At 70.5% G+C, this 54,043-nt stretch carries 59 protein-coding genes (1 of these 59 cut by a window edge); 23 read left to right on the top strand and 36 right to left on the bottom strand.

Features of this window, described 5'->3' with window-relative positions; translation table 11 throughout:
• On the top strand, positions 1–197 hold the final stretch of the coding sequence (locus tag ACIQM3_RS20260; protein WP_401626072.1) for an NADPH-dependent F420 reductase. The gene continues 463 nt to the left of window position 1, outside the view; only the last 197 of its 660 coding nucleotides appear in the window; its start codon lies beyond the left edge, outside the window; it ends in the stop codon at positions 195–197.
• Positions 198–259: 62 nt separating this feature from the next.
• Here ACIQM3_RS20260 and ACIQM3_RS20255 read toward each other — a convergent pair whose 3' ends face one another.
• Positions 260–1,609, bottom strand: a complete 1,350-nt coding sequence (locus ACIQM3_RS20255; protein WP_401626069.1) for a radical SAM protein — start codon at positions 1,607–1,609, stop codon at positions 260–262.
• 144 nt (positions 1,610–1,753) lie between these two features.
• Here ACIQM3_RS20255 and ACIQM3_RS20250 point away from each other — a divergent pair, with 144 nt between their 5' ends.
• Positions 1,754–2,299: an SRPBCC family protein gene (locus tag ACIQM3_RS20250; protein WP_401626068.1), complete on the top strand. Its 546-nt coding sequence runs from the start codon at positions 1,754–1,756 to the stop codon at positions 2,297–2,299.
• A 64-nt stretch (positions 2,300–2,363) separates the two neighbouring features.
• On the opposite strand, the gene ACIQM3_RS20245 is transcribed toward ACIQM3_RS20250, so the two are convergent.
• Positions 2,364–2,738, bottom strand: a complete 375-nt coding sequence (locus tag ACIQM3_RS20245; RefSeq protein ID WP_401626065.1) for an STAS domain-containing protein — start codon at positions 2,736–2,738, stop codon at positions 2,364–2,366.
• A gap of 311 nt (positions 2,739–3,049) precedes the next feature.
• Between ACIQM3_RS20245 and ACIQM3_RS20240 the strand changes: the two genes are divergently transcribed.
• Positions 3,050–3,547: a MarR family winged helix-turn-helix transcriptional regulator gene (locus ACIQM3_RS20240; protein WP_401626491.1), complete on the top strand. Its 498-nt coding sequence runs from the start codon at positions 3,050–3,052 to the stop codon at positions 3,545–3,547.
• 36 nt (positions 3,548–3,583) lie between these two features.
• Here the strand turns inward: ACIQM3_RS20240 and ACIQM3_RS20235 are convergent, their stop codons facing one another.
• Entirely contained in the window at positions 3,584–4,771 is a 1,188-nt protein-coding gene (locus tag ACIQM3_RS20235; protein WP_401626062.1) for a PP2C family protein-serine/threonine phosphatase, read from the bottom strand.
• Positions 4,772–5,035: 264 nt separating this feature from the next.
• Here ACIQM3_RS20235 and ACIQM3_RS20230 point away from each other — a divergent pair, with 264 nt between their 5' ends.
• Complete coding sequence (locus tag ACIQM3_RS20230; RefSeq protein WP_401626059.1) at positions 5,036–5,920, top strand: SigB/SigF/SigG family RNA polymerase sigma factor; 885 nt, start codon at positions 5,036–5,038, stop codon at positions 5,918–5,920.
• Positions 5,921–6,032: 112 nt separating this feature from the next.
• Positions 6,033–6,650, top strand: coding sequence for a TOPRIM nucleotidyl transferase/hydrolase domain-containing protein (locus tag ACIQM3_RS20225; RefSeq protein WP_401626056.1), 618 nt, complete (start codon positions 6,033–6,035; stop codon positions 6,648–6,650).
• Between the two features lie 51 nt (positions 6,651–6,701).
• Here ACIQM3_RS20225 and ACIQM3_RS20220 read toward each other — a convergent pair whose 3' ends face one another.
• The gene (locus ACIQM3_RS20220) at positions 6,702–7,598 is read right to left on the bottom strand and encodes a pentapeptide repeat-containing protein (protein WP_401626053.1); all 897 of its coding nucleotides are present in this window, start codon (positions 7,596–7,598) and stop codon (positions 6,702–6,704) included.
• Positions 7,599–7,726: 128 nt separating this feature from the next.
• On the opposite strand from ACIQM3_RS20220, the gene ACIQM3_RS20215 reads away from it, so the two are divergent.
• The 5 genes from ACIQM3_RS20215 to ACIQM3_RS20195 all read left to right on the top strand — a co-directional run bounded on the left by ACIQM3_RS20215 (position 7,727) and on the right by ACIQM3_RS20195 (position 13,731).
• On the top strand, positions 7,727–8,212 hold the full coding sequence (locus tag ACIQM3_RS20215) for a hypothetical protein (RefSeq protein ID WP_401626051.1): 486 nt from the start codon (positions 7,727–7,729) through the stop codon (positions 8,210–8,212).
• An 86-nt stretch (positions 8,213–8,298) separates the two neighbouring features.
• Complete coding sequence (locus ACIQM3_RS20210; RefSeq protein WP_401626049.1) at positions 8,299–8,526, top strand: hypothetical protein; 228 nt, start codon at positions 8,299–8,301, stop codon at positions 8,524–8,526.
• A 365-nt stretch (positions 8,527–8,891) separates the two neighbouring features.
• Positions 8,892–10,058 (top strand): L-rhamnose isomerase, encoded by a 1,167-nt coding sequence (gene rhaI / locus ACIQM3_RS20205; protein ID WP_401626047.1) that lies wholly within the window; start codon positions 8,892–8,894, stop codon positions 10,056–10,058.
• Positions 10,059–10,122: 64 nt separating this feature from the next.
• On the top strand, positions 10,123–12,168 hold the full coding sequence (locus ACIQM3_RS20200; RefSeq protein WP_401626044.1) for a bifunctional aldolase/short-chain dehydrogenase: 2,046 nt from the start codon (positions 10,123–10,125) through the stop codon (positions 12,166–12,168).
• 81 nt (positions 12,169–12,249) lie between these two features.
• The gene (locus ACIQM3_RS20195) at positions 12,250–13,731 is read left to right on the top strand and encodes a rhamnulokinase family protein (RefSeq protein ID WP_401626041.1); all 1,482 of its coding nucleotides are present in this window, start codon (positions 12,250–12,252) and stop codon (positions 13,729–13,731) included.
• 84 nt (positions 13,732–13,815) lie between these two features.
• Here the strand turns inward: ACIQM3_RS20195 and ACIQM3_RS20190 are convergent, their stop codons facing one another.
• Complete coding sequence (locus ACIQM3_RS20190) at positions 13,816–14,874, bottom strand: enoyl-CoA hydratase/isomerase family protein (protein WP_401626038.1); 1,059 nt, start codon at positions 14,872–14,874, stop codon at positions 13,816–13,818.
• Positions 14,875–15,052: 178 nt separating this feature from the next.
• Between ACIQM3_RS20190 and ACIQM3_RS20185 the strand changes: the two genes are divergently transcribed.
• Positions 15,053–17,146: a SpoIIE family protein phosphatase gene (locus ACIQM3_RS20185; RefSeq protein ID WP_401626035.1), complete on the top strand. Its 2,094-nt coding sequence runs from the start codon at positions 15,053–15,055 to the stop codon at positions 17,144–17,146.
• Between the two features lie 167 nt (positions 17,147–17,313).
• On the opposite strand, the gene ACIQM3_RS20180 is transcribed toward ACIQM3_RS20185, so the two are convergent.
• The 9 genes from ACIQM3_RS20180 to ACIQM3_RS20140 all read right to left on the bottom strand — a co-directional run bounded on the left by ACIQM3_RS20180 (position 17,314) and on the right by ACIQM3_RS20140 (position 25,579).
• Positions 17,314–17,958, bottom strand: coding sequence for an LAETG motif-containing sortase-dependent surface protein (locus ACIQM3_RS20180; RefSeq protein ID WP_401626032.1), 645 nt, complete (start codon positions 17,956–17,958; stop codon positions 17,314–17,316).
• Between the two features lie 203 nt (positions 17,959–18,161).
• Positions 18,162–18,650, bottom strand: coding sequence for a GNAT family N-acetyltransferase (locus ACIQM3_RS20175; RefSeq protein WP_401626029.1), 489 nt, complete (start codon positions 18,648–18,650; stop codon positions 18,162–18,164).
• Positions 18,651–18,692: 42 nt separating this feature from the next.
• Positions 18,693–19,685, bottom strand: a complete 993-nt coding sequence (locus ACIQM3_RS20170; RefSeq protein WP_401626027.1) for a DUF6397 family protein — start codon at positions 19,683–19,685, stop codon at positions 18,693–18,695.
• Positions 19,686–19,818: 133 nt separating this feature from the next.
• Positions 19,819–20,202 carry a roadblock/LC7 domain-containing protein gene (locus ACIQM3_RS20165; protein ID WP_356710879.1) on the bottom strand — a complete coding sequence of 128 codons (384 nt, stop codon included), beginning with the start codon at positions 20,200–20,202 and terminating at the stop codon, positions 19,819–19,821.
• A 180-nt stretch (positions 20,203–20,382) separates the two neighbouring features.
• Complete coding sequence (locus ACIQM3_RS20160; protein WP_401626024.1) at positions 20,383–21,018, bottom strand: GTP-binding protein; 636 nt, start codon at positions 21,016–21,018, stop codon at positions 20,383–20,385.
• 173 nt (positions 21,019–21,191) lie between these two features.
• Positions 21,192–21,605, bottom strand: a complete 414-nt coding sequence (locus ACIQM3_RS20155) for a DUF742 domain-containing protein (RefSeq protein ID WP_401626488.1) — start codon at positions 21,603–21,605, stop codon at positions 21,192–21,194.
• 70 nt (positions 21,606–21,675) lie between these two features.
• On the bottom strand, positions 21,676–22,113 hold the full coding sequence (locus tag ACIQM3_RS20150) for a roadblock/LC7 domain-containing protein (protein ID WP_401626021.1): 438 nt from the start codon (positions 22,111–22,113) through the stop codon (positions 21,676–21,678).
• Positions 22,110–24,704 (bottom strand): nitrate- and nitrite sensing domain-containing protein, encoded by a 2,595-nt coding sequence (locus ACIQM3_RS20145; protein ID WP_401626018.1) that lies wholly within the window; start codon positions 24,702–24,704, stop codon positions 22,110–22,112. Before ACIQM3_RS20145 ends, ACIQM3_RS20150 begins: the two co-directional genes overlap by 4 nt.
• Positions 24,705–24,781: 77 nt before the next feature.
• Positions 24,782–25,579 (bottom strand): MHYT domain-containing protein, encoded by a 798-nt coding sequence (locus tag ACIQM3_RS20140; protein WP_401626016.1) that lies wholly within the window; start codon positions 25,577–25,579, stop codon positions 24,782–24,784.
• A 161-nt stretch (positions 25,580–25,740) separates the two neighbouring features.
• Here ACIQM3_RS20140 and ACIQM3_RS20135 point away from each other — a divergent pair, with 161 nt between their 5' ends.
• On the top strand, positions 25,741–26,340 hold the full coding sequence (locus ACIQM3_RS20135; protein ID WP_401626013.1) for a class I SAM-dependent methyltransferase: 600 nt from the start codon (positions 25,741–25,743) through the stop codon (positions 26,338–26,340).
• Between the two features lie 60 nt (positions 26,341–26,400).
• Here ACIQM3_RS20135 and ACIQM3_RS20130 read toward each other — a convergent pair whose 3' ends face one another.
• Positions 26,401–27,306 (bottom strand): oxygenase MpaB family protein, encoded by a 906-nt coding sequence (locus ACIQM3_RS20130; RefSeq protein ID WP_401626011.1) that lies wholly within the window; start codon positions 27,304–27,306, stop codon positions 26,401–26,403.
• A 207-nt stretch (positions 27,307–27,513) separates the two neighbouring features.
• On the opposite strand from ACIQM3_RS20130, the gene ACIQM3_RS20125 reads away from it, so the two are divergent.
• On the top strand, positions 27,514–28,401 hold the full coding sequence (locus ACIQM3_RS20125; RefSeq protein WP_401626008.1) for a hypothetical protein: 888 nt from the start codon (positions 27,514–27,516) through the stop codon (positions 28,399–28,401).
• A 42-nt stretch (positions 28,402–28,443) separates the two neighbouring features.
• Here the strand turns inward: ACIQM3_RS20125 and ACIQM3_RS20120 are convergent, their stop codons facing one another.
• From ACIQM3_RS20120 to ACIQM3_RS20110, 3 genes are all read right to left on the bottom strand, one after another.
• Positions 28,444–28,986 carry an MOSC domain-containing protein gene (locus ACIQM3_RS20120; protein ID WP_401626486.1) on the bottom strand — a complete coding sequence of 181 codons (543 nt, stop codon included), beginning with the start codon at positions 28,984–28,986 and terminating at the stop codon, positions 28,444–28,446.
• On the bottom strand, positions 28,983–29,165 hold the full coding sequence (locus tag ACIQM3_RS20115) for a hypothetical protein (protein ID WP_028442276.1): 183 nt from the start codon (positions 29,163–29,165) through the stop codon (positions 28,983–28,985). The genes ACIQM3_RS20120 and ACIQM3_RS20115 overlap by 4 nt, the downstream gene beginning before the upstream one ends.
• A 95-nt stretch (positions 29,166–29,260) precedes the next feature.
• Positions 29,261–30,325, bottom strand: a complete 1,065-nt coding sequence (locus ACIQM3_RS20110) for a fatty acid desaturase family protein (protein WP_401626005.1) — start codon at positions 30,323–30,325, stop codon at positions 29,261–29,263.
• A 258-nt stretch (positions 30,326–30,583) separates the two neighbouring features.
• Here ACIQM3_RS20110 and ACIQM3_RS20105 point away from each other — a divergent pair, with 258 nt between their 5' ends.
• The 3 genes from ACIQM3_RS20105 (at position 30,584) to ACIQM3_RS20095 (ending at position 35,448) form a co-directional block, all read left to right on the top strand.
• Positions 30,584–33,463, top strand: a complete 2,880-nt coding sequence (locus ACIQM3_RS20105; RefSeq protein ID WP_401626003.1) for a DEAD/DEAH box helicase — start codon at positions 30,584–30,586, stop codon at positions 33,461–33,463.
• Complete coding sequence (locus tag ACIQM3_RS20100) at positions 33,460–34,740, top strand: SWF or SNF family helicase (RefSeq protein WP_401626000.1); 1,281 nt, start codon at positions 33,460–33,462, stop codon at positions 34,738–34,740. Before ACIQM3_RS20105 ends, ACIQM3_RS20100 begins: the two co-directional genes overlap by 4 nt.
• Positions 34,741–34,866: 126 nt before the next feature.
• Positions 34,867–35,448 carry an N-acetylmuramoyl-L-alanine amidase gene (locus tag ACIQM3_RS20095; RefSeq protein WP_401625997.1) on the top strand — a complete coding sequence of 194 codons (582 nt, stop codon included), beginning with the start codon at positions 34,867–34,869 and terminating at the stop codon, positions 35,446–35,448.
• A 70-nt stretch (positions 35,449–35,518) separates the two neighbouring features.
• Here the strand turns inward: ACIQM3_RS20095 and ACIQM3_RS20090 are convergent, their stop codons facing one another.
• The 14 genes from ACIQM3_RS20090 to ACIQM3_RS20025 form a co-directional block, all read right to left on the bottom strand.
• A complete protein-coding gene (locus ACIQM3_RS20090; RefSeq protein WP_401625994.1) occupies positions 35,519–37,330 on the bottom strand; it encodes a protein kinase in 1,812 nt (603 codons plus the stop codon).
• Positions 37,331–37,372: 42 nt separating this feature from the next.
• Positions 37,373–39,052: an MFS transporter gene (locus ACIQM3_RS20085; protein ID WP_401625991.1), complete on the bottom strand. Its 1,680-nt coding sequence runs from the start codon at positions 39,050–39,052 to the stop codon at positions 37,373–37,375.
• 184 nt (positions 39,053–39,236) lie between these two features.
• Positions 39,237–39,905: a lytic polysaccharide monooxygenase gene (locus ACIQM3_RS20080; RefSeq protein ID WP_401625988.1), complete on the bottom strand. Its 669-nt coding sequence runs from the start codon at positions 39,903–39,905 to the stop codon at positions 39,237–39,239.
• Between the two features lie 110 nt (positions 39,906–40,015).
• On the bottom strand, positions 40,016–40,171 hold the full coding sequence (locus tag ACIQM3_RS20075) for a DUF6131 family protein (protein WP_167359481.1): 156 nt from the start codon (positions 40,169–40,171) through the stop codon (positions 40,016–40,018).
• Between the two features lie 126 nt (positions 40,172–40,297).
• A complete protein-coding gene (locus tag ACIQM3_RS20070) occupies positions 40,298–40,576 on the bottom strand; it encodes a gas vesicle protein K (RefSeq protein WP_104782631.1) in 279 nt (92 codons plus the stop codon).
• Entirely contained in the window at positions 40,573–40,800 is a 228-nt protein-coding gene (locus ACIQM3_RS20065; RefSeq protein WP_401625983.1) for a gas vesicle protein, read from the bottom strand. Before ACIQM3_RS20065 ends, ACIQM3_RS20070 begins: the two co-directional genes overlap by 4 nt.
• Before the next feature lie 2 nt (positions 40,801–40,802).
• The gene (locus tag ACIQM3_RS20060; protein ID WP_401625981.1) at positions 40,803–41,621 is read right to left on the bottom strand and encodes a GvpL/GvpF family gas vesicle protein; all 819 of its coding nucleotides are present in this window, start codon (positions 41,619–41,621) and stop codon (positions 40,803–40,805) included.
• Between the two features lie 22 nt (positions 41,622–41,643).
• Entirely contained in the window at positions 41,644–41,976 is a 333-nt protein-coding gene (locus ACIQM3_RS20055) for a gas vesicle protein (protein WP_401625979.1), read from the bottom strand.
• Complete coding sequence (locus ACIQM3_RS20050; RefSeq protein WP_401625976.1) at positions 41,973–43,079, bottom strand: SRPBCC family protein; 1,107 nt, start codon at positions 43,077–43,079, stop codon at positions 41,973–41,975. Before ACIQM3_RS20050 ends, ACIQM3_RS20055 begins: the two co-directional genes overlap by 4 nt.
• A gap of 6 nt (positions 43,080–43,085) precedes the next feature.
• Entirely contained in the window at positions 43,086–44,018 is a 933-nt protein-coding gene (locus ACIQM3_RS20045) for a histone protein (RefSeq protein WP_401625973.1), read from the bottom strand.
• A gap of 7 nt (positions 44,019–44,025) precedes the next feature.
• A complete protein-coding gene (locus ACIQM3_RS20040; protein WP_362930336.1) occupies positions 44,026–44,280 on the bottom strand; it encodes a gas vesicle protein GvpG in 255 nt (84 codons plus the stop codon).
• Between the two features lies 1 nt (position 44,281).
• Positions 44,282–45,031, bottom strand: a complete 750-nt coding sequence (locus tag ACIQM3_RS20035; RefSeq protein ID WP_401625970.1) for a GvpL/GvpF family gas vesicle protein — start codon at positions 45,029–45,031, stop codon at positions 44,282–44,284.
• Positions 45,032–45,034: 3 nt separating this feature from the next.
• Positions 45,035–45,478: a gas vesicle structural protein GvpA gene (locus ACIQM3_RS20030; RefSeq protein WP_401625968.1), complete on the bottom strand. Its 444-nt coding sequence runs from the start codon at positions 45,476–45,478 to the stop codon at positions 45,035–45,037.
• A 32-nt stretch (positions 45,479–45,510) separates the two neighbouring features.
• Entirely contained in the window at positions 45,511–45,831 is a 321-nt protein-coding gene (locus ACIQM3_RS20025; protein ID WP_401625965.1) for a gas vesicle protein, read from the bottom strand.
• 124 nt (positions 45,832–45,955) lie between these two features.
• Between ACIQM3_RS20025 and ACIQM3_RS20020 the strand changes: the two genes are divergently transcribed.
• The 5 genes from ACIQM3_RS20020 to ACIQM3_RS20000 all read left to right on the top strand — a co-directional run bounded on the left by ACIQM3_RS20020 (position 45,956) and on the right by ACIQM3_RS20000 (position 49,437).
• Positions 45,956–46,399 carry a hypothetical protein gene (locus ACIQM3_RS20020; protein WP_401625962.1) on the top strand — a complete coding sequence of 148 codons (444 nt, stop codon included), beginning with the start codon at positions 45,956–45,958 and terminating at the stop codon, positions 46,397–46,399.
• Position 46,400: 1 nt separating this feature from the next.
• A complete protein-coding gene (locus ACIQM3_RS20015; protein ID WP_401625960.1) occupies positions 46,401–47,420 on the top strand; it encodes a PHP domain-containing protein in 1,020 nt (339 codons plus the stop codon).
• A gap of 112 nt (positions 47,421–47,532) precedes the next feature.
• Positions 47,533–48,495 (top strand): iron-containing redox enzyme family protein, encoded by a 963-nt coding sequence (locus tag ACIQM3_RS20010; RefSeq protein ID WP_401625957.1) that lies wholly within the window; start codon positions 47,533–47,535, stop codon positions 48,493–48,495.
• A gap of 50 nt (positions 48,496–48,545) precedes the next feature.
• Positions 48,546–49,229, top strand: a complete 684-nt coding sequence (locus tag ACIQM3_RS20005) for a HemK2/MTQ2 family protein methyltransferase (RefSeq protein WP_401625954.1) — start codon at positions 48,546–48,548, stop codon at positions 49,227–49,229.
• On the top strand, positions 49,213–49,437 hold the full coding sequence (locus ACIQM3_RS20000) for a CDGSH iron-sulfur domain-containing protein (RefSeq protein WP_401625952.1): 225 nt from the start codon (positions 49,213–49,215) through the stop codon (positions 49,435–49,437). The genes ACIQM3_RS20005 and ACIQM3_RS20000 overlap by 17 nt, the downstream gene beginning before the upstream one ends.
• Positions 49,438–49,443: 6 nt before the next feature.
• Here the strand turns inward: ACIQM3_RS20000 and ACIQM3_RS19995 are convergent, their stop codons facing one another.
• A complete protein-coding gene (locus ACIQM3_RS19995) occupies positions 49,444–50,682 on the bottom strand; it encodes an aromatic acid exporter family protein (protein ID WP_401625949.1) in 1,239 nt (412 codons plus the stop codon).
• A 127-nt stretch (positions 50,683–50,809) separates the two neighbouring features.
• Here ACIQM3_RS19995 and ACIQM3_RS19990 point away from each other — a divergent pair, with 127 nt between their 5' ends.
• Positions 50,810–50,992 (top strand): hypothetical protein, encoded by a 183-nt coding sequence (locus ACIQM3_RS19990; protein ID WP_401625947.1) that lies wholly within the window; start codon positions 50,810–50,812, stop codon positions 50,990–50,992.
• Complete coding sequence (locus ACIQM3_RS19985; protein WP_401625944.1) at positions 50,989–51,603, top strand: endonuclease; 615 nt, start codon at positions 50,989–50,991, stop codon at positions 51,601–51,603. Before ACIQM3_RS19990 ends, ACIQM3_RS19985 begins: the two co-directional genes overlap by 4 nt.
• A 6-nt stretch (positions 51,604–51,609) precedes the next feature.
• On the opposite strand, the gene ACIQM3_RS19980 is transcribed toward ACIQM3_RS19985, so the two are convergent.
• The 3 genes from ACIQM3_RS19980 to ACIQM3_RS19970 form a co-directional block, all read right to left on the bottom strand.
• On the bottom strand, positions 51,610–52,359 hold the full coding sequence (locus ACIQM3_RS19980) for a hypothetical protein (protein ID WP_401625941.1): 750 nt from the start codon (positions 52,357–52,359) through the stop codon (positions 51,610–51,612).
• 165 nt (positions 52,360–52,524) lie between these two features.
• Positions 52,525–52,719 carry a hypothetical protein gene (locus ACIQM3_RS19975; RefSeq protein ID WP_104782659.1) on the bottom strand — a complete coding sequence of 65 codons (195 nt, stop codon included), beginning with the start codon at positions 52,717–52,719 and terminating at the stop codon, positions 52,525–52,527.
• A gap of 136 nt (positions 52,720–52,855) precedes the next feature.
• Positions 52,856–53,746, bottom strand: coding sequence for a phosphatidylinositol-specific phospholipase C/glycerophosphodiester phosphodiesterase family protein (locus ACIQM3_RS19970; protein ID WP_401625938.1), 891 nt, complete (start codon positions 53,744–53,746; stop codon positions 52,856–52,858).
• Positions 53,747–54,043 lie beyond the last annotated feature (297 nt).

Genomic DNA, 54,043 nt, shown 5'->3' with positions numbered 1-54,043 from the left:
ACGACCCTGCGGCCAAGCAGGCGGTCCGGGACCTGATCGACCAGCTGGGCTTCGACACCGTGGACGCGGGCGGCCTCGACGAGTCGTGGCGCCAGCAGCCGGGCACGCCCGTCTACGGGAATCGGGGCGATGCCCAGGCCATCACGAAGGCGCTGGCCGACGCCTCCCCGGAACGCACCGCCGAGTGGCGGGCCTGACCGCGGCGAGCCTGCCGCGCCGCCCGCCTGCCGGGGCAGGGGCGCGGCCGTCGGTCGCAGGATCAATTCTGGGGAGGGAGGCTGTCCATGAACGAGCTGACCGAGAACACGGCCCGGCCGGCGCCTGCGGGACCGTATCCGGGCGGTGAGGACAGGCCGTACTCCTCCATGGTCGAGCGATAGGCGTCGAGCAGTCTGATGTGGTACTCGAGAGGCGCGCCGTCGGGGTTGGTCTTTCCCAGGGGTGTGGTGGGCTCGGGGCACCAGGTGGTGAAGCGCGGCGTGATGCCGTGCGACATGAAGAAGCGGAGACCTTCGGTGGTCGAGGCGATGGCTTCGTCGACGGTGGTGAAGCCGAAGGGCTCGGCCATCTCCACGCCTGCGACGAAATTGGGAATCACGTTGCGCGCGCCGAAGACGTCGGCCGAGTCGAGGATGCGCCGGTGCCATTCGTCACGGCCCACGTAGCGTTCCTTGCCCGGGCAGTACAGCTCGAAGAGCCGCCGGTCCCACACCTCGTAGTTGGGGTGGTAGATCTGCACGCCGTAGTCGTGGAAACGCTGGACGTCGGCCTTTGGCAGCGCCTGGGCCACGACCTTGCCGGTCCAGCGGCCGGGGAAGCGCTCCTCGATCGCCTTGGCGTACTGCCCGTAGAAGTCGGCCTCGTCGCGGCCCTGGATGTGGGAGGTGATGGCCCCACCGGTGAGGGTGTAGGCGGTGGTCGTCCGCGCGGTGTCGTGGCGGTCGATGATCGCCAGGGCCTCCAGCACCTCCTCGACGTCCTTCACCCCGGTGTAGGGGCGGCCCGCCGCCTTGTGCTGGCGCCAGTTGTGGTTGATGTCGCAGTACTGGCACTCCTCCTTGGCGCCGAAGTACTGGCAGACCCGGAAGACCGTGAGGTAGATCAGATAGCCCCACTGGATGGTGGGCGCCACCTCCATCACGGACTTTCCGTTGGCCAGGGTGTGGCGGTAGTAGTCCGGCATCGGGGGCAGGCCCACGTCGGAGATGCGGATCCCGTCGAGATAGAGCCCCAGCACGCCGTCGGGTCCGGCTGCCACGCGGTACGGAGAGGCGGGGTTGACCCGTACCGACACCACCGTGCGGCGGAGGTCGTAGGGGCCGCCGGTGAGCACGATCTCCTCGGGCGGTCGGCGCAGTGCGGCGGCTCCCAGTTCGGGCAGCGTGCTGTGGTCGAAGGAGAAGATGAAATATGACTTGGGTTTGATGTCGCCGTGCTCGTTGTCGCTGAGTGCGGAGTCGTCGAACGCCATGCCGCCGCGCAGCAGATCCTCCTTGAGGACGGCCTCTCTCGGCACATGGGGGAACCGCTCCATGAGCTGCTCCACCAGACGCGTCCGATCGCCGGTGACGGCGGTGCGGGTGGTGCCGGGTTCGCTGGGGCTTGGCATGTGCTGGCTCCTCGGGTCCGGTGTCCTGGACGCTGTTGCGTGTACGCCACACTGTCCAACGAACCAGCACCGTCAAGCGTTCGCAGATGATCCGCCCGGCTTGTGCGAGACGACCCGGCCGGCCGAGGAGTAGGAGTACCTCTCATGCCCCGCACCATGTCCGTATCGGACAGCATCCTGATCCGGGCGGCACCGTCGGCCGTGTACGAACAGCTGAGCGATCCCACGGCCATGGGGCGGTGGAGTCCGGAGAACCGGGGCGCCCGGGTGCTCGGGGACCGCCGGGGGGCTCATGTCGGCATGGTCTTCGAGGGGCGCAACAAGCGCGGGTCCTTCCGCTGGACCACCAGGTGCACGGTGACGGCCGCCGACCCGGGCGAGCGGTTCGCGTTCCGCGTGCACGCCATCGGGGTGCGGCGTCCGCGGCTGCCGGGTGCGATCGCACTGTGGGAGTACCGCTTCGAAGCGGTCGACGGCTCCACCCGGGTCACGGAGACCTGGACCGACAACCGGCGGGCGTGGCCCGACTTCCTGGCCAACGCCTTCGACCGCGTCGCGACGCGGGGGCATACGTTCGCCGAGTTCCAGCGCGGAAACATCCGTACGACGCTGGAGCGACTCAAGGCCGCGATGGAGCAGGACGACGCGGCGGAGTCCGGCCTCGTGGGGGACGGCCCGCACCAGGGGTGAGACGTCGGCGCGGTCCGGTGGAACCCACACCGCCGACCGGGTTCGCGGAGCCCGGCGGCGGCCCTCAGGGGGCTTCGCCGGGCATCACGATGCGGGTCAGGGCGTCGGCCGTGGTGGGGACCGTGGGTATGAGGACACCGACGCCCGTGATGTCCAGCAGCCTCGCCAGGTGTGACGGCGCGGCGGCCAGGCACAGGGATCCGTGCCGGTCCTTCGCGTACCGCAGGATCCCGATCATCGTGTTGAGACCGGATGAGTCACAGAACTCCACGGGCTCCAGGTCGAGAACCACGTGAGGTCTACCCTGTCTGATCAGCTCCAGGGCCTTGGTCCGCAAGGCCGGAGCACTGTCCACGTCGATTTCTCCGGTGACGGTGAGGACTGCCACGCTATCCGCCGGGTACCGGACGGTGAGCTCGATGGACTGGCTGTGCGTCATGGGTGTACTCCAGGCCGGGAGCGGGCCGCCGCCGTGGCGGGAGCGGCGATGGCCCGCTGGAAGATCACAGATCGGATGTCAACCGCAGAACCGTACCCTATGACAACTGTTGTCATGAGGAAACTGATCGGGGTGCCGGTGGCGACCTCGGAAGCCTGCGGCAGACAGGGGTACGATATTCAGGGCCACGCGCGTGCCCCTGAACCTTTTGTCCTGGCTTTCCATACGAGCGCATCGAATGCCCGGCTCGTTTCCTCGGTCCGGTGGCCAGACGGACGAGTGAGGCGATGTCGGATCGGAGTGTCATCAATATGGGCCTGAACCCCGAAGCCGACCAGCGGTCCCTGGATGCGGCTCGCGAGGGTTCCGAGTTCGTCGAACTCCTCGAGGTTCTCTGGGAGCAGGGACGTGAGGCCGCGCCCACGGGCCCGGTCTCCCCTTCCCAGCTTCGCGTGCTGTACACGCTGGACCGCGAGGAGGGCATCAATCTTCGGATGCTCGCCGAATCCCTGGGATCGGCCTCCCCCTCGGTCAGCAGGCTGTGCGACCGCCTGCAGGCCACGGGCTTCGTGGAGCGCGCCCCCAGCCCGGTGAGCCGCCGGGAGCTGGAGCTCCGGCTGACCAGCCATGGCAAGGCGTACCTCGTCGAACTGCGTACGCGCAGGGAGGAAGTACTGATGTCCACGATCGACGCCATGCCCGCCAAGGCGCGGCGTTCGTTCCTCGAAGGACTCAGGGCCTTCCGCAACGCGGCTGCGGCGTCGGGACAGGACAGCGGCGGCGCGAGACCCCTGCGGTCGACCGGATAGCGAACGGCCGACCGCGCTTCTGCCCACACACCCCGGTCACTCCGGCGCGTCGCCGGCGGAGGACTTCCGGCCGAACCAGTCCAGACAGACCACCAGGGCGTCGTCGTCCAGCGGCACGGCCCCTCGGTAGTCCCGCAGATCCCGGAGCACCGCGAGCGGCACCTGCTCGGACGGCAGGAAGCGGTGCGCGGACAGCGAGCGCGCGAGGGCACGCTGCCCGTAGCGCTCCCCCGCCGCCGACGCACTCTCGTAGACACCGTCACTGCCGATCAGCAGCCGGTCGCCCGGTTCCACGCGCAGGTGCTCCGCGACGTATTCCGTCTCTTCGAACATGCCCAGCGGGAGCTGCGCGTCGAAATCGAGGGTTTCGACGGCGCGCCCCCTGAGCCGCCACATCCGGGGGGATCCCGCGTCCACGGCCTCCACCTCCCCTGTTGCCAGGTCGAAGCGCAGCAGCAGGACCGACGCGTGCAGCGCGCCGCGGTGCTGGGCGTAGACGGCCTGATCGGCGAGGCTGGCCTGGCCGGGGAGGTCGAGGCCGGCGCGCCGGGCATTGCGCAGCGCGTTGACGACGAGGTTTGTCAGCAGGGCCGCCTCCATTCCCTTGCCCATGCCGTTGGTGACGGTGAGCGTGAGGTGATGGGCCGACACCGACCAGTCGAAGTTGTCGCCGAAGATCGCGTACGCGGGTTCCAGATGGGCGCCCAGCGCGAATTCGGGCCGGGAGACGGAGCGGCCGGGCAGCAGCTGCCACTGCATCTCCGCGGCCAGGGTCAGCCGGGTGGCGCGACGGGCCAGCAGGTAGAGGTCGGTGTCCCGTTCGGCGACCAGGATCTCGTGGCCGAGCGCTTCGCACATCTGCTGCATCCCCGCCAGGCCCGCCGGGGTACAGCTGCTCTCCGGCGCCGTGACGGTGAGGACGCCCAGCCGGTCACCCCGGACGGTCACGGGCAGGTGTACGGTCGCCGGCCCCGGCGTGGTCAGGGGCTCCACGAACGGCTCCTGGGACCCGAAGGCACGCCCCTGCGGACTGTCATGGATGGGCACCGGTTCGGCGAGCGGCGCCTCGGACACCACCTGAAGCGTGGTCATGCCGTAGTCGGCGAGCCGCAATTCCACACTCTGTACGTCACACTGCTCCCGCAGAGCCGCCGTGACGACATCGAGGAGCAGATGGGGTGCGGCCTTACGCAGCTCCCGCTCGACGGCAGCGAATCTGTCCACGTGATCCTGTTTCTCATCGTGCTGCACCGAAACCCGGACCGTCTGTGGGCCCCGGCCGTCGGCCTCCAGCGTACGGGTCCTGTACCCGATCCAGCGCGGCGCGCCCTAGAGGTCGCAACGGTGGCCGGCGTGCTCATCTTACGATGTCCAGGGACAACAGTTTCCACACAGCAAGAAATTTTCGTGTCATCGCGCATAGGCCCCTCGGTGCGGGGCAGGGGCTGGTCACGAAGTGTGCTCAGTACCAGGGAGGGTGGGAACACAGTGATTCCTGAAAAGACTGCCGGGACCGTATCGGCTGACAAGGCGCCGGCTACGGAGGCTTCGCCGGGACACATCGGCGAGCTGCCCTGGATCGAGGACGCGGGCAAGGTGGCCCCGAAGGACGCCCGCGCTCTGTCGACCCTGTTCTTCGAGCAGTTGCAGGTCCTCGAAGAGGGGACGCACGAGTACCAGTACGCGCGCAACACCCTCATCGAGATGAACATCTCCCTGGTCCGGTTCGCCGCGCGGCGCTTCCGCAACCGGGGCAGTGGCGACATGGAGGACATCACCCAGGTCGGCACGATCGGTCTCATCAAGGCCATCGACCGGTTCGAGCTCTCCCGGGAGGTCGAGTTCGCCACGTTCGCCGTCCCCTACATCGTCGGCGAGATCAAGCGCTTCTTCCGGGACACCACCTGGGCCGTCCATGTCCCCAGGCGTCTGCAGGAACTCCGCGTCGATCTGGCGAAGGCGAAGGACGAGCTCTCCACTCACCTGGACCGTGACCCCACGGCCAAGGAACTGGCCGACTTCATGGACCTCACCGAGGACGAGGTCATCGAGGGCATCATCGCGTCGAACGGCTACACCGCGGGGTCCCTGGACCTGCCGACCGACGGCGGCGAGACCACGGGCAAGGCGTCGCGCACGTTCGCCGACATCCTGGGCGAGCCGGACTCGGCCATGGAGACGGTGGAGAACCTGCACGCCCTGGCCCCGCTGCTCGGGGAACTCGACGAGCGCGAGCGCCGCATCATCGAGATGCGCTTCGGGCAGGAGATGACGCAGTCGCAGATCGGTGCCGAACTGGACGTCTCGCAGATGCACGTCTCCCGTCTCCTCACCCGCACGCTGGGCAAGCTCCGCGCCGGAATGCTCGCCTGATCGCCTGATTCGCCTGTCGCGCCGGGCGGCCTCGGTGACGAGGACGCCGTGCCTGCCGTGCGGCGTCGAATATCCGGTGCCGTACCGGGCGGGGGACGTGCAGACTCGCTCCATGACGGACATGCGCGCATTCCTGGACGCGGTCAGCGGCTGGGCGGCCGGCGGTCCCGGTGAACCGGCGAGCGGCCTGGCGGCCCGACTGGGGCTGCGGACGGCGGTGCTGCTGGAAGGACCGAGCGACCTCGCGGCAGTCGAGACACTGGCCGAACGACGTGGCCGGGACCTCTCCGCCGAAGGGGTCTGTGTCGTCCCCATGGGCGGGGCCATGAGCGTCGGCCGCTATGCCGGTCTTCTCGGCCCGCCCGGTCTCGGTCTGCGCCTGCGAGGACTGTGCGACGAGCGCGAGCAGCGCTTCTACGACCGCGGACTGCGGCGGGCCCGGGCTCCGCACGGGGGCTTCTTCGTGTGCGTGGCAGACCTGGAGGACGAGCTCATCCGCGCGCTGGGCACGGCGCGGGTCGAGGAGGTCATCCGGGCCGAGGGCGATCTGCGGGCCTGGCAGACCTTCCTGCGGCAGCCCGCACAGCACGGCCGGCCCCGGCAGCAGCAGTTGCGGCGATTCCTGGGCACGAAGAAGGGCCGCAAGATCCGATACGGCCGTCTTCTGGTGGAGCCACTCGGCCCCGGGGAGGTACCGGCGCCGCTCGACGACCTCGTCAGAAGTCTGTGACCGCCTTCCGTCCGCGTGAACCGGTGCCCGCACACCGGAACCGGCGCGGCCTCACGTACGGCGACGAGCCCGGCGGCCGGCCTGGGGTGACGAAGCCGCTCCGGGGCCGCTCGCCGTCCAGTGGGGAGGCCGGGTCAGGGAGCCCGGCAGCTTCGTGGCGGCGTTGCCCCGCGCCGCGTTCAGCTGTGCCTGGGTGAGAAAGAGGGCGCCGCTGAGGTCGGCGTCGGACAGGTCTGCGTCCCGGAAGTCGGCACCGATGAGCTCCGCGCGGCGGAGGTCGGCTCCGCGCAGGTCGGCCGCGATGAGGTACGCCCCTCGGAGTTCGGCGCCGCGCAGATCGGCGCCCCTGAGCCGGGCTCCGATGAGATCGGCACCTCGTCGGCTGCGCTTCGCGCGCCCGGGGACCGTGGCGCGTTCGAGCTCACCGGCGCGCAGCAGCAGGGCCGCGGTCCTGTCCCGGTGTGCGGACACGTCCAGTTGCGCGAGCTCCTCGGCAGGCAGGCGGGTGAGGTGGTCGGTCGCCCCGAGGGCGTCGCGGAGATCGGCGTACAGGCTCGCGGCCGCAGGCAGGGTGAGCGCTTCGGTGAGATACCAGAGCAGTTCGTGAAGCTGCCTCATCACCGGGAAGACCTGGAACATCTGCTGGGCGGTGTCCCCGGCCGTCCGCCAGTCCCGGCCGGCGTAGGTCTCCTGGGACACCTTCTGGCCCGCCCCGAAGCAGTCGTACACGGTGCAGCCGGAGAAGCCTTCGGGCCGCAGCCGGGTGTGTATGCCGCAGCGGAAGTCGTCCGCCAGGTTGGGGCAGGGGGTTCCCGCCTCCTTGTTGATCGCGAAGTCGGCCGAGGCGGTGAGCGTCAGCGCGACGCAGCAGAGCCCGAAACAGTTCGCGCAATCCGCGCGCAGGGCGGAGCGTTCGGGGACGGGTGCGGCTGTCGGGTCGTCGGGCACGTGCCTGGTTCCTCCGGTGAGCGGTTTCCGCCAAGCTTACGGGCGTACCCGATTCCGGCGGCGCGCCCTCTGTCGGTGCAGCGGCGCACACTTGGCAACAGGGCCCGGCACCGGCGAGGGGACAGGACATGAGCGCGTCGCACGAGCAGGAGAGAGGGTTCGAGCCCGCCACGGGCGACGGCCCCGAGGCCGACGGAGCCCCGGGCGGGCGTGCCGGGGAGGTGCGGACCGCCTTCGAGGGACTGCTTCAGATCAGGCGACTGACCGGTGCGGGGAGCGCAGCACCCGAAGGCGTGCCGGCCCCCTGGGAGCTGCACCGGCCGGTGCGGGCCGTGGCGTTGGCGCTGGAGGCCGCCGGCATACCCGCGTCGGCCGTCGGCCCGTCCGGTGAGCGGTCGGCCGTGGGCTACCGCGTGTGCGAGGGCGAGACGTCCGGCTCGGTGCGCGTGGAGTGGGCCGGTCCGCCGGGAAGCGGCGCGGCGCACGACGAGGAGGAGGCGCTGGCCGGGTGCGCCACCGTGGTGCGACGGCTGGGGTGGACGGCCCTGCTCTACCGCGGTCCGCGCAGGCGGCGCTTCCTCGAGGTCGAACCACCTACCGCGGCCACGTCCTGAGGCCCCTCCGCAGTGGGCGCGAGAGCGTTGTCAGACCCATGAGGGATGCTTGACGGTCCGACACCTTCTGACCGGGAGATGCTGAGATGCACGAAGCCGAAATCGCTGCGGCCCAGGCGTACGTCCGTTTACTGGCCGCCACGCGCGCCGCGCTCGCCGACCCGGCCGATGCCCCTCTGTACATGCCGTTGCTCGCCTCGCCGATCGAGGAGGCCGACGAGGCCCTGCGCGACGCGGGCCTCGCGGGGAACGAGGACCGGCTCTTCGATCTCGTACGGAAGCTTCAGCCGAGCTTGACGGGTTCCGGTCGCTGACGGTTCCCGGGTCGCGGTAGGCGCCCCGTCCGGGCTTAGGGTCGGCCGAAGACGTGGCCGGGCGTCCCCCGGGGCGCCCACCGCGGCGGGCCGTCCGCGACCGGCCCGCTTCCGGAGGAGCCCCTCGTCCGGTCGCCCAGGCGAGCCATCACGCTGTCAACGGGCGGCGAGCAGGCTGCGCCGCGTCGGATCCACCAGAGCTTCGAGCGCCGCGTCCCCAGCGCGATGAATTGATTCAAATCCGGAAGAAAACTGGACTGGCCGCTTGACTAGTGCAGTGCCCAAACCTAGCGTACGTTCCGGATGAAACGATTCACATCCCCGATCCTGTCCGGTCGCCGGATGACTCTGCTTACGAGGTATTCATGTCTGATGTGTCGGCCGTCAAGGCAGCTCTGAAGTCTCAGGTCATCGAGACGCCCTCCTGGGGTTACGGCAACTCCGGAACCCGTTTCAAGGTCTTCGCCCAGCCCGGTGTCCCGCGCGACCCGTTCGAGAAGCTTGCGGACGCGGCTCAGGTGCACGCCCATACCGGGGTCGCCCCGAAGGTGTCGCTGCACATTCCATGGGACAGGGTGGAGGACTACGCGGCGCTGACCCGGCACGCCGAGAAGCTCGGGCTGCGGATCGGCGCGATCAACTCCAATGTCTTCCAGGACGACGACTTCAAGCTGGGCTCGGTGACCCACCCGGACCCGAAGGTGCGCCGCAAGGCCACCGATCACCTGCTCGAATGCGTCGACATCATGGACGCCACCGGGTCCCCCGACCTCAAACTGTGGTTCTCGGACGGCACCAACTACCCCGGCCAGGACGACATCGCGGGACGCCAGGACCGCCTGTCCGAAGCCCTGGCCGAGGTGTACGAGCGACTCGGCGACGACCAGCGGATGCTGCTGGAGTACAAGCTCTTCGAGCCCGCGTTCTACACCACCGACGTCCCGGACTGGGGCACCTCGTACGCCCACTGCCTCAAGCTCGGACCGAAGGCCCAGGTCGTCGTCGACACCGGCCATCACGCACCGGGCACGAACATCGAGTTCATCGTCGCGTTCCTGCTGCGCGAGGGGAAGCTCGGCGCCTTCGACTTCAACTCCCGCTTCTACGCGGACGACGACCTGATGGCAGGCGCCGCCGACCCGTTCCAGCTGTTCCGGATCATGCACGAGGTCGTCAAGAACGGCGGCCTCGAGACCGAGACCAACGTCAACTTCATGCTCGACCAGTGCCACAACATCGAGGCCAAGATCCCGGCCGTCATCCGCTCGGTCACCAATGTCCAGGAAGCGACCGCCAAGGCACTGCTGATCGACGCGGAGGCGCTGGCCCAGGCGCAGCGTTCCGGTGATGTCCTTGCCTCCAACGGAGTGCTGATGGACGCGTTCAACACGGACGTACGGCCGCTGCTCGCCGAGGTCCGGGAAGAGCTCGGCCTGGCGCGCGACCCGTTCGCGGCCTACCTCGCCTCCGGCAACCAGGAGCGCATCGCCGCCGACCGCGTCGGCGGAGAGCAGGCGGGCTGGGGCGCCTGAGCCCCGCTCCCCCGCCTGCGTACGTCCAGCCGTACCCGCCCGACCTCTTCCCGAAGGAACCCTCATGACGTCCGCGACGCACGCCGAAGTCGCCGCGCTCCTGGAGCGCGCCCACCGGATCGGCTCCGACCCCCGTAACACCAACTACGCCGGCGGCAACGCCTCGGCCAAGGCGACGGAGACCGACCCGGTTACCGGTGGTGAGGCCGAACTGCTCTGGGTCAAGGGCTCGGGCGGCGACCTCGGCACGCTGACCGAGGCAGGTCTCGCAGTGCTCCGGCTGGACCGGGTGCGAGCGCTCAGGACGGTGTACCCGGGGGTGGAGCGCGAGGACGAGATGGTCTCGGCGTTCGACTACTGCCTGCACGGCAAGGGGGGTGCCGCCCCGTCGATCGACACCGCGATGCACGCGCTGGTCGAGGCCGCGCACGTGGACCATCTGCACCCGGACTCCGGCATCGCTCTGGCCTGCGCCGCCGACGGCGAGAAGCTGACGGTCGAGTGCTTCGGTGACAAGGTCGCCTGGGTGGGCTGGCGTCGGCCCGGCTTCCAGCTGGGTCTCGACATCGCGGCCGTCAAGGAGGCCAATCCGCAGGCGGTCGGTGTCATCCTGGGCGGTCACGGCATCACGGCCTGGGGTGACACCTCCGAGGAGTGCGAGCGCAACGCGCTCTGGATGATCCGCACCGCCGAGACCTTCCTCGAGGACCACGGCAGGGCCGAGCCGTTCGGCCCCGTACTCCCCGGCCGGGAGGCCCTGGACGAGGAGGCGCGCCGGGAACGGGCCGCGGCCCTCGCTCCGGTGATCCGCGGGCTGGCGTCCAAGGACCGGCCGCAGGTCGGGCACTTCACCGACGCGGCACCCGTGCTGGACTTCCTCTCTCGGGCCGAGCACCCCCGTCTCGCCGCTCTCGGCACGTCCTGCCCGGACCACTTCCTCCGTACGAAGGTCAGTCCGCTGGTCCTCGATCTGCCTGCCGACGCTCCGCTGGAGGAGGCGGTGGCCCGGCTCGAGGCGCTCCACGGGGAGTACCGGGAGGCGTACCGCGCGTACTACGACCGCCATGCGGTACCCGGCTCGCCCGCGATGCGTGGCGCGGACCCGGCGATCGTGCTGGTGCCCGGTGTGGGCATGTTCTCGTTCGGCAAGGACAAGCAGACCGCCCGGGTCGCCGGGGAGTTCTACCTCAACGCCATCAACGTGATGCGGGGCGCCGAGGCGGTTTCCACGTACGCGCCGATCGAGGAGTCCGAGAAGTTCCGGATCGAGTACTGGGAGCTGGAGGAGGCCAAGCTCCGCCGGATGCCGAAGCCCAAGGCGCTGGCGACGCGGGTCGCGCTGGTCACCGGAGCGGGGTCGGGCATCGGCAAGGCCATCGCGCACCGCCTCGTCACGGAGGGCGCGTGCGTCGTCGTGGCGGACATGGACGCCGTGAACGCGGCAGCTGTCGCCGAGGAGCTCGGCGGTCCGGACAGGGCCGTCGCGGTGACCGTGGACGTCACGTCCGAGGAGCAGATCGCCGACGCCTTCAAGGCCGCAGCACTGGCCTTCGGCGGTGTGGACCTGGTCGTGAACAACGCGGGGATCTCCATTTCCAAGCCCCTTCTGGAGACCACGGCCCGGGACTGGGACCTGCAGCACGACATCATGGCGCGCGGTTCGTTCCTGGTGTCCCGTGAGGCGGCGAGGGTGATGCGGGCCCAGGATCTCGGCGGCGACATCATCTACATCGCGTCCAAGAACGCCGTGTTCGCGGGGCCGAACAACATCGCGTACTCGGCCACCAAGGCCGACCAGGCACACCAGGTACGCCTGCTGGCGGCCGAGCTGGGAGAGCACGGCATCCGGGTCAACGGGGTCAACCCGGACGGGGTGGTGCGGGGTTCCGGAATCTTCGCGGCCGGCTGGGGAGCACAGCGCGCGGCGACCTACGGCATCGAGGAGGAGAAGCTGGGCGAGTTCTACGCCCAGCGTACGATCCTCAAGCGCGAGGTACTCCCGGAGCACGTCGCCAACGCCGTCTTCGCCCTGACCGGCGGGGACCTCACCCACACCACCGGCCTCCACATCCCCGTCGACGCCGGTGTGGCGGCGGCGTTCCTGCGCTGACCGTGTGCCGCCCCGCCGCGCCCCGGATGCTGTTCCGTGCACACCCGGGGCGCGGCTCCGCCCGGATCGGATGAGATTTTCATGTCTGCGACTTCACGGCAGGACCCGGTGTTCGCCGCAGTGGACCTGGGCGCCACCAGCGGCCGGGTGATCACCGGCAGTGTGGCCCCCGACAAGCTGGAGCTGACCGAGGTCCACCGCTTCGCCAACACGCCGGTCCGGCTCCCCGACGGGCTGCACTGGGACGTACTCGCCCTGTACCAGGGCATGCTGGACGGGCTGCGCGCCGCTGCGCGCGGCGGCCCCGTGGCCTCGGTGGGCGTGGATACCTGGGCCGTGGACTACGGTCTGCTGGATTCGGACGGGTCACTCCTCGGCCTGCCGTTCCATTACCGCGACGCGCGTAACACGAAGGCCGCCGAGGAGGTCATGGCGCGTTTCGACGCACAGGAGCTGTACGGCATCGGCGGGCTGCAGCATCTGCCGTTCAACACGGTCTTCCAGCTGGCCGCCCACCGCTCGACGGCCCAGTGGCCGGTGGCCAGGACGCTGCTGCTGATGCCCGATCTCCTGGTGTACTGGCTGACGGGGTCGGTGGGCGCGGAAGTGACGAACGCGTCGACGACCGCTCTGTTCGACGCGCGGACCGGCGACTGGTCCGATGCGCTGATCGGGCGGCTGGGGCTGGAGCGATCGCTGTTTCCCGCCCTGCGCGAGCCGGGCGAACGGGCGGGCACCCTGCTTCCGCACGTGGCCGGGTTCACCGGCCTGCCGGAGGACACCCCGGTGACGACCGTCGCCTCGCACGACACGGCGTCAGCTGTGGCCGCTGTCCCCGCCACCGAATCGGGGTTCGCGTACGTGTCGTGCGGTACCTGGTCGTTGGCCGGGCTCGAACTGGAGGCACCGGTGCTGACCGAGGAGTCGAGGGCCGCGAACTTCACCAACGAACGCGGTGTGGACGGCACCGTGCGCTATCTCCGCAACATCATGGGTATGTGGCTGCTGGAGGAGTGCCGCCGGACGTGGGAGCGCGACGGTACGCCGACTGGCCTCGCCGGTCTCCTCGCGGACGCGGCGCTTGCACGGCCGTTCGCCGCTGTGATCGACCCGGATGATCCGGTGTTCCTGGCGCCGGGCGACATGCCGTCGCGGATCGACGCGGCTCTCACCAGGACCGGGCAGGCGGCACCGGACGGCCCGGGCGGATATGTGCGGTGCGTGCTCGAGAGCCTGGCGCTGGCCCATCGCAGGACTCTGCGCGAGGCCGCCCGGCTGGCGGGCCGCGAACTGACGCGGATCCATCTGGTGGGCGGAGGTTCGCGCAACGAGCTGCTGTGCCAGTGGACCGCGGACGCGACCGGTCTGCCGGTCACCGCGGGCCCCGCCGAGGCCACCGCGCTCGGCAATGTGCTGCTCCAGGCGCGGGCGCACGGGCTGGTGAGCGAGCTTACGGACATGCGCAGGCTGGTCGCACGCACGCAGGAACTGCGCCATTACACCCCGCGGGGGGACCCGGGAGCCTGGGACCGCGCGGCGGACCGGCTGACGGTACGCGTATGAGCGGGTCCCCTGGTCACCTCCCCCGACAGGGGGCGGCCAGGGGATCCGGTGTGCATGGGCGACGGGGGATCCGCGCGTAGCCGGTCAGACCGAGGCCAGGCCCAGTTCCTGGTCGCCCAGCGGCTCGAAGTGGCGGGCGACGTCGGCGTCGGTGACCTCACGGGGCTCGGCGGGGCTCCATCGCGGGGTGCGGTCCTTGTCGATGATCCGGGCGCGTACGCCCTCCATCAGGTCATGCCCGGTGAAGGCCCGGCAGGAGATACGGAACTCCTGGTCGAGGGCGGCTTCGAGGCTGGTGAGCCGCCCGGCCCGCCGCACGGCGGCAAGAGTGACCTTGAGCGCGGTGGGTGATGCGGTGAGGAGTGCATCCGCGGTCTCCTTCGCGGCGGGCAGGCCGCTGTCGACCAGCCGGTCGATGATCTCCTCGACGGTGTCGGCGGCATAGCAGTCGTCGATCCACACGCGGTGAGCGGCCAGTTCCCCTTCCGGCGCGTCGGTCGCGTACCGCAGCACCGTGTCCGTCACCTCGGCGGGTGTCGCGCTCCCGGCGAGCGCGGTGGCGAGGTCGGCGAGGTGGTGCGACGGGACGAAGTGGTCGGCCAGGCCGCACAGGATGGCATCGGCGGCGTGGACTGCCCGGCCGGTGAGTGCGAGGTGTGTGCCCAGCTCGCCCGGTGCGCCGGCCAGCAGGTATGTGCCCCCGACGTCGGGGACGAAGCCGATCCCGGTCTCGGGCATCGCGACGCGTGAGCGCTCGGTGACGACGCGCACGTCGCCATGGGCCGATACGCCCACCCCTCCGCCCATCACGATGCCGTCCATGAGCGCCACGTACGGTTTGGGGAACCTGGCGATCCGGGCGTTGAGGCGGTACTCGTCACGCCAGAAGTCCACGGACGCGCGTCGGCCCGCGCGGGCGTCCTCGTAGATCGACCGGATGTCGCCGCCGGCGCAGAGGCCTCTCCCGCCGGCTCCGCCGATCACGACGGCGGTGACCGCGTCGTCGTCCGCGGCCGAGGTCAGCGCCTCGTCGACAGCGCGCACCATGGTGTGGGTGAGCGCGTTCAGTGCCCGGGGGCGGTTGAGGGTGATGTGCAGGACGTGGCCCTCGGTGTGCAGCAGGACGGGCTCGTCGTCGTTCATGTGTGCGCTCCGGTCAGCCGTGGACGATCTCTGCGTGCCATTCTGCGACGCCCGTAGCGGGGTCCCGGCGCCGGGTCTCCCGTGATACCGCTGTGGCACTCCGGCATCGCGGGCTCGACAATTGAGATCTACGGGCCGCGACGTCCAGCAGCCCCGCCGGACGACCTCCGGAGCAGGCATGACCGACTCTTCACGGCGAGCAGACGACGACGCAGCGTCGCGGCTCCGGATCGACCGGCGCATCGCCGGTGAGACCGGTACCGCGGAGCGCCTCGCCATGAACCGGACCGGCAGCTTCGAATGGGATCTGGACGCCCGGACCCTGGACATCGACGAGGCGGGGCTGTTGGTCTTCGGCCTCGATCCCGCGACCTTCGAGGCGCGGCCGGGGGCGGTGCTGGAGCAGCTGGACGCGCCGGAGAGCGCGCGCCTGGACGCCGCGATCCAGGAGGCGATCTCCGGCGGGAGCAGCTCCTACAGCGTCCACTTCCAGGTGCCCCTGCAGGACGGGTCGCGCCAGTGGACGCACGTCCAGGCTCGGATCCTGCGGTCCGAGGACGGCCGGGCACACCGCGTGATCGGTGTGGTGCGGGACGCGACGGCCGAGGTCACCCATTCGGCCTTCGTACTGGATCTGGAAAAGCGGCGCCGCCGACAGACGAGCATCGTCGAGCGCACCACCGCCGCGATGTCACGTGCGGTGACCGTGGACGACGTCACCGCCGCGCTCACCGGTCCGGGCGGCCTGGTCGGCATCGGGGCGGACGGGCTGGCGCTCGGGCTGGTGGAGAATTCCGCACTCAGGATCATCGCGCTGAGCGGTGACTCGGTGGAGGTTCTCGAAGGCCTGGGCTCCGGGCAGCTCGACGCGGCGCTCCCGCTCGGGGACACCATCCTCAGCGGGCGCCCCCGGTTCATCACCTCGCTCGGATCACTGATCCGCCGCTACCCGGCGCTCGAGCCGCACATCGGAGAGCTGAACTTCCAGGCCGTCGCCTACCTTCCGCTGATAGCTCAGGCCCGCTCGCTGGGGGGACTCGCCCTCTTCTACCGGGAACGCACGGTCTTCAACGCGGACGAGCGGATCCTGTGCCTGGGGCTGGCCGCCATCGTGGCCCAGTCCCTGCAGCGGGCGATCCTCTTCGACGAGGAGCGCGAATTCGCCACCGGACTCCAGTCGGCGATGCTTCCGCGCCGGATCCAGGAGATCGAGGGCGGCGAGATCGCGGTCCGCTACCACGCGGCGTGGAGCGGACGAGAGGTCGGCGGCGACTGGTACGACGTGATCACCCTGCCCAGAGGCCGTATCGGCGTCGTGGTGGGTGATGTCCAGGGGCACGACACGCACGCGGCGGCGATCATGGGCCAGCTGCGTATCGCCCTGCGCGCGTACGCGGCCGAGGGGCATCCCCCGGCGACCGTACTGGCCCGGGCCTCCCGCTTCCTCGCCGAGCTGGACACCGAGCGGTTCGCGACATCGACGTACGCCCAGGTCGACCTCGCCACGGGGGCGGTGCGCGTGGCGCGCGCCGGGCACTTCGGACCGCTGATCAGGCATACCGACGGGCGGGTCGGTGTCCCCCAGGTGCGCGGGGGTCTTCCACTGGGGATCTCCACCGATTTCCGGGACGAGGAGTATCCGGAGACACGCCTCGACCTGGTGCCGGGCGAGACCCTCGTCCTGTACACGGACGGCCTGGTCGAGGAACCGGGGGCCGATGTCGACACGGGGGTCGCGGCGCTGATCCACGAGGTGAGCGAGGGGCCGGACGGCGCCGAGGCGTTGGCCGACCACCTGTCGGACCGGCTGTGGGAGCGGTGGGGTTCGGGCGACGACGTGGCACTGCTGGTCCTGCGGCGCAGCCCGGATCTCGGGTCTCCCCGTGCGCCCCGGCTGCACCAGTACATTCATCAGGCGGACCCCCAGGGGCTGTCGGAGGCCCGGTCCATCGTCCGTCAGGCACTGACGGACTGGGAGCTCGCCGGACTGGCGGACGACGCGGAGCTGGTCACCGGGGAGTTGCTGGTGAATGTACTGCTGCATACGGAGGGCGGGGCCGTACTGACGCTGGAAGTCCTGCCGGAACCCGTGCGGCGCGTCAGGCTGTCGGTCCAGGACCGCTCCAGTGTCTGGCCGCGGCGGCGCACGCCGGGCGAGACGTCGACCTCGGGACGCGGTCTGCTGCTTCTCGACGCGGTCGCCGAACGCTGGGGAATCGAGCCCCGGGGGGAAGGCAAGGCCGTCTGGTGCGAGATCGGTCCCACCTCCTGATCCTCCGACCGCGGAGGCGGCTGGTGTGCGTCTGGTGTGCGGCTACGGAACGGCGAGCGGCGCTGCGGTGGAATGGCGTGGGGGCGCACCGCAACGGAGTTGTTGCGGTGCGCCCCCACCCGGTCCGCCGGTGTTCGCCACCGCCGTGCCGGGATGCTCAGGGCACGTCAGTGCTGCGCGCTGCGGCGCTTACGGACGGACCACAGGATGCCGCCGCCGGCGAGCAGAACCGCGAGAGCGGCTCCGCCGATGACGGGAGTGGCGGACGACGAACCGGTCTCGGCCAGGTCCGGCGCGCTGCTGCTCGGCTCCGCGGGGGCCGGTGCGGCCTCCGTGGCGGTCTCGCTCGGCGTCGCACTCGGCTCGGGGGTCTCCGAGGCCGGCGGCTTCGTGCTCGGGGTCTCCGAAGGCGTCGCCTCGGTCGGGGTGGGCGACGGGGTGTCGTCCTCACACACCGGAGCGGTCTTCGTGTCGTCGACGGAGTACTTGTCGTTGTCCCCGGCCTTGACGACGAGGCGGACAGTCAGCTCCTTGTCGTGCTCCGGGAGCTGGAGCGGCGTCTTCGTGCTGAAGTCGCGGCCGAACTGGGTCGTGGCAAGCAGATCGTCCCCGCCCACGACGGAAACGGTCACCTCGTTGGTGCGGTCGGCCGAGTAGGCCGTCAGGTTGAGCGTCACTTCGGAGCAGGTCACGGCCCAGGTGGGGGTGTGAGCTGCGGCCGGTCCCGCGGAGAGGACTCCGCCGGCCAGGCCGACTACCGCGGCGGCCGCGAATGCTCCCGCGCCGCGCCACGATCTCCTGGGTATGGTCATGGATTCTTCCTCCATATGAGTTCACCGCTGAGATGGCGGTGGGGCGCACAGTACTGCTCCCCGTCCCAGGGGGCGCACCCGCCCCATGCCTCAGCTGTGCGTCAACCGTGCCCAGATCACCGCCACTTGTGACATGACGGACACACCAGGATGGCCGGAAGCCATTGCGCTCACAGTCCTTCCGGCGCCCTGTGAGGGTGATTTCAGAGGGCCTTGTGCATGATGTGCAGCCCCACATAGCCATGCGCGGGGTGGTTGAACCCCCCGGGCAGGGTCCCGATGACGTCGAACCCGAGGGAGCGGTAGAGACGGACGGCGTGGATGTTCGTCTCCACCACGGCGTTGAACTGCATGGCGCGATACCCCGCCGTACGCGCCCAGTCCACCGTGTACTCGCAGAGGGCCCTGCCCACGCCCTGGCCCGAGTGCTCGGGGGCGACCATGTAGCTGGCACTGGCGATGTGCGAGCCGTTGCCCATGTGGTTCCTGTTCATCTTGGCCGTGCCGAGGACGGTCCCGGCGTCGTCGACCGCGACCACCGTGCGGGCCGGCTCCGGGAGGAGCCACCAGCCCTGGGCCACGTCCTCACCGAGCTCCACAGGGTAGGTGAACGTCTCGCCTGCGGCGACGATGGCATGGAAGAACGGCCAGATGGCGGGCCAGTCCTTGTCGGTGGCTTCCCTGATCAACATGGACGCCAAGATGCCCGGGCGAACCGCCCCGCGCAAATCGCTTTATCGGTCACCGCGCCCCGGTCGGCGCAGCCCCAGCCTGACGAGCAGGCCCCGCCCGGCGCCGGGACTCCCACCAGGTCGGCGGGGAGCCGGGCCGCTCTGCCCCGATGCCGGTCCTGGGCCGCCCAGGGCCGGCCGTACGGTCACCGGCCGGTCCCGGGCCGAGCGGATCGGAGCGGGGCGGATCGCGGGGTCGTATCCGGGTCGCGGCGCGGGGCGGCGTTCACGCGCCTGTTCCAGCTCCAGCGTCAGATTCACCCGGCGCCAGAGGATTTCGTCCGGATCATCCGCCAGCATCAGCCTCGTCATGGCCTCCCTTCCGGACACGGACCCCGGGCGCCCGAAGACGGAGTCCGGCTGCATTCGCGCCAGGTAGGCCCGCTCGTAGGGATCCTCGACCACCTCCGCCAACTGGACGGGGTCCAGGGCGGAGGCCTGCAGGGCCGCACGCGTCCACGGGTCCTCCGCGCGGCTCAGCAGGCGGTCGATCCTGCGTGAACGCCAGTTGCGCGCACGCCAGTCGGTGCCGCCCTCCAGCATGGTCCGCATCCCCACCGGGCTCTTGCCCCCGATCAGATCGGGCTCTCTCGCGGCGAAGGCGAGGAGCTCGTCCACCAGATAGAGCCAGACCACCGCGCGGTAGCGGTTCAGATAGAACGCGACCGGTGAGATGCACCCGATGCGTGCCAGGCCGGTGAAGCGCACGGGCCTGACTCCGAGGAGCGTGGCGCCTTCCGCCGTGCCCGCCGTACGCACCTGTTCCCGGAGCGATCCGGGAAACCCCGGCAGCCCGCGCAGCCGGTCGATCTCCTGCTGACGGATCCGGGGCCTCGCCCCGGCCGTCGCCGGCTCCGCACGGATCAGTCCCAGATGGACGGCGAGATCGAATTCGCCGCGCTTCAAGGTCAGTTCCTGAGCCGCGCGTCCGGCGGACAGGCAGCCGGGTCCCGCCGCGTCGGCGGTGTGTGTGCGGGTGGCTTCCGTAACGGTCATGGCCGTCCTCCCCCGTGAGGTCGAATACTCTGTGTGACCACGGTAGCCCGGGGAGGAAATGCCCGCAGAGCCTGTGGATAACTCCTGGAATCCGCAGAAATCGCAGGTCAGAGGTGGCCAGGCGTTCGGAGCCCTACCGCGCCGTCACGCCGAGGTGCTCGCCCACCCGATTGACCAACAGGGTCATCTCATAGGCGACCTGGCCGACATCGGCCTCGGCGGCGGTCAGTACGCACAGGCAGCTGCCGTCCCCGGCCGCCGTCACGAACAACAGCGCCTCGTCGAACTCCACCATGGTCTGGCGTGCTCTTCCCGCACCGAAGTGACGCCCCGACCCTCGGGCGAGGCTCTGAAGCCCGGAGGAGACCGCTGCGAGGTGCTCCGCGTCCTCCCGGGCCAGGCTTGTGCTGGCCCCGGTCACCAGTCCGTCGTTCGACAGCACCAGCGCGTGCTGTATGTGCTCCACCCGGCTGGTGAGATCGTCAAGGAGCCAGTCAAGTCCCCGGTCCAGCGCCATGTGCTCGTCCTCCCCGTTCATCCGTTCCCCCGCCTACCGCGCAAGCCTTGCGCACGGCTCCCTCGCGGGCAAGCGCCTCCCCGCTGCGGGGGCGCTGCTTCGCGCCACCGTCCGCCCGGCCCCGGGGCGGGCGGACGCACGGTGGTGCGGGATACGGATGACCTTGCCGGGGCGCCCGTCTCAAGCCGGACCGGCGGCCTGGCCGACCGAGTCGAGCAGCCGCGCGGTATGCATCCGCCCCGCGTACTCCACCATGCGGATCAGGACTTCCTTTCCGGAGGCACGGTCACGCGCATCGCACAGGACGACGGGGGTGCCCCGGTCCAGATCCAGTGCGCGTGAGACGTCGTCCTCGGCGTAGGTCCTCGCACCCGTGAAGCAGTTGACCGCGACGACGAACGGGATGCGGCGGTGCTCGAAGTAGTCGACCGCCGGGAAGCAGTCCTCGAGTCGTCGGGTGTCGGCCAGGACGACGGCTCCGAGCGCCCCCTGCGACAGTTCGTCCCAAAGGAACCAGAAGCGGTCCTGCCCCGGCGTGCCGAACAGGTAGAGCGACAGGCCGGACCGGATGGTGATCCGCCCGAAGTCCATGGCGACCGTGGTGGTGGTCTTCTGATCCACCCCACCGGTGTCGTCGACGGACTGTCCGGCCTCGCTGAGGAGTTCCTCGGTCCGCAACGGCCGGATTTCGCTCACCGCGCCGACGAGGGTCGTCTTTCCGACTCCGAAGCCGCCGGCGACCAATATCTTCAGGGCGAGTGCCGTGGAGTCCCCGGTCTCTTCCTGGTCTGTGCTGTCCACATGCTCGGAGGACATCGATCACTTCTCTCGCGAGTGCCGTCGGTAGGGGCGACAGCATGACAATCAGAGGCAGTCGCCGAAGACAGTGAACGGAATTTGACTTATGTGTCCGGACCGGTTCGTTCCGTGCTCGGATGCGGTCGCTATCCGTCATGAGTAAGTGGTGCGCACGACAACTCCAGCAACCCTCAGAGCGCCCGTAAGCCGTCGATCACCTCGCGCAGGATGCGCTCGTCGGGGAGTTGGGCGGGCGGGACGGGCCTGCTGACCCGGACACAGCCGGCTTCGAGCAGATCTCCGAGAAGCACCCGCACCACCCCCACAGGCAGATCGGCGTCGGCGGACAGTTCCGCGACGGACTGGACCTCGTCGCGGCACAGGGCGAGCAGAGCCCGGTGCTCCGGCCCCAGCAGCGCCTCGCCCTGTCGGCCGGCTGCTCCGTCGGCCGCCACGAGTGCGATCAGGTCGAACCGGACCCCGCTGGGTCCCGGCTGCGTCCGGCCGCCGGTGACGGCGTAAGGGCGGACCAGCGGGCCCGCCTCGGCGTCGTACCACTGACTGCCCGGCGGTACGGATCCGTTGCCCGGGGGCACTCCGCCCATGCTTCCCGGCGGCACACCGCCCGTGCTTCCCGGCGCCACTCCGCCCTCGCTCATCCGCACGTGCCCGTCCTCAGCCAGTCGCCGGTGGCCCGGCGAGCCTCACCGGGGTGGCGAGGTGTTCGCCCACCCGCTTCACCAGCCGCGCCATCTCGTACGCCACGAGGCCGATGTCCGCGAGCGCCGTGCTCAGCACGGTGAGGCAGGAGCCGTCCCCCGCGGCGGCGACGAACAGGAAGCCGTCGTCCATCTCGACCATCGTCTGGCGCACGCCCCCGGCGCCGAAGTGCCGTCCCGCGCCCTTGGCCAGGCTGTTGAAGCCCGAGGCCACGGCCGCGAGGTGTTCCGCGTCCTCACGGCTCAGCGCCAGCGAGGCGCCGACGGCCAGACCGTCGTTGCTCAGGACGACGGCGTGCCGGATCTCCGCGACCCGAGCGACCAGATCGTCCAGCAGCCAGTCGAGTTCGCCGGAACCGCGGGGTGCCCGTCCGGGCCTCTCGTTCACCATCATGTCTGCTCTCCTTCGGTGTGCCGGCGGAACGGGGACACGGGTTCGGATCGGCCCGAGGAGTTGCTCCCCGGCGCCCTGCCGCCCCCGCGGGCCCATCCGTCCCGGTAGGCGGTCATGCGGTCACGGGCCTGTTCGGGGGTGCGTCCCACCGTGGGCCCTCCCTCGGGGTGCGGCTCGTCCTCCTCCGGCTTCGGCTGCTCACGCAGCTGGGGTACGAGGCTGGCTTGGCGGACGCGCCGAGGCAGCTCGCCGTCCTCCTCGGTGGACCGAGGGCGCCGGTGCAGGGTGGTCACCGGCGCCGGTCCGGGCCGCGGCCCGGGCACGGCACCCGCGGCCGCCGCCCGTTCGAGGGCGGGCACGGCGGCCGGTGCGGGGAAGGCCGTGGGGCGGGGCCGGGCGGCGGGGTGCGGGGCGAGCCCTCCCGGCGCGGGGCCGTCGTCGTCCCTGGCCACCGTAGTCGTCCGAGTCGCGGCGTCCGCGGGGCCGGCCTGCGAGCCCTCCGGAAGCGCGCTCTGGAGCAGCGCGGTCGGCAGCAGGACCACGGCGGTCGTGCCTCCGTACGGGGATGTACGCAGCTGGACCTTGATGCGGTGGCGGGCGGAAAGCCTGCTCACCACGAAGAGGCCGAGCCGGTCGCTGTCGAAGAGGTCGAGCGCCTCGGACTGTTCGATGCGGCGATTGGCCTCGTCGAGCAGTTCCTTGCCCATGCCGAGCCCACGGTCCTCGATCTCCAAGGCGTAACCGTTGCCCACGGGCTCCCCGCTGACCCGCACCTTGGTGTGCGGCGGCGAGAACTGGGCCGCGTTCTCCACGAGTTCGGCCAGCAGATGGGTGAGGTCGGCCACCGCCTCGCCCTTCACGCGGGCGTCGGGCAGCGCTCGCACCTCCACGCGCGCGTAGTCCTCGATCTCCGAGACCGCCGCGCGTACGACGTCGGTCAGCGGTACGGGCATCCGCCAGGCGCGCCCCGGGGCGGCACCGGAGAGGATGATCAGGCTTTCGGCGTGCCGTCTCATGCGGGTGGTGAGGTGGTCGAGGCGGAACAGGTCACCGAGTTCGCCCGGGTCGTCGGCACGGCGCTCCATGCCGTCGAGCAGTGCGAGCTGGCGGTGGACGAGGACCTGGCTGCGGCGGGCCAGGTTGACGAAGACCCCGGAGATGCCGCTGGCGAGTTCGGCACGTTCGACCGCGGCGTCGAGGGCCGCACGGTGCACGGTGTCCAGGGCTTCCCCGACCTGGCCGATCTCGTCATGGGACGTCCGCCCGGGCGGGGCCTCGGCCCGTACGTCGATCTCCTCACCGGCACGCAGGCGCCGCATGGCGTGGGGAAGCTTGTGCCGGGCGATCTCCAGCGCGCCGTCCCGAAGGCCGACGAGTTCGACGACGAGCCCGCGACCGATCCGTACGGAGATCACCAACGACGCGGCGACGGCGAGGAATCCGAGCAGGACGGCTGCCCCCGCCGGGCTGAACAGCGCGTGTGTGAAGGGGCCCGCGCGGTCGGCCGCGCGGCCGCCGGCCTGCGTCCCGATGGCGCGCAGCTCCGTGTGTACGGTCGCCACGTCCCGCTCCCAGGCGGCGGGCACCGCTTCCGCCGCGCGGCGTCCGGGAGGCGCGGCCAGCACGGTGTCCTCGGCCGCCGTGAGCCGTCGGTAGGCGCTGCGGTCGGTGAGGGCACGCCAGGCCGTCCTTCCGGCGGCCGGCAGATCGGTTCCGGCCGACCCGGCCAGAGCCCGGCGGGTCGCCACGGCGCCGGTGAACAGGCGCAGTCGTTCCCCGTCGAGTCTGCCGGTGGGCAGGACCGACGCCAGAAGGGCCTCCTCGCGCGCCAGCATCTCCCCGCTCCGCTCCAGTTCGAGGAGAACACGGGCCTCCGGTCCGGTTCCGGCGTCCTGTGTGCCGGTCAGGACCCCGGAGACCGCGAAGGCCGCGGTGATGGTCTCGGTGTACCGCGTGTACGCGGTTCGCGTCTCGTCGTCGGTGGCCCGGGAAGCGGCGGAAGCTCCCTCGGGCGGGTCCAGAATCTCGGTGCGCAGGGTTCGCAGTCGTTGCGCCAGGTCCAGGAACGTGCTCAGCCGGTCGGCGCCCCCTGCGGAGAGGATGCCCGCGTCGGCGACGGTGTGCGTGTCGCCCAGGCGCAGGGCGTCGAGTGCCGTGTCCGTGCGTTCGGCCCGCTGTTGCAGGGCCCCGGCGTGCCCGGCGCCAGGGGCGGCAAGCTGGCGCAGTGCCGCCGTGCGTTCGCTCTGCAACGCCCCGACGGCCGCGGCGACCGGGGCTCGTACCGTGCTGTCCACGCGCTGCACCTCACGCAGGCGTGCCACGTCCTGCGCCGTGGTGACGGTGGCGAGTCCCCAGAGGGCGAGCAGAGAGACGACGGGCACCATCAGAAGTGAAATGATCTTTGCCCGTACGGTCCGGGGGCGTAGAGACCCGTGTCCCGGTTCGGGCCCGGCGGGGGAAGGCCGCTCCGCCTCGGGCTCGTGACGTTCGTCCGCGGGCGGTCCGGCGTGTGCGCGCCGTCCGCGCGGCGGTGTCACGGACCGGCCGGGGTGCGCGCCGGGGTCCGGGGTCGTCGTACGGGGTGTGCGCATGGCCTCCTCGTTCCGGGTGGGGAGCTCTGTGCCCCGAGTCGCCGTGTACGGCGGGTGAGCGGTGGGTCCGGCGGCCGTCAGGTGGCGGCGGCCTCGGCGGTCCGTTCGGCGGAGGCGTCCTCGGGGGCCGCGGTCGACGCATGGGCCGTGTCGTTCCGGGCGGGCGGGGAGAGGGCGACGAACGCCGAGGTGAGGAAGAGGTACGAGCCGAGGCCGACGGCGAGCGGGAAGATGAACTGCATCACCGTGGCTCCGGGGAGTTCGGAGCCCGATGGTGCGACCCGGACGCCGACCGCCAGCATTCCGGTGTAGTGCATGCTGCTCACCGCCGCGCCCATGACGAGCGACGCCAGGGCCACGGCCCCGGGTGAGCTGATGTGGAGTGCGGCCCACAGGGCCGCGGTTGCGGCGACGACCGCGATGACGACGGAGACGGTCACCAGCAGCGGGTCGTAGGCGACGCTGCCGTGGAGGCGCAGCGCGGCCATGCCCAGGTAGTGCATGCTGGCGACGCCCAGGCCCGTCGTGAGGCCGCCGACAAATAGGGCCCGGGTGCGGTCGCGGCCGTAGCCGACGGTGAAGACTCCCGCCCCGACCACCAGCATGGCGACCAGCAGGCTGAGGAGGGTGAGCGGCACGTCGTAGCGGATGTCGGTGCCGGTGACGCCGAATCCGAGCATGGCGACGAAGTGCATCGTCCAGATGCCGGTGCCGAGGGCGGACGCGGCCGTGAGGAGCCAGTTGCGGCGTGAACGGCCGCTGGTGCCGAGCGCGCGCACGGTGCAGCGGAGTCCGAGTGCGGCGCCGATCGCTGCCATCGCGTACGACAGCACGGGGGTAAGCCAGCCGAAGGTGGCGTGGTCCAGGTGTCCCATGGATCCGGGACGCTAGCCCGCACCGGGGCGCACACCGGGGGCGCATTTCGAAAGGTGCTGGGATATGACAGAGAGATGTTCCCGAACGATCGGGCAACGTTCGAACATGTGCACCGCTTCATGCCGTTCCGCTCGTGTGCGGGCTGCGCGATCATGTCCGTATGGCCGACGACCGGACACAGGTGCAGGACTTCTTCTCCGCGCGGGCGGCGGACTGGGACAGCCGTTTCCCCGATGACGGCCCGGCCTTCGCCGTCGCCGTCAGGGAGCTCGGTCTGCGCCCGGGCGGCGCCGTGCTCGACGCGGGGTGCGGTACGGGGCGCGCGCTGGCCGCGCTGCGTACCGCCGTAGGACCCGGTGGGACGGTTCTCGGGGCCGACCTGACGCCCGCGATGCTGGATGCGGCCCGGCGGGCGGGGAGGGCGGCGAGCGGCGCCCTGCTGCTGGCCGATGCCGCGCGGCTTCCGCTGGGCGCCGGGTCCCTCGACGCCGTCTTCGCCGCCGGGCTGATCTCGCATCTCCGGCACCCCGGGCAGGGGCTCTCGGAGCTGGCGCGGGTGGTGCGTCCGGGTGGCCGGCTCGCACTGTTCCACCCCATAGGCCGTGCCGCGCTGGCCGCACGGCACGGCAGGGTCCTTTCGGACGACGATCTCAGGGCGGAGCCCCGCCTCACGCCCCTGCTGGCGGACGCGGGCTGGCAGCTGGACGCCTACACCGACGAGGACAGCCGATTCCTGGCACTGGCCGTTCGGGCCGGCTGAGCGGTCGCCCCCGGGCCCCCGCACGCTGTCGGCCCCACCGTCCCGCCGGCCGCACTCCGGTCACTCGGCCGGTGCGTCCGAGGGCCGTCCGTGCGGCACGGGGCAACCGCGCACGCCCGGTGTGGGGAACGTGCCGAGCCCGGCCACCTCGTAGCCGTCCGGGTAGCCCTTGATCTCCGGGTTCTGGCGGGCGTAATGAGGGCTCGAACGCGGCGGCATGAGCCGCACTGCGCGGGCCCTCAGGCGAAGCGCGCCACGGGTCAGCCCCCGGGCGAGGGTGCCGGGCCGTTCGTACCGGAACGCCCGTAGCAGCGAGTCGTCCAGGAGAGCCATGCTGGCTCCGCGGACCACGGGAGCCAGCGGGCGCGGGTACCAGGAGCCCATCAGGGCCAGGGTGGCGTCGGAGACCGCGCGTGCGCCCTCGTCCCAGCCGAAGTGCTCCTCCTCGTACGAGTCCAGTGCGTGCTCGAAGTCCTCGTACGTCTGCGGCACGTCCTGGATGCCCATCCGGGCGCCGAGCGTGCGGTAGTACGCGGCGAAGGCCCGCAGTTCGTGGCCGGACAACCTGCGCCAGCCGTACGTGTCGAGCCAGCGCTTGGGAGTGACGACGAAGGTGCACAGCACGTAGCGCATGTCGTCGTTGCTGATGTCGTAGCTGCGGTGCATCCGATTGATCCGCCGGACGGCCGTACGGCCCTCCTCGCTGTCGAAGCCGTGCTCGACGACGGCGTCGAGAAGAAGTGCGGTGTCGTCGTACCTCTTCTGTGAACGTTCCGTCAGTTCGCCGGTCTCGGCGAGCAGTCGGCCGATGCTGGGGACGGCATACGTGCGATACAGGGCGAGTTCGAGAGCGCGGGTGATGTCCCAGGGGAATTCGTACGAAACGGTGAGCCGGTAGATCTCGAGGAAGTCCCTCTCCGGGTCAAGTCGCTGGATCTCCCGCAGACGTTCGAACCGCTTCACCATGCTGTCCCCCTCGTCGGCCGGAGTCACCACCCTACGTGTGCCGGGCAGGCCGGCACCACGGCACGAGGGGCGCTGCGGCGCGCCCCGGTGACCGGTGCCTCGCTCTGGGAGCGTGGCCGTTTTCGCTTGTCAGGGCCTCGACGACAGGGTTACCGAGTAGTTAAGGTGCGCCGACGGACCAAGCGATCAGGGATGAGGGTGGGTGCTGTGGCTGCGACGGACGACACGGTCGCCGACGACGACGCGCTGTTTGTGCTGACCGCGGTGCTGCTGACGCCCGCGCAGTTCCCCAGCGTGCTCGGCGACGACTACGTGGCCGCGTGCGCCGCGCTCGGTCTGGAGCCGTATGCCGAGGGGTACGGCCTCGTGCTCGGCCAGGACAGCGGCGGTGCCCGGTGGACGGTGGTCGTCGAGGACGTCTCGCTGGTGGCTGTCGCCATCGCCTCGTGGGACTGCGGGATGGAGTACGACCTCTCCCCCGACGACCGCTCGGTGGTCTGCGCCCTCCCGGGGTGGCCGCTCGCACTGTCGGTCGCCGCGCCCGGCGTCCCCGAGCCGCATGACCCGCTGCCCGGCCCGGACGATGAGGGCTCGGCGCCGCTGACGCCGCCGGACACCGAGGTCTGGGGGGCTCCGCAGCGGCGTCTCGGCGCGGACGAGATAGCCCTGCAGTGGGCCGCGTGGCGCGGGCAGATCGACGACGAGACCGAGTTCGTCCGGCCCGAGGAGCCCGGGCCGGCCGGAGAAGCTCCGGACACCGAGGCCCCCGAGGGGGAAGCCCTCGCCGGGGAAGCGAGGAGCACGGTGGAGCCCGCCGCTTCCGGGCAGCACCCCGGCGTACGCAAGGCACTCGAAGCGGCCCGGGCGTATGTCGAATCTCCGCCCCCGCCCGGCCGGATCCGCTCCTCGTTCGCCCCTGGCGGGGCCCGGACACTGCGGGCCGACGGCCCTGGCTGGTCCCTGGTCGCCAGGACCGACGACATCGCGTTCATCCTGCTGGACGAGGAGCCGGGCGAGATCATGACGGTCGGCCGCGGCCCGGAGCTGCCGGGCCTGCTGAAGTCGCTCGACGAACTGGCTGTCCGGCCGTCCTGACCCGCCCCGTGCACACGGGCGGCCGAGGCTCGCCCGTGTGTGCTACACGCGCTCCAGTGGACGGTGCGGCCCGTCGGGAAGCTCCATCTCGACGGCGTCGCCGGGCAGCACGACTCCGCCCGCGGTGACGACGCCCATGATTCCGGCCTTGCGGACGACGGTGCCGTTGTCCGTCCGGCCGACGACCCGCTTCAGCAGTCCGTTCTGGAAGTTCTCGATCTGCAGGCAGGGATTCCGCAGGCCGGTCACCTCGACGACGGCTTCGCCGCCGAGGTGGAGCAGCGTGCCCACGGGGAGCGAGAGGAGATCGATTCCGCTCGTGGTGATGTTCTCCCCGAGGTCGCCCGGGCGGATCTCGAATCCCGCGTTCCTGAGTTCGGCGAAGAGCTCCTGGTGGATGAGATGGACCTGACGCAGATTGGGCTGCGTCGGGTCCTGGGCGACCCGCGAGCGGTGTTTCACCGTGACACCGGCGTGGACGTCCCCCTCCACACCGAGTCCGGCGAGGAGCGTGACGCTGCCCCTGTTCGGCTTGGTGAAGGAGTAGTCGCCGTTGCTGCTGACCGCGATGACCGTGCTGTTCAGCGCCCTATCTCCTTGCGGCTGATCCTGCGGAGCCTGCGCCTCTGCGACGGGTCGAGCATCAGGTACCCGACCGTGGGTACGCCGATGAGGACCAGCAGCGACCACCAGAATCCGATGAACGGAATCAGGACGACTGCCGCGACGACTCCCCCGATGGCGATCTTTGCACCGTTCGACATGATCCGTGCCTCCTCCGCGGCCGGGGCCGCTCCTGGTGAGACAACGCCTGCGAGCGTCAGTCGGTTCCGGCTGCGCGGCACGAGCACCGCGACGGCTACCGGAGCGGCTCGCCGACCTCGTGCATGTGCTCCAGCGCCTGCCGGTAGGACTCGATGATGCCTGTCTCCGCGTACGGCATCCCGATCGAGGCACAGTGCGCCTTCACCAGCGGCTGGGCGAGCCTGAGGTGCGGGCGCGGCATGCTCGGGAAGAGGTGGTGCTCGATCTGGTAGTTGAGGCCGCCGAGGAACCAGTCGGTGAGCACGGCCCCCTTCACGTTCCGCGAGGTGAGGACCTGGCGCTGCAGGTGCCCCCAGCGGTCACCGTCGGGGTCCGGCATCTCCATGCCCTTGTGGTTCGGAGCGAAGGCCATTCCCAGGTGCAGACCGAACAGAGCGTGGTGCACGAGGGCGAAGACCACGGCCTTGCCCGGGGACATGACGGTCAGGAGCAGCGTGGCGTACAGCGCGAGGTGACCGGTCAGCAGAAGGCCGGACAGCAGGCGATCACGGGCGGGCTGCCGTCGCAGGAACTGGAAGCCGTAGATCTTGAGCGCGATGCCTTCGAGGAGCAGCATCGGGAAGAAGAGCCGCGCCTGGTTGCGGGTGAGCCAGCGGGCGAACCCCTCCCGCTGGGCGGCTTGCTTCTGGGTCCACACCAGCGCGCCCACCCCGACGTCGGGGTCCTTGTCTATGTGGTTGGGGTTGGCGTGGTGGCGTACGTGCTTGTCGTTCCACCAGGCCTCGTTCATTCCGAGGAGCAGATTGGCGTGGACGAGACCGACGATCCGGCCGGCCTTGCGGTCGCCGGTTATCTGGGCGTGGCCCGCGTCGTGCCCGAAGAAGGCCGTGCGGGTCCACAGCACGGCCAGCGGCAGGGCGAGGAACAGGTTCCACCAGGTGTCGCCGAGGAGCACCATGCCGGTGATCACGGCTCCGAGAGCGACCAGGTTGGCGGCGATCCCCGCCGCGTACCAGCCCGTGCGCCGTTCCAGGAGCCCCTGCCCCTTGACGGTCTTCAGGAGCGGTGCGAAATCACTTCCGGTGGCCGGCGGGACCGCCGGACCCTCCGATCCGTCGCCGATGTGTTGCGCAACGGTGGCTGCTACCGCCTGGGGCATGAAGTCTCCGGTTTCTGGGCATCTGCGCTGACCTCGTCAAACGTACGGAGAGCGGGCCTGCGGCAGCCATGGCGCCATCACCCCGGTCATACGGGGGAAATCCCCCTGTCCGGTGGTGTCGCGGGCTGCACCCCAAGCTTCAGAAGGCAGAAATGAGTGAGGTGGATCACTGGGCATTTCTCCCGGAACGGGCCGTGGGTGGAGTACCCTCGGCGAACCCCGGGCTCACTAGTCAAATTTGAGGAATCTGACATCGCTGTGCACAGGCTCCCTGCGGCAACGCTCAACGAGATCTCTGAACTGTCCCGCTGCTCCGCAGTCTTCCTCCCCGCGGATCCGGCCCGTACCGGCCTGATCGCGTTCTGGAATGCGGACGGTAGCACCCCTCCCGGTGAAGCAGGGAGTCCGGCGGAGCTGACGGTCGTCGGAGGCGATGTCCGCCCTTATGCGGTCCCTGCGTTGCTGTTGCCTGTGCGGGACGCGCTGCCGGTCCTGACACGGGCGCGGGCGGACTCCCGTTCCTCCCCTTCCGCGGCGTTCTGGGGCGCTGCCGGCGTCCTCGCCCTCCAACTCGTCGCGCGTGGACTGCTGCTCCCCGGGCTGAGCCCCACCGACCGCGATGCCTGGCGGGCCGGTCCGCTGACGGCAGACGATCTGGAGCGGATCCGGGTGCTGGCGGCTTCCATGCCGCCCGATGCACATGCGGTGCCGCTCGACCCCGCGGCCGAACCCGTGATGCTCGCCGAACCGGAGTCACTGCTGCGGTCGTTCCTCGACGCGGTGGTGGACGGACTCCCACGCACCCCGGCGGCCGGACTGGCCACGGGGACAGCGGCGTTCGCCTCGCCGGAGGCGCAGCATCTGCCGGAGCTCCGGCCGTGGGCGGCCGATGTCGCGGCCGGTCATGATGCGGGCGTGCGGCTTTCCCTCCGTGTCGAGGTCTCGGGGCTTGGCGATGCGGTCGACACGGACGGTGTGGAGGACGCCGGCCGCGCCCCCTCGTTCCGTGCGGTCCTGCAGATCCACAGCGTCCAGGACCCCGCCCACGTCGCCGACGCGGCGGACGTGTGGGCCGACCGCTCCCCCGCCGCCGCACTGTTCGGTCCGCGCGCCCGCATGGACGCCCTGCTCGCCCTGCGGCGCGCCGCCCGGGCCTGGCCCCCGCTGGCGCCCCTTCTGTCGGCCGCGGTCCCGGACGCGGTCGAGCCTGCCGACGAGGAGATCGCCGAACTGCTGGGCCCGGCGGCCAGAGCGCTCGCCGCGACGGGCGTCCAGGTGCACTGGCCCAGGGAGCTGTCGAGGAAGCTCACCGCGCGAGCGGTGATCGGCCCGCAGGACGACGGCGCGGCGACCGCACGGACGGGAGGGGGCACTCCCTCCTTCCTCTCGGCCGACGCACTGCTGGCGTTCGACTGGCGGTTCGCGCTGGGCAACAGGAACCTGAGCCGCGCGGAGCTCGACCAGCTCGCGGAGGCGGGCCGACCGCTGGTCAGACTGCGTGACCAGTGGGTGTTGATCGACCCGGAGGACGCCCGCCGGGCCCGCGGGACCCAGGACCGCAAGGTCACCCCCATCGACGCACTGGGGGCCGTGCTGACCGGAACCACCGACGTCGACGGGCACCGGGTGGAAGTGGCGGCGACGGGCTGGCTCGAGCAGTTGCGCGAGAGGATCGCCGACCCCGAGTCGGAGGACCGCCGGGCGGTCGGACAGCCGGACTCGCTCGACGCGAGTCTGCGCGACTACCAGCTGCGTGGCCTCAACTGGCTGCACACCATGACCTCACTCGGTCTCGGCTGCTGCCTCGCCGACGACATGGGACTCGGCAAGACGATCACGCTGATCGCCCTGCATCTTCACCGGCAGGGCGTCGAATCCGCTGCCGGGCCCACGCTCGTGGTGTGCCCCACCTCCCTGATGGGCAACTGGCAGCGGGAGATCGAGAAGTTCGCCCCGGGGACACCGGTGCGCCGCTTCCACGGCGGGTCGCGCTCGCTGGAAGGCCTGGTGGACGGCGAGTTCGTCCTCACCACCTACGGCACCATGCGTCTCGACGCCGCGCGCCTGGCGCAGACGTCCTGGGGCATCGTCGTCGCCGACGAGGCACAGCACGTCAAGAACCCGCACTCCGCGACGGCGAAGCAGCTGCGCGCCGTCGGTGGGCGGGCCCGTGTCGCCCTCACCGGGACGCCGGTGGAGAACAACCTCTCCGAGCTGTGGGCCATCCTCGACTGGACGACCCCCGGGCTGCTCGGGCGGCTCGGCACCTTCCGTACCCGCTACGCGAGCGCGGTGGAGGGAGGCAACGACCCCGCCGCGGCCGAGCGGCTCGCCTCGCTGGTCCGCCCGTTCCTCCTGCGGCGCCGCAAGTCCGACCCCGGAATCGCTCCGGAGCTACCGCCGAAGACGGAGACCGACCGCGCCGTGTCGCTCACGGCGGAGCAGGCCGGCCTGTACGAGGCGGTGGTACGCGAGACGCTCGATGAGATCTCCGGCGCCGACGGCTTCGCCCGGCGCGGGCTGGTCATGAAGCTGCTGACGGCGCTCAAGCAGATCTGCAACCACCCCGCGCAGTACCTCAAGGAGGAACAGCCACGGATCGTGGACCGCTCGGGGAAGGTGGAGCTGCTGGACGAGCTGCTCGACACGATCCTGGCCGAGGGCGCCGGGGTGCTGGTGTTCACCCAGTACGTACGGATGGCCCGGTTGCTGGAACAGCATCTGGCGGCGCGCGGGGTCCCCACCCAGTTCCTGCACGGTGGCACGCCGGTCGCCGAGCGGGAGGCCATGGTGAACCGGTTCCAGGCAGGCGGGGTACCGGTCTTCCTGCTGTCGCTCAAGGCGGCTGGCACGGGGCTCAACCTCACCCGGGCCGGTCACGTCGTGCACTTCGACCGCTGGTGGAATCCGGCCGTGGAGGCGCAGGCCACCGACCGTGCGTACCGGATCGGGCAGACCCAGCCGGTGCAGGTGCACCGGTTGATCGCGGAGGGCACCATCGAGGACCGGATCGCCGCCATGCTGGCCCGGAAGCAGGGGCTCGCGGACGCGGTACTCGGCAGCGGCGAGGCCGCGTTGACGGAACTGAGCGATGCGGAGCTGGCCGAACTGGTCGAGCTGCGAGGGGGCGCACGATGAACGAGGGTTACGAGCCGGAGCGCACATTTGCCGCACTGCCGCCCGCACAGGGCCGGGGATTCGCCACTTCCTGGTGGGGGCGGGCGTGGCTGAAGGCCTTGGAGGACACCGCGCTCGACGGGCAGCAGCTCAAGAAGGGGCGGAGGGTGGCCCGGGAGGGCGGGGTCGGCGCGGTTTCCGTCCGGCCCGGCCGGATCACAGCGGTCGTGCAGGACCGCGACTCGACGGCGTACCGCAGTGATGTGCTGCTCCAGCAGCTGAGCGAGGAGGAGTGGGACAGGTTCCTGGACATGGCGTCCGAGCGGTCGGGGCACATCGCCGCCCTGCTCGACCGCGAGATGCCGCCGCACCTGGTGGAGGACGCGGCCGCCGCCGGCCTCGAACTGCTGCCGGGCATCGGCGACCTGGAGCCGGAGTGCAGCTGCGAGGCCTGGGACCACTGTCCGCATACGGGTGCCCTGTGTTACCAGGTGGCGCGGCTGCTCGACCAGGACCCCTTCGTGCTGCTGCTGTTGCGGGGTCGCGACGAGCGGCGGCTGCTCGACGAGTTGCAGGTGCGCAGCGCCGCCCGTGCGGTGCGCGGGACGGGTGACGAGTCGTCGGCCGGGAGTCCGGCGGCGCGCGGGGTGCGGGCCGACGAGGCGTATGCGGCACGGGACATCCTGCCACCGCTGCCCTCTCCCCCGCCCCTGCCGGCGGAGCCGGGCGTGCCGCCGTCGCTGGACACGGAGACCGATCCGGCCGGGGGCGTCGACCCTTCGGCTCTGGAGTTCCTGGCGGCGGACAGCGCCGTACGGGCGTTCGTGATGCTCGCGGAGGCGCTGACGGCAGGGCACGGACAGCAGCCCCTGGCAGCCGTGCTGACGCCGGAGCAGGACGCCGTGCGGCTTGCTGCCGACGGCCGGCCCGACGCCCGTCTCGCGGCCCGTCTCGGTGCGGTGGCCGGACGCGGACCGGCCGGCCTCGACGTCGCGGTGCGGGCCTGGCGGTACGGCGGGACGGCCGCGCTGGCGGTGTGCGACGGGGGGTGGCTGCCGCGACCCGACGAACTCGCACGTGCCCGGGCGCAGCTCGCCTCCGCGTGGGAGGAGGGCGAGGGCCCGCAGCTCCGTGCCGCCGACAACCGCTGGACGGTGGTCGGTTCCGGTACGCAGCTGCGGTACGGGCCCGACGGGCGATGGTGGCCGTACGCCAAGGAGCGCGGTCGGTGGATCCCGGCGGGCCCTGCGGAGGACGATCCCGCGTCCGCCCTGGCCGGGGTGCAGTCCGGCTCCTGAGTGCCGGGGCGCGCGGGTTGCCGATGCGCCCCGGCACATACGGTGCTCTCCGGGGCGGAACCGTACGGGTGGGGCGGGGCGTGTTGTGCCGTAGACCGGACACACGTCCATCGCACAGGAGCACCGATGCAGCGCAGACGGATTCTTCAGAGCGCCGCGGTGACGGCCACCGCGGCGCTCCTTCCGGCCTCGGCCCGCGCCGTGGCCGTGCCGACGGCGGACACGGACCACCCCGGTGCCCAGTGGGCTCCGGCATCCTCATCCAACTACACGGTGGCGAGCCGTCCTTCGGACCATCCCGTCGACCGCGTCATCATCCATGTCGCCCAGCAGACGTTCACCGAGACGATCGGCATCTTCCAGAATCCGGCCGGCAAGGTGTCCGCCCACTACGTGGTGCGCTCGGGGGACGGGCTCGTGGCCCAGTGCGTGCGGGAGCGGAACGTCGCCTGGCACGCGGGGAACTGGGACTACAACACGCGCAGTATCGGCATCGAGCACGAGGGCTGGGTCGACCAGCCGTCGTACTTCACCCACACGATGTACGAGCGCTCGGCGAGGCTCACGGCGGACATCTGCGACCGCTACGGCCTGACCAAGGACCGCGCGCACATCATCGGTCATCACGAGGTGCCCGGCAGCGACCACACGGATCCCGGGCCCCACTGGGACTGGGTGCGCTACATCCGTCTCGTGAATCTGGCCTGACACCCGCACCGGCTGAAGGCGGGGGTGGGGCCGGGAACGCCCCACCGCCGCCGCCGGTCGGTGCGGTCCGTCAGACGGCCGCGTTGCGCCAGACCGTCAGGTCCAGGGTCATGTACTTGCTCGGTGAGTCCTCTGCCGAGAAGCCCTGCACCGTCACCAGACCGATGTGGCCGCTGCCCGTGAAAACGCAGACCTGACGGCCCTTCGACAGCTTCTCGGTGTCGATGTTCTCGGTGAACCTGGTGTCCGACCGGCAGGCCTCGAGGGAACCCTCCTGGGACGGGTCGAGCAGCACCAGCTTTCCGTCGGTGCTCTCCGCGTCGAGGTATCCGCCTGTGTCGTAGGAGAGTTCGTACCCGGCGTCCTCGCCTTCCTGGGGCCGTACGTCCTCGTCCGCGAGGGTCAGGTGGTAGCCGGCGGTGAGGTTGATGCCGTTGTACTCGGCGGGCTCGGGGGTGGGCTTCTCCTCCGCTCCGTCGTCCGAGGTGTCCGCGGGCTTGGCGTCCGGGCCCGGCGTCCCGCTCGGCGTCTCCTTCTGCCCGCTCTGGGGCGAACTCCCGCCCTGTGTCTGCTTCTCGTCGTCCTTGCTCAGCAGGTACGCCGTGCCGCCGCCCGCCATGCCGAAGACCAGTGCGGCCGCGAGAGCGATGAACAGAGCGCGCCTGCTCGTGCTCTTCTTCGGCGGGGCGGTCTGGCTCACGGGGGCGGGCGTGGGACGCCCGGGCCCGGGATACGGCTGCGAAGGCGAAGGATGCCGGGTGGGTGCATAGGCATGGCCCTGCGCGCCGGACGGCTGCGTGGGGTGCTGGGGCTGATGGCGCGGGTAGGGCTGCGGCGGCCCGAATCCCTGGGGCGGTGTGGCCGGGGAATGCGCGACCGGTGCCGGGGAGGCGGGGACGGTGGGAGAGTACGCCGCGCCCGGGGCGGTGGCCGGGGGCGGCGGGGTCTGGACGGGGGCGGGGGCGGCCGCGCGCACGGTGATGTCGGCGGCCACCGGCGCGGGAAGCCAGTCCTCGGGACGGCGCAGGACCGTCTCCGCGTTCGCGGTCCGGCACAGTTCGATGATCTCGGCGATCGACGGCCTGCCCGCGGGATCCTTGGTGAGACAACGGGTGACGAGTTCCGTGAGCCGCTCAGGGACCCCGGTGAGGTCCGGTTCCTCGTGCACGATCCGGTAGAGCACTCCGTGCGAGGTCCCCTCGCCGAAGGCCGGGGCACCCGTCGCCGCGTACGCCGCCACCTGGCCGAGGGCGAAGATGTCGGTGGCCGGGGTCACCTTGCGGCCGGCGGCCTGCTCGGGCGCCATGAACGACGGCGTGCCGATGGTCACCCCACTGCCGGTGAGCGAGGTCGCGTCGGCCGCGTAGGCGATCCCGAAGTCGATGACCCTGGGCCCGTCGGCGGCGAGCAGCACGTTGGAGGGCTTCAGGTCGCGGTGGACGATGCCCGCGCCGTGGATGACATGGAGAGCCTCCGCCATGCCCGCGATCAGCAGGAGCACCGCTTGTACGGGCAGTGCTCCGTGTGCGGCGACCGCGTCGGCGAGGGAGGGGCCGGGCACGTACGCGGTCGCCAGCCAGGGCTGTGCTCCCTCGGTGTCGGCATCGATCACGGGCGCGGTGAACAGGCCCTGCACCCGCTGCGCGGACTGCACTTCCTGGGCGAAGCGGCGCCGGAATTCCGCGTCCTCGCCGAATTCGGGGCGGATCACCTTGATCGCTACGGGCCGCCCGCCAGGTGTGTACGACAGGTAGACCTTGCCCATCCCGCCCGCGCCGAGCTTGGCCGCGATCCGGTATCCGGCGATCGTGGCCGGGTCGTCCCCTGCCAGTGGCTGAAAGATCTGGGAGCCGTTGCCCCGGTCCTGCTGCTGACCACTCATCTACTTGCTCTCCCCCGAAGGACACTGATGGCGAACGGCACCCTATCCAAGTGGAGGGGAACCTTCGCCTCCGTCTCTCTTTCGTGTCGGAACTCCGGGGTCGCGCGCATCGTCGGCGCGGCCCGAATCCGTGTCCCTTCCACCCGCGGCTGCTTCCGGAGCGTCCTGCTCGGCCGGCGGCGGGCCCATGGCCCCTCCGCCCCGCAGGCGTTCCAGATCGGAGGCTCGGACCTGGATGACCAGCAGAGCCACCAGCGCCGCGACGACGGAGAAGACGGCGGCGGCGATGAACGCGCTGGAGACACCGGAAGCCAGTACCTGATCACCCCACGGTGCGGGGAGCTCACCCGTCCTGCGGAACTCCAGTTGCTGCGCGGGGGTCGCCTCGGCCAGGAAGCGCGGGATCTGATCCGTCGCCTCGTTGCGGCTGGCCGTGCCGAAGACCGTGACCAGGATGGACAGCCCCAGCGAACCGCCGACCTGCTGGGTGGCGTTGAGGACTCCCGACGCGGCCCCCGCCTCTCTCGGCGCCACACCCGAGACCGCCATCAGGGTCAGCGACACGAACTGCATGCCCATGCCGAATCCGAAGACCAGGATGGGGCCGAGGATGCTGCCCAGGTAGGTGCTGTGGACGTCGGTCCGTGTCAGCCAGGCGAGCCCCACCGCGGCCAGGATCGCACCCGTCACCATGAAGGGCTTGGGGCCCCATCGGGGCAGCAGCCGCGAGGCGAGCCCCGCGCTGATCGCGATGATCGCGCTCACGGGCAGGAAGGCCAGCCCGGCGCGCAGTGGGCTGAAGTCGAGGATGTTCTGCACGAAGAGGGTCAGGAAGAAGAACATGCCGAACATCGCCGCGGCCAGGCTCAGCATCATCGCGTAGGCACCGGAGCGGTTGCGGTCGCTGAACATGCGCAGGGGCGTGATGGGTTGCCTCGACCGGCGCTCGACGGCCAGGAAGACCAGGAGGAACACCACGGCGGCGCCGAAGGAGGCGATGGTCAGGCTGTCGCTCCAGCCGTCCTCGGAGGCCCGGATGAAGCCGTAGACGAGCAGCACCATGCCGAGGGTGGAGGTGAGCGCCCCGAGGAGGTCGAAGTGGCCGGGATGCCGCTCGGACTCCTTGATGTGGCGAGGCGTGCCGAGGGCGATCAGCAGGCCGATGGGTATGTTGACGAAGAGCACCCAGCGCCAGTCGAGCCACTCGACCAGTAGACCGCCGGCGAGCAGGCCGATCGCGCTTCCGCCCGCCGACACCGCCGCGAACACCCCGAACGCCCGGTTCCTCTCGGGTCCTTCGCGGAAGGTCGTGGTGATGAGGGAGAGCGCGGTCGGTGAGGCGATCGCGCCGCCCACACCCTGCAGGGCACGCGCCGCGAGCAGTTGCCAGGAATCCTGCGAGAGGCCGCCCAGCAGCGAGGCCACCACGAAGAGCAGCACACCGAAGATGAAGACTCTGCGGCGCCCCAGGATGTCACCCAGCCGCCCACCGAGCAGAAGCAGCCCGCCGAAGGTCAGGGTGTAGGCGTTGATCACCCACGACAGGCTCTCGGTCGAGAACCCGAGGGAGGACTGGATGTGCGGCAGAGCGATGTTCACGATGGTGACGTCGAGGACCACCATCAGCTGGCACGAGGCGATGACGAGCAGGGCGATCCCATTACCGTTGCCCCGTTCCGGGGATCCGGTAACAGGCGCAGACTTCGCTTGCGATCTGGTCATAGCACTAGTCGCCAAACAAGTCAGGGGAGAACGGAGACGTTCATTCATCGACGTTAGGACGGCCCCGACCGGACCGCCAATCGATCACCTGACAGACGCACACACGCCCGGACGCACGGTCGTTCGATGACCCCGCCGGTCAGGTACGGCCGGCGGGGTCCGGGTCGGGAGCACTGCGGAAGGATCAGGTGAAGTTCACGTCACTGCAGAGGAAGTACGCCTGATCCATGTGCGACGCCTGCCAGATCGTATAGACGACATGACGGCCGCTGAGACCCGAGGTGCTCACGGGGATCTCGTAGTTCTGGCTGGGGGCGTAGCTGCCCGTCTCCGCGACCAGCTGCAGGTCGCCCCAGGTCAGGGCCTCCGTGGCGGGGTCGAATCCCTGCCGGGTGACATACACCTGGAAGTAGTCGGCGCCGTGACTGGCCTGGTCGTACAGCTTCACGGTGAAGTCACCGGTGATGTCGGTGGTCTTCCACGCGCCCACGGTGTCGAGGGAGTTGTACCGTCCGCTCTCCGCCCGGCCACCGCTGCACAGCTGGCCGTCGGGCACGGCGGCCGGGAAGTTGCCACCGGATCCGTTGCGGTACAGCCCGTTCCAGTTCCACATGGCGTTCGGGTCGGCCTGCCACGCCTGCCAGCACATGGGGTCTTCCTGCTCCATGGCCGGGTTCTGGAAGTCATCGCCCCAGCGCAGCCAGCAACCGTAGTTGCGGGAGGCCGGGTCGACTACGGAGCCGTGGGCGCTCGCGGTGCCTGTCCACGGGAGGAGACAGAGAAGGGCAGCGACGAATACGCCACTCAGACGCAGCACCCAGCCGCCTAAATTGACGCGATCATGACAGATCATGGTGCGATCTCCATTTCGAGGGAGGTGGGGGGATCCACCGGCGTGGGAGCGCTCCCGCGCCACTTGGGCTTTGCCCCGCCACCCTCACCTCAAACATGCCCGAGGCGACATCACCAGTAATGCCGACGACCTCCGACCGCGTGCCCCACGGCACCCAGGAGCCAAAGGGCGAGCCCGATCACGAGCAGGATGATCCCGATGGTCCACAGGACGCCGAGACCCGTCACCAGGCCGAGAATCAGAAGGATGGCTCCGATGATGATCATGACTGCCTCCGGAACGAACACCCCGTGCGGACATTGTGGACATATATGAGCATATGCCTTTGTGGTCATAACGCCCAGATCCGAGCGCATCCAGTTGCTTCTGTGAACGTCGGGTTTCCGTCCACGTCAATCGCGGGGCAGGAGTGTTCCCAGCGGCCCCAGGTCCAGGTTGAGGTCCTCGGGACGCACCCCGTGCTGTTCGCAGAGTTCGGCCATTCGCTGGTCGAGCAGCATGAGCGTGGTGCCGATCTCGTCCACCTGGCTGTCGGTGAGGTCCCCCTGATCGATACGGCGGATGGCCTGCCGCTCCATCAGCTGCCGCAGCAGTTCCACCACTGTCAGCACCAGGGCGACGAGATCGCGCCCCAACTGGTCCGAGTCGACGTCGAGTCGTGAAGTGGTCACAGCGGGCCTCCGTCCGCCCAGGGAGCCGGAACGCGTTCGTTGACGGACGAGAGCAGGGCGTGGAGCGACAACCGCACGAGCGGAACGTCCGCGATAGCGATCACCAGGTCACCGCTGATCACCACGCCCGTCGCCAGGACCCGGTCCAGCAGATCGACGAGCGGCACCCCGATGGGTCCGCTCAGTGGCTCGGGGTTGTCCCAGGGCACCAGCTCGCGTTCCATCTCTACACCTCACCTACGAAGGAGTACGGCACCCAGGGCCCGGAGATGTCGATCCCGGCCCCGGTCGCGTCCCTCAGTGACCGGGTGAGCGCCTGGAGTTCGGCTCCGCGGTGCTCCGCCACGAGGTAGGTGGCGTTGAGCACCTGGACGCGTCCCTCTCCGACGAGTTCGGGAGCGTGCAGCCGCAGGCGGCGCCCGGCGGCGGCGAGGTTCCCGAACGCGGCATCCACCGTTTCGGCCAGCCGGAGGGCGTCCTCATGTCGCTGTTCGCGCCGAGCCTGCACTCCCCGCTTGCGTTCCAGATAGGCCAGACCGGCTCCGGGGGCCGGGCGGGAGCGTCCGGCCGGCGTCTCCGGCCGGAGGGGAGCCGCGCTCGGGCCGGGCACCGGGGCATCGGCCGCGTAGACCTTCACTCCCCACTCGGAATGGCCCGCCGTGCGCTCCATAGCGGTGCTGAAGCGGACGGTCTCGTCGAGGAGAGCCTGCCGGGCCCGGCCCTCCCCGTGATAGAGGGTGGCGAGCGGAAGAGGGACGGTGGGGCACGACGCGGCTGCTGCCGACACGACGTCGTGGTGCGCACGTGCGTATCGTTCCAGCTCGTCCCGGTCCGACATACGGGCCTGCCACACCTCGTCCGTGAAATCGGCCGCCCGGACGGACTGGACGATCGCGGTCAGCGCACCGAAACGCAGCAGGCGCAGCGGTTCGCCGGCCGCGACACCCGGCAGGCCCGCGAACACTGCCGGATCCGGTGCGTCGCACACCGCGAATACATAGAGGGCGCTTCTGTCCGAAGGCTGTCCGGGTCCCCGCTCCGTCATGTGATTCGATTCTCCCTGCTCATCATTTGTCCGACGTCTCGTCCGTCTTGGATTCGAGCGCTTCCAGACGCTCGCGCAATTCACGGTTCTCGTCCAGGAGGGAGTTGCGGGCAGCGCGCGAACTCAGCGCGGGATCCGTTTCCCACCAGTCGATTCCGGCCTTCTTCGCGGTATCGACGGAGGCCACGAAGAGGCGAAGCCGGATGGTGAGCAGCTCGATGTCGAGAAGGTCGATCTTGATGTCACCCGCGATGACGATGCCCTTGTCGAGAACGCGTTCGAGGATGTCCGCGAGGTTGGTGTTCTGCGGCCCCGGAATGGGGTACGCCTCCCGCCCGACGTCGAGATCAGTCACCTCGAGGCCCTCCGTCCGCGTCGCTTCCTGGGTGCGGGTTCCTCTTCTTCCTCTTCCTCCTCCTCTTCTTCGGGCTCTTCGTCTTCGTCCTCGTCTTCTGGTTCCTCGCCCTCCTCTTCTTCGTCTTCGTCCTCGTCTTCTGGTTCCTCGTCCTCCTCGTATTCCTCCTCGGGCTCTTCTTCGTCCTCCTCCTCGTCCTCCGGTTCCTCTTCCTCCTCGTCCCCCTCCGGCTCCTCTTCGTCCTCGTAGTCCGATTCCTCGGACTCCTCGTTCTCGGCTTCCTCTTTCTCCTCAGCCTCTTCGTGCGACATGACGACTTCCCCGTCGCGGATCTCGCCGCGCCAGCCCTCGGGTTCCTCATCGGTGAGCGTGACGAACCGCTGGAAGTGTTTGAAGTCGAGTCGCATGCGCCGGCCCTGTACCCGCCACAGGTTGCCGGTCTTCTCGAAGAATCCCGAGGGGTAGTACTCGATCACGAGGACGATCCTGGTGAGGCTCGGCGCCAGTTCGTGGAAGCTGACACAACCGCGCGTGGAGCCCTTGGCTCCCTCGGAGGTCCACACGATCCGGTCGTCAGGGATCTGTTCCTGGACCGTCGCCTTGAATCCGCGCGAGGAAGGGCCGATCTTGACCTTCCAGTCGCTCGACATCTCCTCATCCATCGAGACGCTCTGAACGCCCTTGGTGAAGCTGCCGAACTTGTCATACCGCGTCCAGTGGTCGTACGCGTCCCGCAGTGGCACTCCCACATCGAGGACCTCGATGATGTTCATCGATTTGCCCCCGCCGGACTGGCTCTTGCCCTTCCCGCCCCCGAACGCGTCCTTGGCCTTGTCCACGACTTTGTCCTTGACGTCCCCGGCCTTCTCCGAGACAAAGGCCTTCACCGGCGATTCGCCCTGCATGACGCGAGAGGCGATCGACGGTAGCGAGCCGCCGTTCTCGGCGATGTCGGTGAGCTGCCCCGTGAGACCGGTCAGCTTTTCGCCGGCCTTCTGCGCGAGCTTGCCGGTCTGCGCGCCGACGAAGTTCGAGAGCTCCCCGCGAAGGCGGTCCATGCCCGAGGCTTCCGACTCGGGCTCGTCCTTTTCCGTCCTGGCCATTGTTGCCTACCTCCGCCGTGCGCCGCGCTGTGACGCGGCTCGCTTCGATGACGTCGCCTTCTTGCCTGAAGCACTCTTCTTGGCCGACGACTTCTTGGCCGGAGCCGACTTCTTGGCAGGCGCTTTCCTGGCCGCGGACTTCTTCGCCGGAGCCGACTTCTTGGCCGCCGCCTTCTTCTTGGCCGGTGCTGCCTTCTTCGCTGCCGGTTTCTTCGCTGCGGCCTTCTTTGCAGCGGTCTTCTTGGCCGGTGCCGGCTTCTTCGCTGCAGCCTTCTTCGCCGGGGTCTTCTTGGCGGCGGCCTTCTTCGCAGCGGGCTGCTTCTTCGCCGCCGCTTTCTTGCCAGCTGCCTCACCGGAGGCCCTGCGAGGGCTCGGCCGCGGCTCCTCCGGCTCCTCCTCCTCTTCTTCTTCGTCCTCTTCTTCCTCGTCCTCTTCCGGTTCTTCTTCCTCGTCTTCCTCGTCTTCCTCGTCCTCGTCTTCCTCTTCGTCCTCCTCTGGTTGCTCTTCCTCGTCTTCCTCTTCGTCCTCCTCTGGTTGCTCTTCCTCGTCCTCGTACTCCTCGTCCTCGGGCTCGTCCTCGTCGTACTCGCCCTCGTATTCGTCCTCGTCCTCGTCCTCGTCGTCGGGCTCCCCCAGCCGCGCCGTCCGGTCGCTGAGGGCATCGGCCAGCGTGTTCATGCCTCTGTCGGCCGCCGCTGTCAGTGCCTTCTTCCCGGAGTCGAGGACCTCGCCCTTCAACTGGTCCTGCAGTTCGGCGAACTGCGGCATCTCGCCCAGCCTGCGCATGCCTTCGGCTGCGAGCTGGCGCGGTTCCAGGCCGAAGCGCCTGCCCGCCAGATAGGTCGCGACGGAGAGCGCCACGCGCCCCTTCTTCGTGCGCCCGAGTACGTATCCGCCCACAACGGCTGCTGCGAGCGTCACCTTTGTCTGATCTTCCATGAGTGAGTCACCTTCGATGGTTCGGCGCGGGGCGGGCTTGTCCGGCATAGAGCCGGTCGAGGAGCTCCGCCTCTTCCCGTTCGAACTCCTCCAGGCCGACGTTGCCGTCCTCGAGCTCCTGATTCAGCGCCGCGAGCTGGGCCCGGATCACACCCGGGTCGTGCAGCTCGCGGTCGGCCGCGTCATTCACTTTCTCGGCGACCCAGATCACGCCGCGGACCGGCGCGAGGGGCAGGAGGAGCAGGCCGGTGAACAGTCCCATGTCAGACCCTCGAGACCGTCGGCCGCGGAGCACGGGAGGGGACGAAGCTGTAGCAGGGCAGCGGCCCCGCGACGCGAAGCTCGACGCGCTCCCTGTGCGCGTCGGCGAACCGCTGCACCGTCGACCGGAAGGCGTCGCTCTCCTTCCGGTCGACGAGAAAGGACACGTTGAGCGCACAACCGAGAACCTCGGGCCCGGCAGCCACCTCGCGGGCCATGGGCGTGAGCTGGTGAAGGAGCTTCTTCCCGGCCTCGGCCGCTCGGCGGGACAGCGCGGTCGCCACGGCCTCACCGAGCCGGACGTTGGCCTCGTAACCGGGGCGGCGGCGGACCTCTTCGCGTAGCCGCCGTACGTTCTTCTCCTCGGCGACGACAGCCGCGAGCGCGTCCTGGGCGGGGAGCGCCTTCACGTTGATCTCCACGCTCCGGTCCAGGTGGTGGAGGGTCGCCAGGTGCTCGCTCTGCGATCCGGCCAGCTGGGCACGGACCGACGCCTCGTCCGGTGCGATCACACCGAACCGCATGGGCAGCACGGGGCCGCTTCCCGAGAGGCGCAGCAGCAGGTCCTGGTGCGCCATCAGGTCACGTCGGCGCGCCCGCAGTTGCTCCGGCGCGTCGCTCACGACTGCGGTGACGCGCCCGTCACCGACCAGCCGCAGCCCGGCGGGCGGGCTGCCCACGCCGACCGCGTCGGCCGGAAGCTTCGCTCCCGCCGGGATGATCGCGTACACGTACACACGGCTCTCGGTCACGGCTCACGCCTCCGCGCGTTGGCGTCGGCTCGCCCCGTCGCGCGCGGGGGCCCTGCGCTTCTTCGGCCGCTCTTCCTCGTCGTCGTCATCGTCACCGCTCCCCACGGCCTTGCGTACGGAGTCGCCGACGGACTCCGCCGCCTTGCGAACCTTCCGCTTGCCCATGGACTTGGCGGCGCGTCCGCCGAGCAGCTCGGGGATGGTGGTGCTGCCGGAGTCGCGCTCCAGGTCGAGCCGGTTGCACGCCTCGGCGAAGCGCAGATAGGTGTCCACACTCGCGATGACGATGCGCGCGTCTATCTTGAGGATCTCGATGCCGACCAGCGACACCCGGATGAACACGTCGATGACCATGCCGCGGTCGAGGATGAGTTCCAGAACGTCGTAGAGCGTGCCGGCCCGGGGCGGGCACGGGGCGACTTCGTCGGCGTACATGGTCGTGGTCATGGAGCGTCCTTCCGGGGGAGAGGCGAAACGGGTCATTCGTCGGCGGAGCCACGCCGGTAACGGCGGACTCGGCTGTACTCCGTGAGTTCGCCCCGCTCGTCGATCTGCACCTCGTAGGAGGCCAGCAGGCTCGTGGTGTCCGGGATGCGGGGCACTTCGAGCACGTCCACGACGACACACCATCCGTCGTCGTTCCGCCGCACCGCCGACACCCCCTCCGCGGGGTGGCAGATCAGTCTTTCGAGGCTCTCGCAGGCAGCACGGGCAGCGTGCTCGGGGCCGCGTCGGGACGAGGAGCGTGGGGCTGCCGTTTTCGTTGTGCGCCCGGATCGGGCGCGACTGTTCTCTGCCATGAGACCCAGTCTGATCAGAATCGGTTCTGCCGCACCTCGGCGGACGGGGAGCGACCGGAGAAGCTCTCACCCTTTCGCCGTTCCGGCGGGACGCATCGCCCTGGACGCGTGCACAGTCGTATGCATGAGTGAGAGCCGCGGCCCCGACGGGCCCGAGGAAGACCACGTTCGGCCGTCCGGGGCCGACGACACGACCGTCGAGGCGCTCGGAGCGCTGACGGAGGCGTTGGAAGGGGTGGAGCGTGCACGAGGGCAGCTCTACGGGTTCCACCAGCTCACGGGCGGTGCGGATCTGACGCTGGACCGGGCGGTCGAGCTGCTCCGGATGGGTGGTCACGCGGCCCAGGCCGACCTGGTGGAGCGGGAGATCCTGGGCCGCAACGTCATCCCCGGCTGCTGGACCTTTCAGATCGTCGAGGCGTACGACGACACGTACTACCGGCCGTTCGTCGCGGTCGAGGAGCGGGTACGCCGGGAGCTCGTGGGTGGGCGGCGCCATCTCTACGAGGCGGAGATGAAGGAAGCCCGCCGTACGCACGGGCACCCTCATCACACCGCGCGGCCCTGACATGGATCCGGCAGACGCACTGCGGCGGATCGCGTTCCTCCTGGAGCGGTCCCAGGCGGCCACGTACCGGGTGAAGGCCTTCCGCACGGCGGCGGAGGCGATCAGCTCCATGGACGGCGAGGAGGTCGCCCAGCGGGTGGCGCACGGCTCGTTGGAGACGGTGCGCGGCATCGGGCCGAAGACGGCCAAGGTGATCCGTGAGGCGGTGGAGGGCGCCACGCCCGGCTATCTCGAAGTGCTGGAGGAAGAGGCGTCCGCGCCGTTGGCCTCCGGCGGCGAGGAGCTCCTCGCGGCCCTCCGCGGGGACTGCCACCTGCACTCTGACTGGTCCGACGGGGGAAGCCCGATCGCGGAAATGGGCCGGACGGCGGCCGAGCTCGGTCACGAGTGGGCCGTACTCACGGACCACTCCCCCAGGCTGACCGTGGCCAACGGGCTCTCGACCGAGCGGCTTCTCGAGCAGTTGTCCGTCGTGGCAGAGCTCAACGAGCGGTGGGCGCCCTTTCGTCTGCTCACCGGAATCGAGTGCGACATCCTCGACGACGGCTCGCTGGACCAGGAGCCCGACGTGCTGGAGCGGCTCGACGTGGTGGTCGTCTCGGTCCATTCGAAGCTGCGCATGGACACGCGGGCGATGACGGAGCGGATGCTCGCCGCCGTACGCAATCCGCACGCGGACATCCTGGGGCACTGCACGGGGCGGCTCCTCGGTGGGAAGAAGCGTCCGGAATCGGAGTTCGACGCGGAGCGGGTCTTCGAGGCGTGTGCAGAGGCCGGCACGGCTGTGGAGATCAACTGCCGGCCGGAGCGGCTCGACCCCCCGCGCGGCCTGCTGCGGCAGGCGGTCGCGTCGGGTGCCCTCCTCTCGATCGACACCGACGCGCATGCCCCGGGGCAGCTGGACTGGCAGATCCACGGGTGTGCGCGGGCGGAGGAGTGCGGCGTACCCGCGGACCGTGTGGTCACCACCTGGCCGGTGGAACGGCTCCTGGACTGGACGGCGCGGAAAACCCGCCCGTAGGGCCCCGCGCAGGGGTGCCGTCTCTGCGGACAGGCTGGTCGCGAGCGTTCGGCGTACAGTCGATCACGGTTGTTCGTGTGACTCCGGGGCATGCCGGGGCAGGAGGAAATCCATGTCACGTCAACACACAGGACCTTCACTTCCGCGAGGACGCGGCGCGCTGTCCACAGGAGTCATCGGCTACCTGCGGGACGACGGCGTTCTGCCGGACCCGGATGCCGCCGGGGCTGCCGAGCCCTACGGCGACGACCTGCAACTCGCCCTGTACGTCTGTTACGAGCTGCACTATCGCGGGTTCGGCGGCGTACGTCCCGAATTGGAGTGGGACCCGCCCCTGCTCGCCGTACGCGCAGCGTTGGAAGACCGTTTCCTGTCTGCTCTCCGGAGCGACGCCCCCGCGCACGCGAGCCTGGACGAGGTCCTGGACGGCCTCCTCGTGGAACCGGTCCGCGGATCCGGCGTGTCGTGGTTTCTCCAGGACCGGGGTGAGCTGCGCCATCTGCGCGAATACGCGGCGCAGCGTTCGCTGTACCACCTCAAGGAGGCCGACCCGCACGCCTGGGTGCTGCCCCGGCTCAGTGGACGGGCCAAGGCGGGCATGGCGGCGATCGAGTACGACGAGTTCGGCGCCGGGCGCGCGGACCGCGTCCACGCTCAGCTGTTCGCCGACCTCATGACGGATCTGGGCCTCGACACGACGTACGGCCGCTATCTGGACGAGGGCAGCGCGCCCATGCTGGCCCTGGTGAACCTCATGTCGCTCTTCGGCCTGCACCGCAGGCTGCGCGGAGCGCTGGTCGGTCACTTCGCCGCTGTCGAGATCACCTCCTCCCCCGCGTCCCGGCGCCTCGCCGACGCCATGAAGCGCACGGGCGCGGGTCCCGCGGCGGAGTTCTTCTACACCGAGCACGTCGAAGCGGACGCGGTGCACGAGCAGGTGGTGCGCCGCGAGGTGATCGGCGGTCTGCTCGAGGACGAACCCGAACTGGCGGCCGACATCGCGTTCGGCATCACCGCCACCTCATGTCTCGAGGACCGGCTCGGCGACCGGCTGCTCGCGGACTGGCAGGCCTGAACCAGCGCCCTGGTCCCGCACCGCCGGCGAAGCACCGAATGGAGTCGCAGATGTCAGCAGACATGGCCGAGGACACCCGTAACGCCCGCTTGATGACCCTCCCTGGGGTGTACGCACCCCAGCACGACACCCTCCTGCTCATGGCGGCACTGAACCGGGAGGACATCGGCCCGGGCACCGAGGTCCTGGACGTCGGCACGGGCAGCGGCGCCCTCGCCCTGCACGCGGCGCGGCGGGGAGCGCGGGTGACGGCCGTGGACGTCGCATGGCGGGCCGTGGCGACGGCCCGGATGAACGCGCTGCTGCACCGTCGACGCATCACCGTGCGGCGCAGCGATCTCCTCTCGGCTCTGCCCGGTCGGTCCTACGACCTGGTGATCTGCAACCCGCCCTATGTACCGTCCCCCCTGGACCGGCTTCCCGGGCGCGGGGCGGCGCGGGCCTGGGAGGCCGGGTGCGACGGCCGGGCCATTCTGGACAGGGTCTGTGAGACCGCCCCGGCGGCGCTGCGCCCCGGAGGGCGCCTCCTCCTCGTGCACTCCGGCCTGTGCGACAGCGAAGTGACCCTTCGGCGCCTCTCGGATGCCGGGATGCGGGCTCATGTCAGCGACCGCGCCCTGGTGCCCCTCGGGCCCGTGCTGCGCTCCAGACTGCGGTGGCTTCGGGCGATGGGGCTCATGGACGAGGAAGAGACGGCGGAGGAACTGGTGGTCATCCGTGCCGAACAAGCCTGAACGCCCGTGCCGGATCACTCTCGGCGACGAGGGCCCTCTTCTGGTCGAGGGGCCCGTGGAAGTCACGTGCGCGGACGGCAGTGTGGCCGTCTCCGACCGGTTCGTCGTGGCCGTCTGCATGTGCCGGCGCAGCCGGATGTACCCGTGGTGCGACACCAGCCACCGGCGCCGGACGCGGCCCGGCGAGGAGAGGCGGCCGGCGGACTGACGTCCCTCACTCCCCGGCCCGCAGCCGGAACTGTGTCGCGCCGCGCAGCCGGCGGGACACCTCCCGCAGCCGTGGGTGGCGCTCGTGGGCCTCGGCGGAACGACGGTCCAGCTCCTCGGCCAGGCGCTCCGTGCGCTTGTCGATGTCGAGTTCGTCGAGGATGCGGTCGACCTCCGCGAGCAGTGCCCCGTGCAGTTGCCACTGCCTCGGGTGTTCCTGGACGTCTTCGAGCAGCAGATCCGCCACGCGGTCGCGTGTCGCGCGACTGCGGGCGAGAGCGTCGGCCAGGCGGTCCTCGGCCTCTTCGCCGCTCTCGGCCATCGGCGTGGTGATCATCAACGCGAACCCCTCGATGGCGTCGGACATGTGCCCGAAGAGCTCCCTGAGGTCCGTTGCCACGTCCTCGGGGAAGAGCGCCTCGTCGGTGCGCGCCTTGGCAAGGTCGGTCAGCGTGCGGGTCAGGACGCGCAGCACCACGGCGCAGATCTCCAGTGTGTCGAGCCCGGTCCGCAGGACGACACGGTAGAGCAGACCCTGCTTGACGCGGGGGTTGAGCATCAGGCTCTCCTCGGCCTGCCTCAGGGACGCGTCGACCTCCACGATGTCGTGGTCCAGACGGCGTGCTTCGTGCAGCCGGGCGGCGGCCTCCCGAACGGGGTGGTTGCCGCCGATCTCCTCGCCCAGGGCCCGGAACATCTTGCCCATCCGCTCCCCCAGGCCGCCGATGGAGGCACCCGCCGACTCGACCCAGACGGGCGGTGCCAGCAGGAGGTTGAAGAGCAGACCGACTCCCGCGCCGATCAGCGTCTCCAGCACACGCTCCCATGCTGTGTCCGCGACCTGCGCGACGCCGAGGACCAGCATCGCGCTGATCGCCACCTCGGGTACGAACTCGTTGACCCGGACCAGCCGTCCGATCAGCAGGGAGGTGAAGATGGTCAGGCCCAGGGTCCACCAGCTGAGGCCCACCAGGGAGCTGAATCCGCTGGCGATCAGGACCCCGACGACGACGGCGTTCACACGCCGGATCCCGGTGGTCAGCGTGGCGTAGAGCGTCACCTGCACCACGAGGAGGGCGGTCAGAGGGGCGGTGAGCGGCGCGGGGTGCGGCTCGGGCAGCACGGCCTGGGCCACGGCGAAGGCGATGACGGCCGCCGCCGTGGACCGCAGTGTCTGGGCTGCGGCCGGTTCGGCGGTGCGCTGGACGAGTTTGACGACGGGCTCGGGCGTGGAGACTGCAGGCATTCCTTGACCGTGCCCCGTTACACGCCACCGCAGCGCTTCGGGGGCCGGTCGGACTCCGTACGGACGTACGCGTGTCCCCGTCGGCACCGGCCTGGCGGGGACGGGCGGCCGGAGAGAAGGTGGATACATGGCTATCTCACTCACGCCCCCCACGGAGACACCTCCGGCCGAGGGCTGTATAAGCGAAGCGCACGTCGAACGCGCCGACGGAGGGATCTGGGAACACCCGGTCTTCTGGGCGGCCCTGGTGCTGCTGGGCTCAATCGTCGTCGCCGGGTACTTCATCGCGCGGATCTTCGGGTTCACGTGAGCGCCCGCCGGACACTGGCGGCGCTGCTGGAGCGGCACGGCACCACGTACGCTGCCGAGGCGGGCATCCGGCTGCGTGACACCCCCCAGCCCCTGTACCAGCTGCTCGTCCTGAGCCATCTGCTGAGCGCGCGAATCCGTGCGCAGGTGGCGGTGGCCGCGGCGCAGGCGCTCTTCTCGCACCGGCTGCGCACTCCGCGCCGTATGGCCGACGCCACGTGGCAGGAGCGCGTCGACGCGCTCGGCGAGGGCGGCTACCGCCGGTACGACGAACGGACGGCGACCCAGCTGGGGGACGGTGCCCTGCTCCTGCTCGACGAATACGGCGGTGACCTGCGGCGCCTGCGCCGGAAGGCCGACGGCGATGTGGACACGCTGCGCTCCGGGCTCCGCCGCTTCCCCGGCATCGGGCCGGCCGGCGCCGACATCTTCCTGCGCGAGGTCCAGACGGTGTGGCCCGAGGCGTCGCCCCACCTCGACGCGAAGGCGCTCCAGGGAGCGGAACGGCTCGGCCTGCCCACCTCGCCGGACGAGCTCATCCGGCTGGCGAAGGACGAGGACCCGGCCGTGCTCGCTGCGGCGCTGGTGCGGGGCGCGCTGGACAAGGGCTGAGCGGGCTCAGCCGGCCGGCCGCCGCTTACCCGGCTTGGTGGAGCGGCCTTCCACGAGCGCGCGCCGGATCTGCGCGGCGGTCGCACGGGCGTGTTCCGAGGTGGCTGTCCGGTCCGCGACCGATGTGACGAAGCGGTGGGTGGGGCGAAGGCACTGGCCGCACGGCGTGTCGGTGGTGATCAGGTAGCCGTCCTCGCACTGCGGATCGGCGCAGCGGCCCGGGCTCACGAGCGCCTCGGCGATCTCCTGCGGTGCCCAGCGGCGGCGGCCGTCCTCGTCCTTCTCGTGGAGGGCGTGGGACCAGCGGACGTTCCACCTGCGTTCGAGCCGCTCCAGGAGCTGGTCCGGGGTGCGCCGGGCAAGCTCCTGGTGGATCAGATCGTGCACCGTACGGGGGTGACGGTGGCCGAGTGCCTGGACCAGCGGTTGCGGGAGGGCCTGAAGGATGTAGTTGACCGGGTCGCCGGCCGCGCGTTCGCGCCACTTGCGGCAGGTGCAGGGGCCCTCGGCGGGCAGGGCGCGCTGGCACCGCCCGCAGCGGCCCCGGCACTCGGCGCAGAGTCCGTCGTCGAGCCCGTCCAGATGGGGCGCGGGGGCGCGGCCGCAGTCACGGCAGCAGGCGGCGCACGGGCCGCAGAGGCGCTCGTCGCCGAGTTTCGTCGTCCATTGCCGCTGCTGGCAGCGGCAGCACAGGGCGTTGTTGCAGTACTCGTGGTGGGCGGCGCCCGAGTGCCGTCCGGGGGGCGGGAATGACATGGATGCGTTCTCCAGGTACGTGGCGAGGATCGGTCAGGTCCAAGCCATGTCGACGAAGCGCGCGCAGGGGCCCTCGGACGACGGTACCGCCCCGGCCGGGTCCCCCGCGGCACTGTGCCGCGATCGGACCGACATTCTCCCGCACCCGGACGGTGCGTGCGGGGGTCAGGGCCTCAGGCCACTGACCACGTTCGCGGTGGCGGTGATCCCTTCGTGGATCGTGGGGGCCATGCTCGTACTGGCCAGCAGGAAGCCGAGCAGCGCGCAGACGATCGCGTGCGACAGCTTGAGTCCGCCGTTGCGCAGGAAGATCGCTGCGAGGACCAGCAGAAGCAGCACCACTGAGATCGAAATGGCCATGGCCAACCTCCTCCGCCGCGCCGGAATTGCGGCATTCGGCCGCCAGTGTGGCGCAGCGGAGGGGCCGTTCGGCACACTGGCGTGTCCGCCGAACGGGTGTTGACGCACGGTGACGGGATACGGCTGTCGACGACGGTCAGCCGCTTCGACGGCCGTCGGCCTCGTGTCGGCGGAGGAAGGCCTCCAGCCCGGCCAGATCGTCGGTGTTGAGGTGGTCGACGCCGGCCGCGGCGAGCTCCGTCCATACGGCGTCGCGCGCCGGGCCCGCGAGGTCGGGCGTGCCCCAGAAGCGGACCCGTTGCCCGTTCGCGTGGGCGGAAGCGACGAAGGTGGCCAGCCGGTCACGCTCGGCGGCGGGGAAGGGACCGGTCCCCTGCCAGCTGAAGCTCGTGGCCCAGTTGCCGCTGATGAGCGGGACGAAGGAGGCGGGAGCGGCGGTGCCGAGGTCCTCCGGGCGGCCGTCGTAGAAGGCGTACCGGGTGGTCTGCTGCTCCATCGGGACGCGGGCGGCCCGGTCTCCCGAGATGACGGCGGTGACCGCGCCGGTGCGGACCCGGCCGTGGACGGAGCGGGTGAGGATCGGGCGGTAGCGGCGGAGCACCCGGTCGAGTTGGAGGTAGGCGGCGGCGCCGTCGGTCTTGATGTCGATCAGCAGCTGCAGCGGGGTGGGGTGTCCTGCGTGGACGGTGCCGTGGTTGGCCCGGACCCGGGCGAGCAGGGGGTCGAGGTAGAGCGAGACGAGGGTGCGTGCGGGGTCGAGGCTCTCGGCCTCGTGGGCGACGAGCAGTTCACCGTCGACCAGGAAGATGTCCGCCTCGACGCTCGTGAAGCCGTGCGCGAGCGCGTCGTGGAGAGGGCGCGGGTGCAGGTAGTCGTTGTGGGCGTGGGCCCGGGCCAGCGGCCGGGGCCCCCGGGGGCGGGCGGTCGTGGTGGGTGCCGCGGCTGCTGCCTGGGCGGGGATGAACGCGCCCGCGGCTGCGGTGGCGAGGGCGGTGGTGACGACTCTGCGACGGGTCAGGTGTGCCATGGGGTCTCCCTGAAGCGGGCGGGCGGGCAGAGCGGGCGGGGGGACGCGACGATTATGGAGGCGTGGACCGCCCGGTAGGCAGGTACCTGCCAAGAGTTGGAACGCCCGTCGTCCCCGCGTCGGTTGCGCTGCGCCTGCTGTTCCCCTGCTCACCGCTCCCCTCGTCAGCAGGGCATGACAGGGCGGGGGCCCGCGGGTTCACCCCTGCCCCCCCCCCGCCCCCGCGCACCGCGGCCGCAGCAGCCCCACCCCCCGCCCCGCCACACCCGGGGGGCCCCCGGGGGCCTAAGCGCTCCC

The organism is Streptomyces sp. NPDC091271 (assembly GCF_044757505.1).
In the GTDB taxonomy this organism is placed as follows: domain Bacteria; phylum Actinomycetota; class Actinomycetes; order Streptomycetales; family Streptomycetaceae; genus Streptomyces.
The sequence above is the reverse complement of the archived record's forward strand: the minus strand, read 5'-3'. Positions and strand labels throughout refer to the sequence as shown.

Bases quoted from the DNA above. Each gene is read 5' to 3' on its own strand.
- ACIQM3_RS20255 (WP_401626069.1), bottom strand. From the start codon at position 1,609: ATGCCAAGCCCCAGCGAACCCGGCACCACCCGCACCGCCGTCACCGGC.
- ACIQM3_RS20250 (WP_401626068.1), top strand. From the start codon at position 1,754: ATGCCCCGCACCATGTCCGTATCGGACAGCATCCTGATCCGGGCGGCA.
- ACIQM3_RS20245 (WP_401626065.1), bottom strand. From the start codon at position 2,738: ATGACGCACAGCCAGTCCATCGAGCTCACCGTCCGGTACCCGGCGGAT.
- ACIQM3_RS20240 (WP_401626491.1), top strand. From the start codon at position 3,050: ATGGGCCTGAACCCCGAAGCCGACCAGCGGTCCCTGGATGCGGCTCGC.
- ACIQM3_RS20225 (WP_401626056.1), top strand. From the start codon at position 6,033: ATGACGGACATGCGCGCATTCCTGGACGCGGTCAGCGGCTGGGCGGCC.
- ACIQM3_RS20215 (WP_401626051.1), top strand. From the start codon at position 7,727: ATGAGCGCGTCGCACGAGCAGGAGAGAGGGTTCGAGCCCGCCACGGGC.
- ACIQM3_RS20210 (WP_401626049.1), top strand. From the start codon at position 8,299: ATGCACGAAGCCGAAATCGCTGCGGCCCAGGCGTACGTCCGTTTACTG.
- rhaI (WP_401626047.1), top strand. From the start codon at position 8,892: ATGTCTGATGTGTCGGCCGTCAAGGCAGCTCTGAAGTCTCAGGTCATC.
- ACIQM3_RS20200 (WP_401626044.1), top strand. From the start codon at position 10,123: ATGACGTCCGCGACGCACGCCGAAGTCGCCGCGCTCCTGGAGCGCGCC.
- ACIQM3_RS20195 (WP_401626041.1), top strand. From the start codon at position 12,250: ATGTCTGCGACTTCACGGCAGGACCCGGTGTTCGCCGCAGTGGACCTG.
- ACIQM3_RS20190 (WP_401626038.1), bottom strand. From the start codon at position 14,874: ATGAACGACGACGAGCCCGTCCTGCTGCACACCGAGGGCCACGTCCTG.
- ACIQM3_RS20185 (WP_401626035.1), top strand. From the start codon at position 15,053: ATGACCGACTCTTCACGGCGAGCAGACGACGACGCAGCGTCGCGGCTC.
- ACIQM3_RS20180 (WP_401626032.1), bottom strand. From the start codon at position 17,958: ATGACCATACCCAGGAGATCGTGGCGCGGCGCGGGAGCATTCGCGGCC.
- ACIQM3_RS20175 (WP_401626029.1), bottom strand. From the start codon at position 18,650: ATGTTGATCAGGGAAGCCACCGACAAGGACTGGCCCGCCATCTGGCCG.
- ACIQM3_RS20170 (WP_401626027.1), bottom strand. From the start codon at position 19,685: ATGACCGTTACGGAAGCCACCCGCACACACACCGCCGACGCGGCGGGA.
- ACIQM3_RS20165 (WP_356710879.1), bottom strand. From the start codon at position 20,202: ATGGCGCTGGACCGGGGACTTGACTGGCTCCTTGACGATCTCACCAGC.
- ACIQM3_RS20160 (WP_401626024.1), bottom strand. From the start codon at position 21,018: ATGTCCTCCGAGCATGTGGACAGCACAGACCAGGAAGAGACCGGGGAC.
- ACIQM3_RS20155 (WP_401626488.1), bottom strand. From the start codon at position 21,605: ATGGGCGGAGTGCCCCCGGGCAACGGATCCGTACCGCCGGGCAGTCAG.
- ACIQM3_RS20150 (WP_401626021.1), bottom strand. From the start codon at position 22,113: ATGATGGTGAACGAGAGGCCCGGACGGGCACCCCGCGGTTCCGGCGAA.
- ACIQM3_RS20145 (WP_401626018.1), bottom strand. From the start codon at position 24,704: ATGCGCACACCCCGTACGACGACCCCGGACCCCGGCGCGCACCCCGGC.
- ACIQM3_RS20140 (WP_401626016.1), bottom strand. From the start codon at position 25,579: ATGGGACACCTGGACCACGCCACCTTCGGCTGGCTTACCCCCGTGCTG.
- ACIQM3_RS20135 (WP_401626013.1), top strand. From the start codon at position 25,741: ATGGCCGACGACCGGACACAGGTGCAGGACTTCTTCTCCGCGCGGGCG.
- ACIQM3_RS20130 (WP_401626011.1), bottom strand. From the start codon at position 27,306: ATGGTGAAGCGGTTCGAACGTCTGCGGGAGATCCAGCGACTTGACCCG.
- ACIQM3_RS20115 (WP_028442276.1), bottom strand. From the start codon at position 29,165: ATGTCGAACGGTGCAAAGATCGCCATCGGGGGAGTCGTCGCGGCAGTC.
- ACIQM3_RS20110 (WP_401626005.1), bottom strand. From the start codon at position 30,325: ATGCCCCAGGCGGTAGCAGCCACCGTTGCGCAACACATCGGCGACGGA.
- ACIQM3_RS20100 (WP_401626000.1), top strand. From the start codon at position 33,460: ATGAACGAGGGTTACGAGCCGGAGCGCACATTTGCCGCACTGCCGCCC.
- ACIQM3_RS20095 (WP_401625997.1), top strand. From the start codon at position 34,867: ATGCAGCGCAGACGGATTCTTCAGAGCGCCGCGGTGACGGCCACCGCG.
- ACIQM3_RS20090 (WP_401625994.1), bottom strand. From the start codon at position 37,330: ATGAGTGGTCAGCAGCAGGACCGGGGCAACGGCTCCCAGATCTTTCAG.
- ACIQM3_RS20085 (WP_401625991.1), bottom strand. From the start codon at position 39,052: ATGACCAGATCGCAAGCGAAGTCTGCGCCTGTTACCGGATCCCCGGAA.
- ACIQM3_RS20080 (WP_401625988.1), bottom strand. From the start codon at position 39,905: ATGATCTGTCATGATCGCGTCAATTTAGGCGGCTGGGTGCTGCGTCTG.
- ACIQM3_RS20075 (WP_167359481.1), bottom strand. From the start codon at position 40,171: ATGATCATCATCGGAGCCATCCTTCTGATTCTCGGCCTGGTGACGGGT.
- ACIQM3_RS20065 (WP_401625983.1), bottom strand. From the start codon at position 40,800: ATGGAACGCGAGCTGGTGCCCTGGGACAACCCCGAGCCACTGAGCGGA.
- ACIQM3_RS20060 (WP_401625981.1), bottom strand. From the start codon at position 41,621: ATGACGGAGCGGGGACCCGGACAGCCTTCGGACAGAAGCGCCCTCTAT.
- ACIQM3_RS20050 (WP_401625976.1), bottom strand. From the start codon at position 43,079: ATGGCCAGGACGGAAAAGGACGAGCCCGAGTCGGAAGCCTCGGGCATG.
- ACIQM3_RS20045 (WP_401625973.1), bottom strand. From the start codon at position 44,018: ATGGAAGATCAGACAAAGGTGACGCTCGCAGCAGCCGTTGTGGGCGGA.
- ACIQM3_RS20040 (WP_362930336.1), bottom strand. From the start codon at position 44,280: ATGGGACTGTTCACCGGCCTGCTCCTCCTGCCCCTCGCGCCGGTCCGC.
- ACIQM3_RS20030 (WP_401625968.1), bottom strand. From the start codon at position 45,478: ATGACCACGACCATGTACGCCGACGAAGTCGCCCCGTGCCCGCCCCGG.
- ACIQM3_RS20025 (WP_401625965.1), bottom strand. From the start codon at position 45,831: ATGGCAGAGAACAGTCGCGCCCGATCCGGGCGCACAACGAAAACGGCA.
- ACIQM3_RS20020 (WP_401625962.1), top strand. From the start codon at position 45,956: ATGAGTGAGAGCCGCGGCCCCGACGGGCCCGAGGAAGACCACGTTCGG.
- ACIQM3_RS20015 (WP_401625960.1), top strand. From the start codon at position 46,401: ATGGATCCGGCAGACGCACTGCGGCGGATCGCGTTCCTCCTGGAGCGG.
- ACIQM3_RS20010 (WP_401625957.1), top strand. From the start codon at position 47,533: ATGTCACGTCAACACACAGGACCTTCACTTCCGCGAGGACGCGGCGCG.
- ACIQM3_RS20005 (WP_401625954.1), top strand. From the start codon at position 48,546: ATGTCAGCAGACATGGCCGAGGACACCCGTAACGCCCGCTTGATGACC.
- ACIQM3_RS19995 (WP_401625949.1), bottom strand. From the start codon at position 50,682: ATGCCTGCAGTCTCCACGCCCGAGCCCGTCGTCAAACTCGTCCAGCGC.
- ACIQM3_RS19990 (WP_401625947.1), top strand. From the start codon at position 50,810: ATGGCTATCTCACTCACGCCCCCCACGGAGACACCTCCGGCCGAGGGC.
- ACIQM3_RS19980 (WP_401625941.1), bottom strand. From the start codon at position 52,359: ATGTCATTCCCGCCCCCCGGACGGCACTCGGGCGCCGCCCACCACGAG.
- ACIQM3_RS19975 (WP_104782659.1), bottom strand. From the start codon at position 52,719: ATGGCCATTTCGATCTCAGTGGTGCTGCTTCTGCTGGTCCTCGCAGCG.
- ACIQM3_RS19970 (WP_401625938.1), bottom strand. From the start codon at position 53,746: ATGGCACACCTGACCCGTCGCAGAGTCGTCACCACCGCCCTCGCCACC.